The organism is Haemophilus sp. CCUG 60358 (genome assembly GCF_001679485.1).
In the GTDB taxonomy this organism is placed as follows: domain Bacteria; phylum Pseudomonadota; class Gammaproteobacteria; order Enterobacterales; family Pasteurellaceae; genus Haemophilus_D.
The window spans coordinates 1-57,671 of the sequence record NZ_LZOZ01000004.1 but is presented as its reverse complement, the minus strand read 5'-3'; the positions used below and the strand labels follow the sequence as shown (position 1 = coordinate 57,671).

48 protein-coding genes, 5 tRNA genes, 1 rRNA gene and 1 pseudogene (1 of these 55 running past the window's edge) are annotated in these 57,671 nt (G+C 39.9%); 29 read left to right on the top strand and 26 right to left on the bottom strand.

Annotated elements, in window-relative coordinates:
- Positions 1–64, bottom strand: the 5' end (the start) of a protein-coding gene (locus A9500_RS01870; RefSeq protein ID WP_065243690.1) for a beta-phosphoglucomutase family hydrolase. 536 nt of this gene lie to the left of the window's left edge; 64 of the gene's 600 nt are visible here — the first part of the coding sequence; its start codon is at positions 62–64; its stop codon lies off the left edge, out of view.
- A gap of 111 nt (positions 65–175) precedes the next feature.
- Here A9500_RS01870 and A9500_RS01865 point away from each other — a divergent pair, with 111 nt between their 5' ends.
- Positions 176–541, top strand: a complete 366-nt coding sequence (locus A9500_RS01865; protein ID WP_049364267.1) for a hypothetical protein — start codon at positions 176–178, stop codon at positions 539–541.
- A gap of 22 nt (positions 542–563) precedes the next feature.
- Here A9500_RS01865 and ppx read toward each other — a convergent pair whose 3' ends face one another.
- The 7 genes from ppx to A9500_RS01830 all read right to left on the bottom strand — a co-directional run bounded on the left by ppx (position 564) and on the right by A9500_RS01830 (position 10,340).
- Positions 564–2,108 (bottom strand): exopolyphosphatase, encoded by a 1,545-nt coding sequence (gene ppx, locus A9500_RS01860; protein WP_065243689.1) that lies wholly within the window; start codon positions 2,106–2,108, stop codon positions 564–566.
- 8 nt (positions 2,109–2,116) lie between these two features.
- Positions 2,117–6,016 carry a translocation/assembly module TamB domain-containing protein gene (locus tag A9500_RS01855; protein WP_373554053.1) on the bottom strand — a complete coding sequence of 1,300 codons (3,900 nt, stop codon included), beginning with the start codon at positions 6,014–6,016 and terminating at the stop codon, positions 2,117–2,119.
- A 3-nt stretch (positions 6,017–6,019) separates the two neighbouring features.
- Positions 6,020–7,756, bottom strand: coding sequence for an autotransporter assembly complex family protein (locus tag A9500_RS01850; protein ID WP_065243687.1), 1,737 nt, complete (start codon positions 7,754–7,756; stop codon positions 6,020–6,022).
- Positions 7,757–7,944: 188 nt separating this feature from the next.
- A complete protein-coding gene (gene dtd, locus A9500_RS01845; RefSeq protein WP_065243686.1) occupies positions 7,945–8,379 on the bottom strand; it encodes a D-aminoacyl-tRNA deacylase in 435 nt (144 codons plus the stop codon).
- Positions 8,376–9,200, bottom strand: a complete 825-nt coding sequence (locus A9500_RS01840; protein WP_065243685.1) for a virulence factor BrkB family protein — start codon at positions 9,198–9,200, stop codon at positions 8,376–8,378. Before A9500_RS01840 ends, dtd begins: the two co-directional genes overlap by 4 nt.
- Entirely contained in the window at positions 9,200–9,673 is a 474-nt protein-coding gene (locus A9500_RS01835; RefSeq protein ID WP_065243684.1) for a YchJ family protein, read from the bottom strand. The genes A9500_RS01840 and A9500_RS01835 overlap by 1 nt, the downstream gene beginning before the upstream one ends.
- 1 nt (position 9,674) lies before the next feature.
- Positions 9,675–10,340 (bottom strand): MOSC domain-containing protein, encoded by a 666-nt coding sequence (locus A9500_RS01830; RefSeq protein WP_065243683.1) that lies wholly within the window; start codon positions 10,338–10,340, stop codon positions 9,675–9,677.
- A gap of 122 nt (positions 10,341–10,462) precedes the next feature.
- Between A9500_RS01830 and A9500_RS01825 the strand changes: the two genes are divergently transcribed.
- Both A9500_RS01825 and udp read left to right on the top strand, forming a co-directional pair.
- Positions 10,463–11,962, top strand: coding sequence for a helicase HerA-like C-terminal domain-containing protein (locus A9500_RS01825; protein WP_065243682.1), 1,500 nt, complete (start codon positions 10,463–10,465; stop codon positions 11,960–11,962).
- Between the two features lie 49 nt (positions 11,963–12,011).
- A complete protein-coding gene (gene udp / locus A9500_RS01820; protein ID WP_065243681.1) occupies positions 12,012–12,770 on the top strand; it encodes a uridine phosphorylase in 759 nt (252 codons plus the stop codon).
- A gap of 46 nt (positions 12,771–12,816) precedes the next feature.
- Here udp and A9500_RS01815 read toward each other — a convergent pair whose 3' ends face one another.
- From A9500_RS01815 to A9500_RS01785, 7 genes and pseudogenes are all read right to left on the bottom strand, one after another.
- The gene (locus A9500_RS01815; RefSeq protein WP_065243680.1) at positions 12,817–13,632 is read right to left on the bottom strand and encodes a shikimate 5-dehydrogenase; all 816 of its coding nucleotides are present in this window, start codon (positions 13,630–13,632) and stop codon (positions 12,817–12,819) included.
- 9 nt (positions 13,633–13,641) lie between these two features.
- A pseudogene (locus A9500_RS10850) lies at positions 13,642–13,725 on the bottom strand (serine O-acetyltransferase); the annotation flags it as partial.
- Positions 13,715–14,305: a hypothetical protein gene (locus tag A9500_RS01810; protein ID WP_065243679.1), complete on the bottom strand. Its 591-nt coding sequence runs from the start codon at positions 14,303–14,305 to the stop codon at positions 13,715–13,717. The pseudogene A9500_RS10850 and the gene A9500_RS01810, both read right to left, overlap by 11 nt.
- 897 nt (positions 14,306–15,202) lie before the next feature.
- A complete protein-coding gene (cysE, locus tag A9500_RS01800) occupies positions 15,203–16,000 on the bottom strand; it encodes a serine O-acetyltransferase (protein WP_065243677.1) in 798 nt (265 codons plus the stop codon).
- A 9-nt stretch (positions 16,001–16,009) separates the two neighbouring features.
- Positions 16,010–17,017, bottom strand: coding sequence for an NAD(P)H-dependent glycerol-3-phosphate dehydrogenase (gpsA, locus tag A9500_RS01795; RefSeq protein WP_065243676.1), 1,008 nt, complete (start codon positions 17,015–17,017; stop codon positions 16,010–16,012).
- Between the two features lie 53 nt (positions 17,018–17,070).
- On the bottom strand, positions 17,071–17,580 hold the full coding sequence (gene secB, locus A9500_RS01790) for a protein-export chaperone SecB (protein WP_065243675.1): 510 nt from the start codon (positions 17,578–17,580) through the stop codon (positions 17,071–17,073).
- Positions 17,581–17,589: 9 nt separating this feature from the next.
- Positions 17,590–18,036 carry a rhodanese-like domain-containing protein gene (locus A9500_RS01785; protein WP_065243674.1) on the bottom strand — a complete coding sequence of 149 codons (447 nt, stop codon included), beginning with the start codon at positions 18,034–18,036 and terminating at the stop codon, positions 17,590–17,592.
- 250 nt (positions 18,037–18,286) lie between these two features.
- Between A9500_RS01785 and ansB the strand changes: the two genes are divergently transcribed.
- From ansB to A9500_RS01770, 3 genes are all read left to right on the top strand, one after another.
- Complete coding sequence (gene ansB, locus A9500_RS01780) at positions 18,287–19,336, top strand: L-asparaginase 2 (protein WP_065243673.1); 1,050 nt, start codon at positions 18,287–18,289, stop codon at positions 19,334–19,336.
- Between the two features lie 155 nt (positions 19,337–19,491).
- Positions 19,492–20,793 (top strand): anaerobic C4-dicarboxylate transporter, encoded by a 1,302-nt coding sequence (locus A9500_RS01775; protein WP_065243672.1) that lies wholly within the window; start codon positions 19,492–19,494, stop codon positions 20,791–20,793.
- Positions 20,794–20,918: 125 nt separating this feature from the next.
- The gene (locus tag A9500_RS01770; protein ID WP_049369711.1) at positions 20,919–21,554 is read left to right on the top strand and encodes a hypothetical protein; all 636 of its coding nucleotides are present in this window, start codon (positions 20,919–20,921) and stop codon (positions 21,552–21,554) included.
- A 54-nt stretch (positions 21,555–21,608) separates the two neighbouring features.
- On the opposite strand, the gene A9500_RS01765 is transcribed toward A9500_RS01770, so the two are convergent.
- Both A9500_RS01765 and A9500_RS01760 read right to left on the bottom strand, forming a co-directional pair.
- A complete protein-coding gene (locus tag A9500_RS01765) occupies positions 21,609–23,132 on the bottom strand; it encodes a YfcC family protein (protein ID WP_065243671.1) in 1,524 nt (507 codons plus the stop codon).
- Positions 23,133–23,303: 171 nt separating this feature from the next.
- A complete protein-coding gene (locus A9500_RS01760; protein ID WP_065243670.1) occupies positions 23,304–24,182 on the bottom strand; it encodes a DUF535 family protein in 879 nt (292 codons plus the stop codon).
- 235 nt (positions 24,183–24,417) lie between these two features.
- Between A9500_RS01760 and lon the strand changes: the two genes are divergently transcribed.
- From lon to serA, 4 genes are all read left to right on the top strand, one after another.
- Complete coding sequence (gene lon / locus A9500_RS01755) at positions 24,418–26,835, top strand: endopeptidase La (protein ID WP_065243669.1); 2,418 nt, start codon at positions 24,418–24,420, stop codon at positions 26,833–26,835.
- 48 nt (positions 26,836–26,883) lie between these two features.
- Complete coding sequence (gene hemW, locus A9500_RS01750; protein ID WP_065243668.1) at positions 26,884–28,032, top strand: radical SAM family heme chaperone HemW; 1,149 nt, start codon at positions 26,884–26,886, stop codon at positions 28,030–28,032.
- A gap of 109 nt (positions 28,033–28,141) precedes the next feature.
- Complete coding sequence (gene rpiA, locus A9500_RS01745) at positions 28,142–28,801, top strand: ribose-5-phosphate isomerase RpiA (RefSeq protein WP_049364295.1); 660 nt, start codon at positions 28,142–28,144, stop codon at positions 28,799–28,801.
- Between the two features lie 19 nt (positions 28,802–28,820).
- Entirely contained in the window at positions 28,821–30,053 is a 1,233-nt protein-coding gene (gene serA / locus A9500_RS01740) for a phosphoglycerate dehydrogenase (protein WP_065243667.1), read from the top strand.
- A 113-nt stretch (positions 30,054–30,166) separates the two neighbouring features.
- Here serA and hybE read toward each other — a convergent pair whose 3' ends face one another.
- From hybE to hybO, 6 genes are all read right to left on the bottom strand, one after another.
- Positions 30,167–30,676: a hydrogenase-2 assembly chaperone gene (hybE, locus tag A9500_RS01735; RefSeq protein WP_065243666.1), complete on the bottom strand. Its 510-nt coding sequence runs from the start codon at positions 30,674–30,676 to the stop codon at positions 30,167–30,169.
- 142 nt (positions 30,677–30,818) lie between these two features.
- On the bottom strand, positions 30,819–31,298 hold the full coding sequence (locus A9500_RS01730) for a HyaD/HybD family hydrogenase maturation endopeptidase (protein ID WP_014064531.1): 480 nt from the start codon (positions 31,296–31,298) through the stop codon (positions 30,819–30,821).
- The gene (hybC, locus tag A9500_RS01725; RefSeq protein ID WP_065243665.1) at positions 31,298–33,007 is read right to left on the bottom strand and encodes a hydrogenase 2 large subunit; all 1,710 of its coding nucleotides are present in this window, start codon (positions 33,005–33,007) and stop codon (positions 31,298–31,300) included. The genes A9500_RS01730 and hybC overlap by 1 nt, the downstream gene beginning before the upstream one ends.
- Positions 33,007–34,233, bottom strand: a complete 1,227-nt coding sequence (hybB, locus tag A9500_RS01720) for a Ni/Fe-hydrogenase cytochrome b subunit (RefSeq protein WP_065243664.1) — start codon at positions 34,231–34,233, stop codon at positions 33,007–33,009. Before hybB ends, hybC begins: the two co-directional genes overlap by 1 nt.
- The gene (gene hybA / locus A9500_RS01715) at positions 34,226–35,266 is read right to left on the bottom strand and encodes a hydrogenase 2 operon protein HybA (RefSeq protein ID WP_049365050.1); all 1,041 of its coding nucleotides are present in this window, start codon (positions 35,264–35,266) and stop codon (positions 34,226–34,228) included. The genes hybB and hybA overlap by 8 nt, the downstream gene beginning before the upstream one ends.
- Positions 35,267–35,268: 2 nt before the next feature.
- Positions 35,269–36,417: a hydrogenase 2 small subunit gene (gene hybO, locus A9500_RS01710; RefSeq protein ID WP_065243663.1), complete on the bottom strand. Its 1,149-nt coding sequence runs from the start codon at positions 36,415–36,417 to the stop codon at positions 35,269–35,271.
- Between the two features lie 414 nt (positions 36,418–36,831).
- Here hybO and A9500_RS10845 point away from each other — a divergent pair, with 414 nt between their 5' ends.
- The 7 genes from A9500_RS10845 to cydC all read left to right on the top strand — a co-directional run bounded on the left by A9500_RS10845 (position 36,832) and on the right by cydC (position 46,948).
- A complete protein-coding gene (locus tag A9500_RS10845; protein WP_257005660.1) occupies positions 36,832–37,008 on the top strand; it encodes a hypothetical protein in 177 nt (58 codons plus the stop codon).
- Positions 36,998–37,381: a LemA family protein gene (locus A9500_RS01705; RefSeq protein WP_257005659.1), complete on the top strand. Its 384-nt coding sequence runs from the start codon at positions 36,998–37,000 to the stop codon at positions 37,379–37,381. The genes A9500_RS10845 and A9500_RS01705 overlap by 11 nt, the downstream gene beginning before the upstream one ends.
- Before the next feature lie 11 nt (positions 37,382–37,392).
- Positions 37,393–38,280 carry a DUF3137 domain-containing protein gene (locus tag A9500_RS01700; protein WP_065243662.1) on the top strand — a complete coding sequence of 296 codons (888 nt, stop codon included), beginning with the start codon at positions 37,393–37,395 and terminating at the stop codon, positions 38,278–38,280.
- Between the two features lie 176 nt (positions 38,281–38,456).
- Positions 38,457–40,883 carry a DNA topoisomerase (ATP-hydrolyzing) subunit B gene (gyrB, locus tag A9500_RS01695; RefSeq protein ID WP_065243661.1) on the top strand — a complete coding sequence of 809 codons (2,427 nt, stop codon included), beginning with the start codon at positions 38,457–38,459 and terminating at the stop codon, positions 40,881–40,883.
- A gap of 165 nt (positions 40,884–41,048) precedes the next feature.
- Positions 41,049–43,478 (top strand): TonB-dependent hemoglobin/transferrin/lactoferrin family receptor, encoded by a 2,430-nt coding sequence (locus A9500_RS01690; protein WP_083180229.1) that lies wholly within the window; start codon positions 41,049–41,051, stop codon positions 43,476–43,478.
- Positions 43,479–43,551: 73 nt separating this feature from the next.
- Positions 43,552–45,297 (top strand): ABC transporter ATP-binding protein/permease, encoded by a 1,746-nt coding sequence (locus tag A9500_RS01685; protein ID WP_065243660.1) that lies wholly within the window; start codon positions 43,552–43,554, stop codon positions 45,295–45,297.
- Complete coding sequence (gene cydC / locus A9500_RS01680) at positions 45,290–46,948, top strand: thiol reductant ABC exporter subunit CydC (protein ID WP_065243659.1); 1,659 nt, start codon at positions 45,290–45,292, stop codon at positions 46,946–46,948. Before A9500_RS01685 ends, cydC begins: the two co-directional genes overlap by 8 nt.
- 39 nt (positions 46,949–46,987) lie before the next feature.
- Here cydC and coaA read toward each other — a convergent pair whose 3' ends face one another.
- The gene (gene coaA, locus A9500_RS01675; RefSeq protein WP_005695046.1) at positions 46,988–47,923 is read right to left on the bottom strand and encodes a type I pantothenate kinase; all 936 of its coding nucleotides are present in this window, start codon (positions 47,921–47,923) and stop codon (positions 46,988–46,990) included.
- A gap of 213 nt (positions 47,924–48,136) precedes the next feature.
- On the opposite strand from coaA, the gene A9500_RS01670 reads away from it, so the two are divergent.
- The 5 genes from A9500_RS01670 (at position 48,137) to tuf (ending at position 49,811) form a co-directional block, all read left to right on the top strand.
- A tRNA-Thr gene (locus A9500_RS01670) sits at positions 48,137–48,212 on the top strand.
- A 30-nt stretch (positions 48,213–48,242) separates the two neighbouring features.
- Positions 48,243–48,327 (top strand) — tRNA-Tyr (locus tag A9500_RS01665).
- 41 nt (positions 48,328–48,368) lie between these two features.
- Positions 48,369–48,443 (top strand) — tRNA-Gly (locus tag A9500_RS01660).
- 3 nt (positions 48,444–48,446) lie between these two features.
- Positions 48,447–48,522 (top strand) — tRNA-Thr (locus A9500_RS01655).
- 104 nt (positions 48,523–48,626) lie between these two features.
- Positions 48,627–49,811: an elongation factor Tu gene (tuf, locus tag A9500_RS01650; protein WP_049383876.1), complete on the top strand. Its 1,185-nt coding sequence runs from the start codon at positions 48,627–48,629 to the stop codon at positions 49,809–49,811.
- A 149-nt stretch (positions 49,812–49,960) separates the two neighbouring features.
- Here tuf and A9500_RS01645 read toward each other — a convergent pair.
- Positions 49,961–50,055, bottom strand: a tRNA-Sec gene (locus A9500_RS01645).
- A gap of 72 nt (positions 50,056–50,127) precedes the next feature.
- Between A9500_RS01645 and selA the strand changes: the two genes are divergently transcribed.
- Genes selA through A9500_RS01630 form a run of 3 tightly spaced genes read left to right on the top strand, consistent with a single transcriptional unit; the run spans position 50,128 to position 54,276 of the window.
- Positions 50,128–51,510: an L-seryl-tRNA(Sec) selenium transferase gene (gene selA, locus A9500_RS01640; RefSeq protein ID WP_065243658.1), complete on the top strand. Its 1,383-nt coding sequence runs from the start codon at positions 50,128–50,130 to the stop codon at positions 51,508–51,510.
- On the top strand, positions 51,507–53,366 hold the full coding sequence (gene selB / locus A9500_RS01635) for a selenocysteine-specific translation elongation factor (RefSeq protein ID WP_065243657.1): 1,860 nt from the start codon (positions 51,507–51,509) through the stop codon (positions 53,364–53,366). Before selA ends, selB begins: the two co-directional genes overlap by 4 nt.
- 7 nt (positions 53,367–53,373) lie before the next feature.
- A complete protein-coding gene (locus A9500_RS01630) occupies positions 53,374–54,276 on the top strand; it encodes an RsiV family protein (RefSeq protein ID WP_065243656.1) in 903 nt (300 codons plus the stop codon).
- A gap of 28 nt (positions 54,277–54,304) precedes the next feature.
- Here A9500_RS01630 and tusA read toward each other — a convergent pair whose 3' ends face one another.
- Positions 54,305–54,544 carry a sulfurtransferase TusA gene (gene tusA / locus A9500_RS01625; protein ID WP_065243655.1) on the bottom strand — a complete coding sequence of 80 codons (240 nt, stop codon included), beginning with the start codon at positions 54,542–54,544 and terminating at the stop codon, positions 54,305–54,307.
- Between the two features lie 116 nt (positions 54,545–54,660).
- On the opposite strand from tusA, the gene A9500_RS01620 reads away from it, so the two are divergent.
- The 4 genes from A9500_RS01620 to A9500_RS01605 form a co-directional block, all read left to right on the top strand.
- Positions 54,661–55,272, top strand: coding sequence for a YigZ family protein (locus A9500_RS01620; protein ID WP_065243654.1), 612 nt, complete (start codon positions 54,661–54,663; stop codon positions 55,270–55,272).
- Between the two features lie 10 nt (positions 55,273–55,282).
- The gene (locus A9500_RS01615) at positions 55,283–56,746 is read left to right on the top strand and encodes a TrkH family potassium uptake protein (RefSeq protein ID WP_065243653.1); all 1,464 of its coding nucleotides are present in this window, start codon (positions 55,283–55,285) and stop codon (positions 56,744–56,746) included.
- Positions 56,746–57,252, top strand: a complete 507-nt coding sequence (gene hemG, locus A9500_RS01610; protein ID WP_065243652.1) for a menaquinone-dependent protoporphyrinogen IX dehydrogenase — start codon at positions 56,746–56,748, stop codon at positions 57,250–57,252. The genes A9500_RS01615 and hemG overlap by 1 nt, the downstream gene beginning before the upstream one ends.
- Before the next feature lie 340 nt (positions 57,253–57,592).
- Positions 57,593–57,671 (top strand): 16S ribosomal RNA (locus A9500_RS01605); the annotation flags it as partial.

Sequence of the window (57,671 nt, the reverse complement as noted above, 5' to 3'; positions counted from 1 at the left end):
TTAAGGTGCCATCCATATCAAAAATAAGGCCATCATATTTTTCAAAAAGTCTGTTATCTATCATTTATTGCTTTCCTAGTTAGTAAATTTTTTCACTTTATTTCAATTTTGTGATCTGTGCACTGGTAATTTTATGAAATAGCGGTAAAGTTATCCTATCTTAAAAAGGAATGTTATGTCGTTACTCAAACAATTAACCCGTTGGAAAATTCGCGGTCAGATTGATCAGGACGTTATTGATATTATTCTGACTTTACAAAGTCGCCTAGAGCATCATTGGCGCATTGATGTGTCGATTCCGACCGTCATCACACTCTTATTGCATATTGCCAACAGCCTTGCCCGCTTAAAACGAGGCGGTTGCGTTTCCCCGCTTCATCAATCCTTTTATGATGAAATGCAAAGTGCGGTTATTTTCCCTGATGTTTTGGAAATTCACCACGATTTGCTTTCTTTTATTCCGCAAGAAATTCCCGAAGCCGAGCAGAGCTATTATTTAGCCAATATTTATAGCTTGCTGCTGGAGCAAGATAAAAAATAAGGGCATGAAAGCCCTTATTCTATCAGTTAAAAATCAAACTGAGTTCTAAATCTTTGAGTAAATTGCTTTCTAAGCGCAATTCATTCCACACTAATGGATTATTATCCAAATAATGTTTCTCAAAGGTCAGTTCCCAAGTCTGTAAAGAGCGGTCAATTCTGAGATTAATTTTATCCGTGCTATCTGTTGCTTGGCGAGATTTATTTAAAATTACCGAAATGCGTAAAAGAAGCAGTAAAACAAGGACATCTTCATCCGCATAACGAGCAAAAATCGGTAAATCATTCTTTTTAAATGCGCCCGTATGATAACGAACTAAATTCACCAATAAGCGTTGTTGCTCGCGATCAAAGCCCGGTAATTCCATATTTTGCAGAATATAAGCGGAATGTTTTTGCACATTGCGATGATTTATGACAATGCCAACTTCCAATAAACGCGCTGCCCAAATCAGCAGGTTTTTCATTTCATCAGCAAGATGCGGTTTTTGCCAATGGGTGTATTGGTCAATTAAGGTTTTCGCACTATTGGCCACGCGATCGGCTTGCACTAAATCTAAGTTAAATTGTTCGGCAAGTCCTAATGCAGTACGTGTACGGATGTCTGAAACTTGGAAGTTTTTTTCTAAGCTGTAAATCACCCCTTCACGCAAAGCGCCGTCAGAATAGCGCATATTTTCTAAGCCAAAAACGTCAAAAACGGCACTTAAAATGGCTAAGCCTGGCACGAAGACATCCACGCGATCAGGATTTAATCCCGCGATATTGAGTTCTTCAAAATGGGAAGCTTGTAAGGTTCGGTCAATTAAATTTTGTAAGCGTTCAGCCGTGATGATGCCGTTCGGGTCAAGAGTTGCAGTAATCACTTGATAGACGGTTTTAATGGTGCCTGATGAACCTAACACTGATTGCCAGCCGAGTTTGCGATATTCCCAGCTTAAATCTTCAATTTTATTGACCGCACTTTGGCGAGCTTGCTCGAAGTTTTCTTTTGAAATTTGTCCATTCGGGAAGAATTTTTTGGCAAAGCTCACGCAGCCCATGTGACGACTTTCTGCCACTAAGGGGGTGAAATCATCACCGATGATCATTTCTGTCGAGCCACCACCAATATCAATGACCAGTTTACGTCCGCTTTCGGGTTGAGTGTGGCAAACACCCGCATAAATAGTTTTGGCTTCAGTTTGACCACTAATGATATTAATAGGATAGGGAAAGACAGTGGCTGCTTGGCGTAAAAATTCGTCATTATTGACCGCTCTTCGTAAGGTATAAGTGCCGACGACATTCACATCTTCTGGCGCAAAGCCTTGTAAGCGTTCAGCAAAAAGTGCAAGGCAATTTACACCGCGCTCAATGGCTTCTTGGCTTAATACATTGTGCTCGTCTAAGCCATCGGCAAGTCTCACTTTTTGTTTTAAACGAGAAAGCACCTGAATCGAGCCATTGATAATCCGTGCCACAATCATGTGGAAGCTGTTTGAGCCTAAATCAATGGCGGCAATCTCCCGGGCCTCACCTCGGTGATGAGGTTCTACGAGTTGAGCCAGTTGCTTGTCGTTATGCATGTCCTTTCCTAAAATTCAAATTTATACAATAAATCAAAAACTTGGTTTGTGCTGGTTACTGATTGGAAATAAAGTTGTGGCATTAAGCGGTAACGTAAGGTCACTTCGGCTAAGCCATCAAACAATCCTACACCATATTTCACTTGTAAGCGTTTACCAATATTACCACTAACTTGTACTTTGGAGCTATCCCCAACACCGGCAGTGCCTAAGTTTAAGTCTTGAATACCAAAGGCTTCACCAATACCGCCGACTACTTTACCACTTTTCGCTAAACCTAAGCCAAGTAATGCCGCACCCACAGAACCACTGGAACCTGCTTCACCGCTGTTTTCTAATGAGCGACCGGTTAATAAATAAGAAAGTGCCTGGTCTTGAGATTTGGCTGGGTCAGAGAAAATCGTGACTTGTGGGCTAGATGCCATACCAATTACTTTTACCCCCGCGGTTACTTTACTGTCTTCCATCGCTTCTGGGTTACGAATCGCTTCAATATTTAACATCGGTTGTGAAGGTAAACCAGCGAAGCTGATTTGCCCTTTACGAATTAATAAATCCTGTCCAAAAGAAGCATAACGACCATTTTTCAGGTTAATTTGACCAAATAAACCTAGTTTGCCTTTATCCTGTTTCACAGAAAGTAAGCCGTTCAAATTGGTTTTTAAACCATAGGCATTTAAATGCACATCATCGCCGATTTTAATTTTTAAATCAGATTGAATTTGCATACCCGATTTGGTTTCTGAAGCAAATTGGCGATTAATGAGCTCTTCTTCACTTTTTCTTGGGCCATTTAAAATCACTTCGTCTTCACTCACTGGTTCAGCATTGTCTGGTAAGCTTTCAATGGCAATTCTTGCCCATGGAATATCCACGTTTCCGCTCAAATCTAAGAGTTTTGGCGAGGCTTTGACAACCACATTCGGGCTGACTTTTAATTTCGCCATAGACGGAATATCGACTTTGAAGTTATCCGCTTGCGCTCTAACTTTTGCCGTCCAGTTATTCATGTTAGCCCAGTTAGCTTGCCCATTAATATTCAGCTTACTATCTGGTGTTTGAACATAGCCATTTAAGGTTGAAGAGGTACCATTAAAGCGGATTGCCACTTGACCATCAGTTACATCAAAAGGCAGGCTTTTCAGTTTCGTTTTTACATTGCGAATATCGAAATTACCGTTTAATAATGGTTTTTCTAAATTGCCACCGAAACTTAAGCGAGAAACCACTTCACCATCCATGCTTTCACCGCTAGAGAAAAGTTGATTCGCTAAGGATAAACGTAAACCTTCAATGGTAAAGGTGCCGCCTAATTGTCGGCCTTTACTTAAATCATTAATTTTTAAGTCCGTGCCAATTCGACCTTGATTCTGAACGTTAATGTCTGATTTCAAGGTTAAATTGTTATTTTGAATATCGGCATTCACACTTAATTTAGGAATATCTAGCTTAAAGGTGCGGTAGTCTAATTTTTGTGCTACACCAATGTTATTGCCTTCCACTGCCACATTTAGTTGTAATGGTTTATCTGTGAACCATGCCACTTTACCTCGGCTTTGTAACTGGCCTTTGAGCGTGTCTTGTCCCATCAATCTATTCACTAAATCTAAATTAATGCGTTTAAGCTCAAAAGGGACTTCGCCGTTTTTCCCTGCCGTAAATTGTTGAGGGAAGCACAGATCTAAGTCTTGGTTAATCCAGCAGTGAGAACCAATGGTGGCTTGGATTTTTTTATTGTCATAAGTCACCGGAATGGTTTGATTCACTTTAAAATCGCCGATAGGTGAGTTTAGGCTTACTTGGCTTAAATTGCCTTTCCATTGCTGAGAAGTGCGGTCAAAATTCCCCGCGATTTGTAAATCAGCTGCAACAGGTTCCCCTTTTGATTTTAAGGTGAGCGTATGATGTTTTTCATCACCCGATGCATTCAAATCAATATTATGCAATTTAATGCTGTCGCCATAGCGGAAGTTTTCCGCTTTGACGGTAAGTTCACCTTTCACTTGCGGTTCACTAACGATATTACCTTTAATTAAGGCTTTGGATAAGTCTAACCCTTGGAAGTGCAAGCCTTGTGCCATTAAATCGGCATTGATGGTTGGCGCAGTAAGTTTGCCTAAGATCTGTGCCTTACCGACCACGGAGCCCGTTAAATCTTGCCATAGACCACGCAAGCTTGGTGCGTTGATATCTAAATCTAGGTTTGATTTATCACCTAACGTACCTTTTGCCGCAATACGGTTATCGCCATAGTTCAGCAATAAATCAGGGATGTTTAATAAGGTTTCATTACTTAAAAAGACACTTCCTTTCAAGCTTAATGGGCGAGAAGAGAGACTACCCGTTAAATCCACGGTAGGCACATCTACTTTCCAATGATTGGAATCAGCGGAACCTTTTGAGCTCACTTTGCCTGATAATACGGCTGGCATGGCTGGCACATAAGGGCGAATGTTCATTTTGTTTAAATCAGCGGTCACATCCCATTGCGCGCCATCTTTCCAGTTTGAGGAACCCGTTAAACGTGCCGTACCATCGAGGGCAGCAAGTTTTAATTCGTTGAGGGTGACTTCATAGAGTTTACCGTCTGCATTCAAATCAACATGGGTGTGAGGAATATGATCCATACCGTCCACGCCACCGACAACCTCTGCGTGATAATTCAATAAATCGCCCGTGAGCTTGATATCGACATCGTTAATTTTAAGTGGCGACAGGCTATCAGCGAAGGCGTATTGACCTTTTTTCGCTTTTAACTGCAGATTTAATGGCATTTTATCTTCAGCCAGTTTCACATCACCCGTTAAGGTCGCATCAAGTACGCCTTGTGTGGTTAACGAAAGTGCGGTCGTTTTTTTCAATGAACCCGATAAATTGAGATCAACTTTGCTGGCAGGCAGAATGGTTTTATCTTTTGATTTAAACGCTTGGAGATCAGATTTTAATGTGAGATCAACCCGAAAATCTTCATTGAGCTGGAGTTGTCCTTGGCTAGAAAGTGTACCAAGAGAGCTGTCAATGTCGAGTTTTTGTAATTTCACTAAATGATCGGTGGCATCCGCTTGTAATTCTACTTTAGGCACAGTGATTTTTTGTGTTTCTTCGCCTTTTTCATTGAGGGATTGATATTGCCAGTTTGTACCCAAAACACTTGGAATGTGCATATCAAAAGGCAAGTTCACCGTATTTAAATTACCTAAAAAAGCGGGTGTGAGTGTTTGCTCAATTTGCGCCCAATCAACGGGTTTAGCAGGTTCTTTTTTCTCAGGCTGAGAGGGATTCGGTTGAGTTTGGGAGACCGTTGAGAAAAGCACATCTGAAAGCGTGGTGGGCTCAAGAGTAAGGCCTGATTCATTGTTTAAACTGACCGCACTTTGAAATGACGAAAACGTAATATTGCTTTGATCGAGTTTCATATCAAAGTCAGTAATCGCCACATTTTTCACTTGTACAGAAACCGGTAAATGGATTTTTTCCATTGGACCACTTTCGGTCTGTTTCTCTTCAGAAGGCGGCATAACACTGGTATCAATGGCGATTTTAGGCTGCGTTAAGCTGAGATCATCAACAATAATATCACCCGAAAGTAAACGAGCTAAATTCAGTTGTAAGCGCGTTTTAGGAAGAGCCACATCTACGCCGGTTGTTTGAAAACGTAAATTTTCTAAGACTAAACCATCTTGTAAGCCACCGCTGACTTGTTCAATAGATAAGCTATCGAGCATTTTATCGGCAAGTTGAATAATTGCACGTTGCCCACTATCAAAAGAAAGTGCAGTGACTAAGCCTAAAACAGGGACAAAAATGACCGCACTTCCGACACATAAAATTTTACGGCAGGTCTTTTTCTTTTTGACGGGTTGTGTCGTTTGGTTATCTGGTTGTTTTTCTTGTTCAGACATAGTCATACCCTAAATTTCAGCCCCTAAGCCAATGTAAAATTGAATATTTTTGCTGTTATCTTTATCTCGAATTGGCGTCGCAATATCAAACTTGATGGCGCCAACTGGCGATGCCCAACGTACACCGAAACCTGCGCCGTAGCGTAACTCATTCGCTTTGTAAGCATCTGTGGCTAAACCTGTATCCGCAAATACGGCTCCCCACCAATTTGGGTAAACTTGATATTGATATTCAAGGCTACCTGTTACTAAGCGAGAGCCCCCGACTAATTTCCCCTCTTTATTTTTCGGTGAAATTTTCTTATAGCCATAACCTCGCACGCTACGATCGCCCCCTGCAAAGAAACGTAATGCAGGTGGAATTTTACGAATATCCGCGGTATTTAAATAACCAATTTTTGCACGGGTAATAAAACGGTGATTTTCTGCATAAGTACGAATCCATGCGGTGGAAGCTTGAATTTTAAAGAAATTGGCTTCTGACATCCAAAGCTTATTCCCTAAATCAACCGTGATTTTTTGGGTATCTCCCCATGTTGGGAATTGACCGCCTTTTAAACGAGTCCGGCTAAAACCTCCGGTTGGATAAACAAGGAGCGTTTTATCGGTGAAATCAGCTTGCGTGAAGCTGTCGTAACGGACACGAAGACCCGCAAAATATTGCCAACCTTCTTTATTATTCCAATAACGTAATGCAGCAAAAGTGAGCGTTTTGGTATCCGTATCATTTTTATTTTCTTTTTCATAACCGGTTGAAAATTCATAATAATAATTTAATGGATTTTTCAACAATGGTATTTTATAGGTCGCTTCAAAGTTTTGTTTTGGTGCAGAGACGTAAAGATTTGTACGGAAACTATGGCCTCGGCTATTAATCCAAGGTTTTGTCCAACCAATTTGGACATGAGGGCCCGTATCGGTTGCAAAACCGACCCCGAGCTCCATTAAGTTTTTCTTACGTGGATAAAGTAACAGTTCGATATCCACTAATTTTTCTTCTTCGCGGACATGAGGCTGTAAAAGCACTGAGCTAAACCAGTTGGTAGAAGAAAAATCGTTAGTTAATTCAGATAAATCGCTGACTAAATAAGGATCGCCCGATTTAATGTTGAGCATATTTTGCAAATAGTCTTCGCGAATTTGGGAATGGTTGAATGTGATGTTGCCGTAATGATAACGCACGCCACTATCAAACAGCATACGCCACCATGCTTCATGGGTTTCAGGGCTGATTTCTAAGCGAGAAATTTGGAATTTTCCGTCAAGATAACCACGAGCAAGGGCAAGGTTTGAAATGCTGCTTTTATAGTCATCGTATTTTTGATGCTCAACTAACTCACCTTGTTTTGGCAAGTTTTTACGGAGTGCTTTGAAGTTTTCGTCTTCTGCCGCTTCGCCTATAATTTCAACGTCTGTTCCCGCAATTTTACTTGGTTCACCGGGTTTTACATTAGCAATGAGTAAGTCTCGTTGACCTTTGCGTTTTTTCAATTCAAAGGTGACTGAAGAACCATAATAACCGAAGACTCGAAGGCCTTTATCGACAGCATCTGAAACTAATTGTTTATACCGATCTGAGCCGTCCATCTCACCTTTATCAATGAGTTTGACATTCATATCAGTATTGCGAATGGCACGTTCACCCTTGATACCGCGTATCTCAATATCTACGGTTTGTTCTGCAAGGGCTGAAAAACTCATTCCTCCAAGCAAAAGAGCGGTTGTTTTTAACAAAATTTTTTTCATTTTATTACAAGCTAAACTTTAAGAAGATCCACATCAAACCGCCTTAGTTTACCCATAAAATAAGGGGATTACCAATGCAATTATGGATGGGATTTGAAATTGTTATATGCATTTGAGCGTTAATACGACAATGCGATCAAAGAAAGAGTTTCCTTTGCTTTGAAAAAAATAGCAATTTTTGTATTTATTCAGACATTTAACCAAAATGTAACTGGGCCATCATTGGTGAGGCTCACTTGCATATCAGCCGCAAATTGTCCGTTGGCAACAGTGACTTTTTCTGCACATTTTTGCGAAAAATAGCCATACAATTCGTTAGCTAATGCAGGTGCCGCACCTTTTGAGAAACTTGGTCGTAAGCCTTTTTGCGTGTCAGCGGCTAAAGTAAATTGGGATACCACAAGCACTTCACCACCGATTTGCTGCACGTTTAAATTCATTTTGTCATTTTCATCGCTGAAAATACGGTAATTTAATACTTTCTCGGCAAGCTTATCCGCCTTGGCTCGGTCATCTTCTTTTTCCACGCCTAATAAAACCAATAATCCCTTGCCGATTTGCCCCACAATTTGACCTTCAACTTCTACTTTAGCCTGTGTCACACGCTGAATTAATGCGATCATTTTACTTCCTCTAAATTTGTTTGATTCATCGACTGCACTTCTGCAAGCACTGCAGCTAATTGTGCGCCGAATAACACCACTGTCCAGCTGATTTGAATCCACAATAACATAATGGGTAGTGTTGCCATGGCACCGTAAATTAATTGGTAAGACGGGAATGTCGTAATGTACCAAGCAAAGGCCTGTTTCCCTAAGGTAAAGAAAATCGCGGCAATTAATGCGCCTGCTGCAGAGTGTTTGATGCTCACTTTCTTATTTGGCACGACCATATAAATGAGCGTGAAGATAAACCAAGTAGAAAGAAATGGTACAAAGCTGAGGAGTTTTAAGCCAAAAGAGAGCGTTTCCGATTGCTCGAACATGGCTTTGACATAGGAACTTGCGGCAATGCTGGTACCGATTAAAAGTGGACCGAGCGTTAAAATGAGCCAATAAATAGCAAATGACGTAAAGATCGGGCGATTACTGGTATCTTGCCAAATGCCATTAAGTGTACGGTCAATAGAGTTAATCAGCATCAACGCCACTAAAATTAAACTCACAATCCCCACGGCGCTCATTTGCTTGGAATTATGGACGAATTCATCAATATATTGCCCCACAACATCGCTTGCGGAAGGGGCGAAATTGGTGAAGATGAATTCTTTCAATGCCCCGGTTACTTCGTTAAAGACAGGAAAGGCGGAGAAAATCGAAAACACCACCATAATTAATGGCACGATGGCAAGCATGGTACTGTAGGTGAGTGAACCGGCAGCTTGCGTTAATTTGTTTTTTTGAGAACGCTGCCAAAATAATGCAAGAAAAGACGTTAAGGTCATTAGAGCAAGCCTCCGCAACAATGTTTAAATTTCTTCCCTGAACCACAAACACAAGGTTGTTTATTACTTGGGAGTGGCACAGTGGGGTCAACAAAATACCAACGGCTATCGATTTTTACAAAAATAGAGTGTTCGTGATGCACTTGTGGCTGTTCGCTACCTTGAAAATGCGCCTTAAATTCAACCGCACTTTGTGTTTTGGTTAAGGTTTCTGTTTTGACAATATCTAAACCGAGCCATTGTGTTTCATCAGCCCAATCTTGCAAGGCTTTTTGATCTAATAACGCTTGTTGGCTTGGTACCGTGGTTTGCACAATATAGGGGATATTTTTGAGCACAAACGCTGAATAGCGGGAACGCATAAGTTGTTCCGCTGTTTCTGGAAACATATTGCCTGAATGAAAGCGTCCGCAACAATCTTCGTAAGAAAGAGAAGATTGGCACGGACAAAGTGCGGTCGTTTTAGCCGACATTTTAGGCCGCCTGCTGTAAATTACGTAATTGTGAGTTAACAGAACGTTTAAACGCTGGCGCTAATTCCTTGATGGCTAAGGCTTCTTCTAATTCTGCAACACTTGAAGGAGCAGAAAGTAGCGTGTTTAAACGACGAATTGTCCATTCTGGATAAGGACGATGTTGCAAGATGAGTTCATCGCCTTGATGAATTTCACCTTCTTCGATCACGCGAACATACCAACCTGTCCAGCCTGACTGACGAATTACCTCTCTTGTATTCTCATTCTTGGTATTATGAGATAAACGCTCGCAAGGTTTACGTGGCTGAGACACTTCTAAAAGGGTAGAACCAATTTTGTAACGATCACCTATGCAGACATTATCTTCATGTAAGCCAGATACCACGAAGTTTTCACCATAAATCGCGCTACCGTGAAAATCAAACTTTTCACCAAGTAGCTCGTTTAAAGCAGGGAAAGACACATCAGACATGAAAAACAAGGCTTTATCTACGCCACCATGATGCGCTTTTAAACCGACATCATTGCCTTCTGCGCCAAGCGCATGCACTTTCACCATGGATACTGGTTTTTTACGAATCGCGCTTTCATATGAGCTACCATCAGGGAACGTTAAGGTTTCTATCAATCCTGTTTTAATAATAAGAATTTTTGCGTTTGACATCTATTTTTCCTGCTTTGAGTTAGTTTTGAGAAATTATACCGTAAAATCACTTAAATTTTGACCGCACTTCGTTTTTTCCTTATTATTCGTTTAAATAAAACCAACAAAACAAAGGAATCTTTATGCAATATTCTCTCGCGCGTACCGAACAAGGTCAAACCCTTGGTATTACCGCAAAAATGGCAAACCGTCACGGTCTGATCGCTGGAGCGACAGGGACGGGGAAAACCGTGACATTACGTAAAATGGCAGAGGCGTTCAGTGATGATGGTGTGCCGGTTTTTTTAGTCGATGTAAAAGGCGATTTGTCTGGTTTAGTCAAAGCGGGCACCTTCAGTGGCAAAGTGGCGGAACGCATTGAGCAATTTGATTTAGGTGGAGAGAGTTATTTAAATGGCTATCCTGTGTCATTTTGGGATGTATTCGGTGAAACAGGCATCCCACTTCGCACCACGATTTCTGAAATGGGACCATTATTACTTTCCCGTTTATTAAATTTAAATGCAACCCAAGAAGGCTTATTAAACCTTGTATTCCGTGTGGCAGATGATAAAGGCTTGCTACTCATCGATTTAAAAGACTTGCGTGCCATGCTTAAATTCGTGGCAGAGAATGCGAAATTGTTCCAAGTAGAATATGGCAACGTATCAGCTGCGAGTGTGGGCGCGATTCAACGTGCTTTACTGACTCTTGAAAATGAAGGGGCAACACATCTTTTTGGTGAGCCAGCATTAAATCTTGAAGATTGGTTACAAACCCGTGATGGTCGTGGCGTGATCAATGTTTTAAATTCTGAAAAATTAATCAATTCGCCGAAAATGTATAGTGCATTCTTGCTTTGGTTGATGTCTGAATTATTTGAACAATTACCGGAAGTCGGCGATCCAGATAAACCAAAATTTGTGATGTTCTTCGATGAAGCGCATTTACTCTTTGATGGTGCACCAAGTGTGTTGGTGGATAAAGTGGAACAAGTGGTTCGCTTGATTCGTTCTAAAGGTGTGGGGATTTATTTTGTGACCCAAAACCCATTAGATTTACCGGATACCGTGTTAGGCCAATTAGGTAACCGCGTGCAACATGCGTTACGTGCCTTTACGCCACGCGATCAAAAAGCAGTGAAATCCGCGGCAGAAACGTTCCGTTCAAATCCAGCTGTCAATGTGGTTGAAACCATTTCAACCTTAGGTGTGGGTCAAGCATTGATTTCATTCTTAGATGAAAAAGGTATGCCAGCGCCAGTTGAAGTGGCGTATGTTTATCCGCCGAAAAGCCAACTTGCGCCGATTACTGAAGAAGAGCGAGCTGCTTGGGTGAAAGACGATGAGCTTTATGCCTTCTATAAAGATTATGTGGATAATGAGTCGGCTTTCGAAGTGTTAAATGCGCAAGCGGATTTAGCAGCAGTACAACAAAAACAAGCCGAGCAAGCGCAGCAAGAGGAAGAAAGCGGTTTATTTGGTAGCTTAAGTCGTATGATTTTTGGAACACAAAAACGCGGGGATAAACTTTCCCCAACAGAACAAATTGTGAATAGTGTGGCAAAATCAGTGGGTCGCAATATTCGTAATGAAGTGACCAAACAAATCATGCGTGGTATCTTAGGCGCATTGAAAAAATAACGAAAATTTGACCGCACTTTGCGGCAAGAATGATAAAAAGGAGATTATTATGTCTGATGTATTTCACTTAAACCTGACTAAAGCACAACTGAAAGGTGCAACATTAGCTATCGTGCCAGGGGATCCAGCACGTAGCGAACGTATTGCTAAGAAGCTTGATAATCCCGAGTTTCTTGCAAGTACCCGTGAATACACTTCTTGGTTGGGCTATTTGAATGGTCAACCGGTGGTGGTGTGTTCAACCGGTATTGGTGGCCCTTCTACGTCTATCTGTGTGGAAGAGCTGGCTCAGCTTGGCGTGCGTACATTCTTACGTATTGGTACAACAGGTGCAATTCAACCACACATTAATGTGGGGGATGTGCTTGTTACAACGGGTGCCGTTCGTCTTGATGGTGCAAGCCGTCATTTTGCCCCAATTGAATATCCAGCGGTAGCAAATTTTGAATGTACCACGGCACTTTTCAATGCGGCTAAAGAAAAAGGCATTGAGCCATTTGTAGGAATTACAGCTTCTTCAGATACGTTCTATCCAGGTCAAGAACGTTATGATACTTACAGCGGTAAAGTATATCGTGATTACCAAGGCTTGTTAAAACAATGGCAAGATCTCAATGTAATGAACTATGAGATGGAATCAGCGACGTTATTCACCATGTGTAACGCTCTTGGCTTACGAGCTGGTATGGTGGCAGGTGTGATTGTGAACCGTACACAACAAGAAATTCCAAATGAAGCCACCATGAAAGATACGGAAGAAAAAGCAGTATCTGTGGTGGTGGAAGCAGCAAGAAAATTGTTAGCGTAAAACTCAGATAAAAAGAACCGCACTTTTTAAAAGTGCGGTTCTTTTTTTAACTATTTTTTCGAGCAAAAGCGGCGGCTTCTGCGACTAATTGGTTATCAGGTTGAACCCCAGTGTAGAGCTCAAATTGTTCGACAGCTTGTAGCACAATCACTTCTGTACCAGAAATCGTTTGTTTACCTTGTTTTTGAGCAAATTGGATAAACGGTGTTTCAGCAGGAATTGCCACCACATCAAAAGCGGTTTGAGCTTGTTGAATAAGATTTTCAGGAAAGGCGAGATCAAATTCTTCTTTTCCACCTTTCATCCCAATTGGCGTAACGTTGACTAAAATGTCTGCCGATTGATTATCTAAAGATGGGATATATTCATAGTTATAAAGTGCGGCTAAATTTTTACCTGTTTTTTCATTTCGAGCAAAAATCTTCAGATGCTCAAATCCACTGTTTTTAAAGGCGGCGACGACCGCTTTAGCCATACCGCCACTGCCTCGTACAATCACACGACTCTTTTTATCTAATTGATATTCTTTGATAAGTTTAACAATGGCAATGTAGTCTGTGTTGTAAGCGCGAAGAAAACCTCGATCATTCACAATGGTATTCACAGACTGAATGGCTTGCGCAGAAGGCGAGATTTCATCTAAAAATGGCATGCAGCTTTCTTTAAAAGGCATCGAAACGGCACAACCTCGAATACCAAGTGCACGAATGCCCTTGACAGCGCTTTCAATATCTGTGGTGGTAAAGGCTTTATAGATAAAATTAAGCCCGAGTTTTTGATACAGATAGTTATGGAATGTTGTACCAAAATTGCCCGGTCTGCCAGAAAGGGACATGCAAAGTTGGGTATCTTTGTTAATCATATTTTGGTCTTAAATATTCAAATTTAAATCATCATCAATAAAATATTGATTCATTTCAAAAGCTGGTTTTGCCGCTTTGTCTTTAATTAAAAGGAGATTGGTAATGATATCTTAAAAAAGTTATAGGGTGTAATATTACACTAAATAGAAAAGTAAGAGCGAAAAGCGTTCCGATGCAAAATACACAATTTAAGAACAATAAACATACAACATTATCGGTAATAAATAATGTATTAGTTTCTACAGCTTGAAGATCCCAGCTATCGATGTATGTCAAAAATATAAATGTTGCTACAAGAAGCAGTAATGATATGATGAAGACGAGTTTTCTCTGTATGGTTTTTATTATACTTTTCTCTATTGTAATACCAGAATCAATCATTTCACGCTCAGATAAATAAGTAAGCTTTGAAGTCAATACAGTATAAATAGCAAACAAAGGGGCTATTATCATTGATAAATTTGAAATTACTTCAGATTGAAAGGAGTATATATGAGAGTATACTCCATTCCCTTTTATTAAATACGTATCAATGAATACTTCAAAATCAGTTATTGGAATATTATTAAAAAAAATGACTATGAGAACAAACAATACTGATATAAAAACACTACCATATACTAAAAAATCCTCATTTATCAAAAATTTTGGATATTTTTTATCTCCGTTCATATAGATCCCATCTTATTAAGTTTTTCAAGATAATCTGCTATACTTAAATTACCGTTATTAACACGCATAGCAAAACTAGACATATTATTTCCCTCAATAAATTGCTAAAAACGGTTAAACTTAGTTTGATGCTACATTTTTATATGTTAATTGTCTAACAATTCATCATTTAAAGTCAAAATGAAAGTTTTTAAAATTCATTACAATAATTTTAAGTATTTGTAAGTATATTAATCTTTTAAATATTCAAATTTATATCATCATCGATAAGATATTGGTTTATTTCAATTTGGTCGGTATATATGATACTTTAATGAAGATACTGGGTGACGTATTACGCTAAACAGCACAAAAAGTGTAAAGAATGTCCCTGTATAAATTATATAAGTTAAGGATAGCAACCATATTACATTATCCCTAACAAATAATGTATTAGTTTTAGATTCTTCAAGATCCCAATTATATATGTATGTTAAAAACACACACATCGTTACAAGAAGCAGTGCTGATATAATAAAGCAAAATTTCATTAATATAGTTTTTTTTACACTTTTCTCTATTACCCTTCCACTATTAATAATTTCATTTTCCGACGAGTAAGTGAGCTTCAAAGTTAATGCTAGATAAATAGCAAACAGTGGAGCAATAATCATCGACAAATTTGAGATTATTTCAGATTGAAAGGAGTATATATGAGAATATACTCCTCTTCCCTTGACTAGATATTTATCGATAAATATTTCAAAGTTAGTTATTGGAACATCGTTAAAAAAAATAACTACAGATATAAATAACAGCAAAACAAATATGAAACTATACGTGAAAAAAAACTCATTCATCGAAAGTTGTGGATACTTTTTTTCCTCTATCATATGTTTGCCTTTCTTATAAATATTTTTAAATATTCAAATTTAAATCATCATCAATAAAATATTGATTCATTTCAAAAGCGGGTTTTGCCGCTTTGTCTTTGCCGACAATACGAGCAGGTACACCTGCTGCAGTGGCGTATTCAGGCACAGGTTGAAGTACAACAGAATTGGCGCCGATTTTGGCGTATTTTCCCACTTCGATATTGCCGAGAATTTTTGCGCCCGCCCCAATCATTACGCCTTCTCGTACTTTTGGATGGCGATCGCCGGATTCTTTACCTGTACCACCGAGGGTAACACCTTGCAAGATAGACACATCATTTTCAATTACTGAGGTTTCGCCGACGACAATACCAGTAGCATGGTCAAACATAATGCCGTGCCCAATTTTGGCGGCAGGGTGAATATCTACATCGAAAGCCACTGAAATTTGATTTTGTAAATAAAGCGCGAGTGCTTTTCGATTTTGGTTCCACAAATAATGGGTAATGCGATAGCTTTGAATGGCGTGAAAACCTTTTAAATAAAGCAATGGTGTGGACCACAATTCCACAGCGGGATCGCGGTGGCGCACAGCTTTAATATCACAAGCAGCACAATCAATGATATTGGGCTCCGCTTGATAGACTTCTTCAATAATTTCACGCAGCGAAATTGCGGGCATGATAGGGTTAGCCAGTTTATTCGCAAGCAAATAACTCAAGGCACTGCCAAGATTTTGATGTTTTAAAATAGTGGAATGGAAAAAGCTTGCGAGCATTGGTTCGCATTCTGCTAATTCTTTTGCCTCTTGGCGAATGTGTTGCCATACTTCTAACGTCATTTTTTCTCCTTATTCGCCTTTTCGTTCACGACCCAATAAGCTCAGTGCCACTTCTTGTGCACTTTTACCACAAAAGAGCATTTGGTAAATTTGTTCTGTAATTGGCATTTCCACGCCTTGTCGTTGTGCTAATAAATAGGTTTCTTTGGTGTTATAAAAACCTTCTACCACTTGACCAATTTCATCCATGGCTTGTTGACTATCAGTTCCTTTACCAAGCATTAAACCAAATCGGCGGTTACGGGATTGGTTATCGGTACAAGTGAGCACTAAATCACCCAAACCAGACATGCCCATAAAGGTTTTCGTATTGGCTCCCATGGATACACCTAAGCGAGTAATTTCCGCAATCCCACGGGTAATTAATGCCGTTCTCGCATTGGCACCAAATCCCATACCATCCGAAATACCCGCACCAATTGCAATCACGTTTTTAATGGCGCCACCTAATTGAACGCCAATCATATCTTGGTTTACATATACTCGGAAATGCTGACTGCAATGAATGCGAGCTTGAAATTCTAAGGCAAACTTTTCATTACAAGAGGCAAGGGTAATCGCTGTTGGCAAACCTTGAGCCAATTCTTTCGCAAAAGTAGGACCTGAAAGCACCGCCGTCGGAATTGCTTTACCTAAGGTTTCTTCTACTACTTCTTGCAGTAATCGGCCGGTGTTACGTTCTAATCCTTTGGTTGCCCAAATTAAGCGATGATCAGGTTTTAAGTGCGGTCGAATTTTTAAGAGGATTTCGCCGAAAGCATGACTTGGTACCACAATTAAAATATCTTTCGATTGCTCAAGGGCTGTTTTTAAATCTAATTCTAAATGCAAACTTTCTGGAAATTCAATATCTGGCAGAAAACGGCGATTTTGACGTTCCTGTTGCATTTGATGAATGTGATCGGGATTGTGCCCCCAAAGATAGGTTGGAGAACCATTGCGAGAAAATGAGATAGCGAGTGCTGTTCCATAAGAACCGCAACCAAGAATGGTAATTGGAGATTGGGATGGGTTCATTTCAATCACCTTTAAAATAAAAGGGCAGACGGTATCGCCTGCCCTTATCACAATTAATGTTGGGTTTCTTTATTTTCTTCTGCTTCGGCTGCTGCTTGCTGCTTATTCATGTAATCAATGAACAATGCATCGAAGTTTACCGGAGAAAGGTTTAATGCCGGGAATGTACCACGATTTACTAAGTTAGAAATCAATTCACGTGCATAAGGGAAAAGCATATTTGGGCATTGAGATGTTAAGCAGTGCGCCATTTGAACATCTTCTAAACCGCTAATCGTAAATACGCCAGCTTGTTTTACTTCACAAATAAACGCCATATCACCAGAATCTTCCATGGTGGTTTCTACGTTGATGTTTAAAGTCACCTCGTATAAATCTTCACCCACTTGAACGGCTTCAGTGCTTAAATCGAAACCGAGTTTTGGTTTCCATTCTTGATGGAGAATATGAGGAAGATTTGGTGCTTCAAAAGAAACATCTTTTACATAAATACGTTGAATTTGAAGTACGGCTTCTTGTTGCTCTTCAGTAGCTACTTCAGGTTGTTGATTTTGTTCAGACATAGAGGATCCTTACTTATGTTTTTTTACTAATGGTAAATTTGCACCCGCCCAAGCAGCTAAACCGTCTTTTAATACATAGACTTTTTCAAAGCCTTGTTTAGTTAAAAGTTCTGCAGAGGTGGTAGAAGAAACAACGTTAACATCCACAATGATAACCGGTCTTTCTTTGTGATGTTCGATTTTGCCTGCATTGTGATTTTTGATTTCAGTTGGAAGCAAGTTCACGCTGCCTATAATATGACCGCGTTGGAATTCATCGATAGGGCGTAAATCAATCACCACGGCTTCTTCATCGTTCATTAAGCGAACGGCTTCAGGGTTGGTGATCACGCGATATTTTTGTGTCGCACTTTTAAAAAAGGTGAAAAGTGTCATAAAAAGGACAGCAAACCATGCGATCGTTAAAAAAGTGTGTTTTTGAGCAAATTCAATTGCTTGAGGCATAAATTCTTGCATGTTGTTCTCAACTTAATTTTTGATAATGAATAAGAGTTTATCTTCACATGAAATAAAGGCTTAAGTATAACCGCACTTTGGTTATCTTTCAAAAAAATTCTGAAGGAAACGTGGGGTTGGCGAAAGCTTATACAATCAAATGGGGAAAAACATGATCGGGATCATAAATCTATTATCTTAGTGTTTATTCTACATCTAATTAAGTAGAGAATAGCCAAGTTTAGATTATTTAACGTAAAAGGAGACAAGTATGAAATTAAAAAAATTAACAGCACTCATGATGCTGGGATTAGGTGTTTCGGTCGCACAAGCCGCGGAATTACCGAATATTACGATTTTAGCAACAGGTGGCACCATTGCTGGAAGCGGTGAAACCGCAGTTTCTTCTGCTTATAAAGCAGGGCAACTCAATGTTGAAGCGTTAATTGATGCCGTGCCTGAAATTAAGCAATTAGCCAATGTGAAAGGTGAACAAATTGTGAAAATTGGTTCACAAGATATGAGCGATGATGTGTGGTTAAAATTAGCGAAAGCAATTAATGCACAATGTAAAGATACTGATGGTTTTGTGATTACTCATGGTACCGATACCATGGAAGAAACCGCTTATTTCTTAGATCTTACTGCGAAATGTGAAAAACCAATTGTATTAGTAGGTGCAATGCGTCCAGCGACAGAAAAAAGTGCGGATGGTCCATTAAACCTTTATAACGCCGTCGTGGTGGCAACGGATAAAAAATCATCTGGTCGTGGTGTGTTAGTGGCGATGAATGGTGAAGTACTAGGTGCGCGTGATGTGACTAAAATGAGTACCACTGCAGTACAAACATTCCATTCACCAAACTATGGTACCTTGGGTTATATCCATAACAGTAAAGTGGATTACGAACGTTCACCTGAAAGTAAACATACTGTGAACACACCATTTAACGTAGATAAATTAGACAGCTTGCCGAAAGTAGGCATAGTTTATGCTTATTCTAATGCACCAATTGAGCCGTTAAATTCATTATTGGATGCAGGCTATCAAGGTATTGTTTCAGCGGGTGTAGGTAACGGTAACGTGAATGCGGCACACTTAGAACGTTTAGAAAAAGCCGCGAAAGATGGCGTTGTTGTAGTACGTTCATCTCGTGTACCAACGGGTCACACCACGCGTGATGCTGAAGTGGATGATTCTAAATATGGTTTTGTGGCTTCAGGCACATTGAATCCGCAAAAAGCACGTGTGTTATTGCAATTAGCCTTAACACAAACAAAAGATCCAAAAGTGATTCAACAATACTTTGAGGATTTCTAAGAAAGCCATTGAAAATGCGGTCAGAATTTGAATCAAATTTTAACCGCACTTTCGGATAAAATAGGCTAATCCAAGTAATAAATATAGATAATGCACTAGTTTGTTGTTAATATATGTTCTGGAATTATTTTAAAAATTAATATGGAGAAAATATTATGATTTGGGCTCAACTTTTAGTCGTCCTACTCTTTATTTACCTAGGGGCTAGATTAGGCGGTATTGGTATCGGTTTCATGGGTGGTATGGGTGTTGTGGCACTTTCACTGCTTGGCTTAAAACCGGGTGCCATTCCGTTTGATGTAATTTCAGTTATCATGTCTGTAATCATGGCAATTGCTGCAATGCAAGTTGCGGGTGGTATGGATTTCTTAGTAAAAGTAGCTGAAAAAATTCTACGTAAAAATCCAAAATACATTACCTTCCTTGCGCCAACGGTAACTTACTTTATGACTGTACTTGCAGGTACTGGTCACACAGCATTCTCAACACTTCCAGTGATTGCTGAAGTAGCAAAAGAACAAGGTATTCGTCCTTCACGTCCACTTTCTATTGCGGTTATCGCTTCACAAATTGCGATTACAGCTTCTCCAATTTCTGCTGCGGTGGTATTCCTTTCTGCTGAATTAGAGAAAAACTTTGGTTTAAGTTACTTACAATTATTAGGTATTTGGATCCCAACTACTTACGCAGCATGTATGATTACTGCAGTGATTTGTAACTTCCTTGGTAAAGATTTGAAAGATGATGAAGTTTACCAAGATCGTCTAGCAAAAGGTTTAATTACTATGCGTGGTGAAATGCAAATTGAGATCAAACCTTATGCAAAACGTTCTGTTGCAATTTTCCTTATCGCGATTTTAGTGGTCATGCTTTATGCCACTGCAATCAGTAAAACAGTTGGTTTAATTCAAAACCCAATTCTTTCTCGTGATAACGCCATTATCTCTTTCATGCTTGCAACTGCAGCCATTATCACTATGGCATGTAAAGTGGATACCGCAAAAATTACTAATGCAGCAACCTTTAAATCTGGTATGTCAGCGGTAATTTGTGTGCTTGGTGTAGCATGGTTAGGTAATACTTTCGTTGAAGGCCATATCGATCAAATTAAAGCGGTATCAGCTGAGTTCTTACAACAATACCCTTGGAGTTTAGCGGTAATCTTGTTCTTCGCAAGTACCTTACTTTACTCACAAGCTGCAACTGCAAAAGCATTATACCCAACTGCAATTTTATTAGGTGTTTCTCCGGAAGCAGCGATTGCAGCATTTGCCGCAGTATCTGCATTATTCATTCTTCCTACTTACCCAACCTTAATTGCAGCAGTAGAAATGGATGATACTGGTTCAACTCGTATCGGTAAATATGTATTCAACCACCCATTCTTAGTGCCGGGTGTGATTGCAATCAGCTTATCTGTATTATTCGGTTTCTTAATGGCAGGTGCAGTTTTATAATCCCCCATTAAGCTAACATAAATGAAAACCATCTTGTCTGCAGATAAGATGGTTTTTTTAATGGGGAACTTCTTCTCGCTGTGATACTCTAAAGGGCAACCTATTTTTATATATAAGGAAAACCAATGAAGTTATTTAAAATCCTTTTTGCTGCATTAATTGCTTATGTGCCAACAGCATGGTCTGCGGTGGATTATAATATTAAATACAGTTCCAATTATTTAATGCCGGCGTATGTGCATTTTAAAGCTGATGGTTCACAGTATTCAGTCAATGCAAAAATTAATATTCCGTTGTACAACATTGTGTTTACTTCTCGTGGTTCGCAAACTGCGAGTCAATTTAAAATGGTGAATTATCAAGATGTGCGTAATGGTAAGCCTTATGCCATTTCTAAAATTTCACCAACAACCATTGAATACGGTAAAGTGAAAAATGGGTTAGAAACTGAACCGCTAACATTACCGACTTTTGACTTATTCACCATGGCATTTCAGTTGAGCTATTACGATAAATTGCCAACCAGTTTCCAAATTACAAACGGTAAAAAACTTTACCCAATGGAAAATGTGAATGTGAAGAAAGTGGAAAAACAAATCCAATATAACAAGCAAACTGTCACTGAAATCACTTATTCATTTAAAACAGGTAATAAGGATATTATGGTGAAGAAATTCTCAGGTGAACAATTTCCACGTTATATCAAATACACCAGAGATGGTGATGATTATGAGTTAGAGTTTGATGAGTTTGTCAAATAACATAAGATGATAAAAAGAAGCCACGCTAGATTGCGTGGCTTTTTATTTTATTGCTTAGTGTGAATACATAAATACTTGAACGAGAAGAAGTATCGATGAGATAACAAATTGACAGCCCACGATTGGCATGACAAATTTCAGCCATTTATTGAATGGAATACCAAGCATTTGTAGCGTGACAAGGACCAATCCTGTTGGCGCAAGGAATAACATAATATATTGTCCCCAGTTGTAAGCCGATACGACGATATCTCTTGGAATGCCAACAGTATCAGCCAGTGGTGCCATAATTGGCATAGCGAGTACGGCAAGACCTGAAGATGAAGGAACAACCAATCCTAAGAATATGAAGACAATGAGCTGACCAATAATAAAGACGCCGCCATTCATTCCACCAACAAGATGAGTCATATAATCGAGGATAGTGTCGGAAATCATTCCTTGCTCTAGAATGATATTAACTGCTCGAGCGAGTCCGATAATCAATGCGACGCCGACTAATTCAGAAGCACCATGAGTAAACCCATTTATAACATCTTTTTCAGGCAATCCACTGATAAACATAATAATGATAGTAATGGCTAGGAAGGATGCTGCCATTTGAGGGAACCACCAACCACCAAACATCACCCCCCATACCATGAGAGGAAAGGCGCCACTAAATAGAATCAGGATCAGTTTTCTTCTAAAGGTAAATTCAACGGTTGCATTAGGATCAATATCTTTCATATAGAGATCATAGAAGGCTTGGCGATCGTCATAGGTATAAGAAAATTCAGGATTGGCACGCAGTTTTTTACAGTACCAATACATATAGGCTATTACACAGGTTCCACCAAGAATAAGTCCCAGTGTGCGAAATCCCATCCCTTCAGTGAATGGAATCCCTGCCGCGTTTGAGGCAATAACAACGGAGAATGGATTGATTGTAGAGAAGGCTGTACCCATTGATGCGGCAAGGAATATGGCACCAACACAGACAATAGAATCATAACCTAAGGCTAAAAAGACAGGAACAAGAATTGGGTAGAAGGCCACGGCTTCTTCTTCAATACCACAAGCCGTACCGCCTAGCAGCATTAATACGCAGACAGCAAAGACAACAGAGAATTCATTTCCTTTTGTTTTTTTGGTGAGAGACATTAATCCGGCATTGAATGCTCCTGTTTTGTTTATCACACCAATCATTCCACCGAGTATGAAGATAAAAATCATAATATCCGCGACTTCAATGGTGCCATCCACCATGGCGTGAATCATATCGGTAATGCCTTTTTCATGTTGTTCAATGCGTTGATAGGTATCGGGGATAGCAATCGGCTTTTTGATAATGCTGTTGGTGAAATTAGAAAGTTGAATTTTGATATTGAGTTGATTAAGGGTTTGTTCTGTTGCTGGATAGCTTTGATCGGGAATTCCGTGGGTTTTGACAATAAAATGATTTTCGGTGGTGTCGTAGGAAAGTTTAGAGTAGGACCCTGAGGGAATAAGCCAAGTAAGACCAATAGCAATAAGAAGAATAATAAAGAGAATGCTAAATGCGGAAGGGAATTTCATCTTTTTCTTTGATGCTTCCATTATGGAGAACTCCTTGTGTTCGGATTAATCAATAAGCCGAGCGCGTATTCTACACAAAATGAGCAAAAAAGCAAAGCGTGATTTTTGAAAGGATGCAATAATACCAGGGTGAGCAATCGTTTACCTGAACCAAGCTTTGTTTTGAGTAAGCCTGGCTTAAGTCCATTTTATTTAGGAAAATTGAGTAATTTTTTCACTTAAATCATCCAACATTTCATAACGTTTTCGGTACATGGAACGTTTTTTACTGGCGATTTCTTCCAGTGGTTTGCGGACGCTTTCAAGCGGTAATTGCCAATATTGACCTTTTAATTGACCTTGGTTTTCCTGCCAAAATTCATCGTAATTGAATAGGATTTTACTGCGCGCAGATAAACGGTATTTACCTTGTGAAGTGTGAGGGATGCCGATTAACTCACATTGCCATTTTTCAGCTAACAAGCGGAAAACATTCATCAACATAAACATTGGGCGAACACCGTGTAATTCTTTTGTAGCTTGTTTTACAGCTTCTTGCGCCTCTTCATAAGAAGGGCCTTGAATAGAGGCAATAAGTAGCTTATTTGGCTTTAAGAAGGTGAAAGAAGCATCATAAATGCTACGCCCATTATTATCTTTTAAGTTAATGGAAAAATAACCTTCGAAAGGGTCAATCTGGTTGATATTGAAATAAATACCAAGCTGTTCTGTTAATTGTGCTAATAACAGGGATTTTTCTTGGAGTAGTTTTTTACAAAATTCTACGCCCATTTTTTCTTCAAGCATTAGCAGATTATTGGTAATGGCATTGAGTCGATCGGTTGCAGAAAAACGTTTGTCACAATAGGTCGCGAGCAATGCATTAAAACGATATGGATTTTGTTGAAAAAGTGGAATCCAGGTTTGATGAGTATTTAAGAAATCAACCAATGCATCACATTGTTTTTTAAATAAAAATTTGCGTCCGTAATAACGGGCTTTATCCCTTAATTGTTTTTTTAATGGATGATTACAAGAATCGGGGAGTAATTCTTGAAAGGTCGCGAAAGTAATAGTTTGTTTTGCTGTCATAGTGGATAAAGTGCGGTTATTTTTTCAAACGTTTTTTATTGGGTAAAATCATGCTGATTTTTGACCGCACTTATTGTACCTGTATTCCATGGTTTTTCCAATTAACCATCAATAAAGGTGGTTCTTTACTTGCCTATTTTTCTATTTCTCCTTAATATGCCAAATCCTACCTTGAATTTATGCAACTCATCCCCATATTCAATGAAATTATAAAATTGATGTAAGAGAGATAATTATGAACGCCAAAAGAACTCAACAACGTACACTTCCTGTATTGCCATTACGGGATGTTGTCGTTTTCCCTTATATGGTGATGCCACTTTTTGTTGGGCGCGCAAAATCGATTAGTGCCCTTGATGAAGCCATGAATGAGGGCAAACAATTATTATTGGTGTCACAAAAGCAAGCGGATTTAGAAGAGCCTACCGTTGATGATGTATTCGATGTCGGGACGATTGCGAATATTATTCAATTATTAAAATTGCCAGACGGCACAGTAAAAGTGTTGGTGGAAGGGCAGCAACGCGCGAAAATTAATCAATTAAATGATGGTGAAGACCATTTTTCTGCGGAAGTTACACCGATTGAAACCACGTTTGGTGATGAAAAAGAATTAGATGTGGTGAAGGCAGCCGTTTTAAATGAATTTGAAAGCTATCTTCAACTTAATAAAAAAATCCCTGCAGACGTTTTAGGGGCATTACAACGCATTGATGATGCCGATCGTTTAGCAGATACCATGGCGGCGCATATTCCAGTGACTGTTCGCCATAAACAAAGCGTGTTAGAACTGGCAGACGTGCAAGAGCGTTTAGAATACTTGCTCGGCATGATGGAATCTGAAGCGGATATTCTTCAAGTTGAAAAACGTATTCGTGGCCGTGTAAAAAAACAAATGGAGAAAAGCCAACGTAACTATTATCTTAGCGAACAAATCAAAGCGATTCGCAAAGAAATGGACGAAGGTGAAAGCGAAGATACCATTGATGAAGTTGAACAACTTCGTCAAAAGGTTGAAGCGGCAGGTATGCCGGCAGATGTGCGCGAAAAAGTAGAGAGTGAGTTACAAAAACTCAAAATGATGTCAGCGATGTCTGCTGAAGCAACGGTGGTGCGTAGCTATGTTGAGTGGATGCTTCAAGTGCCATGGCATAAACGTACTAAAGTGAAGAAAGATATCGCAAAAGCACAACAGGTTTTAGATGCGGATCACTACGGTTTAGAACGTGTGAAAGAACGCATTTTAGAATACCTTGCGGTGCAAGCACGTTTAAACAAAATCAAAGGTCCAATCCTTTGCTTAGTCGGGCCACCAGGGGTAGGTAAAACCTCACTAGGTCAATCTATTGCGAATGCCACAGGTCGTAAATATGTGCGTATGGCATTAGGTGGAGTACGTGATGAAGCAGAAATCCGTGGTCACCGTAAAACTTATATTGGTGCATTACCGGGTAAATTGATTCAAAAAATGGCAAAAGTTGGCGTGAAAAACCCACTCTTCTTGCTTGATGAAATCGATAAAATGTCTTCGGATATGCGTGGTGATCCAGCATCAGCCTTGTTAGAAGTGCTTGATCCTGAACAAAATACCACCTTTAACGATCATTATCTTGAAGTAGACTACGATTTATCTGACGTGATGTTTGTGGCAACCTCAAATTCCATGAATATTCCAGGTCCATTGCTAGATCGTATGGAAGTGATTCGTCTTTCTGGTTATACCGAAGATGAAAAACTGAATATTGCGATGCAACATTTGTTACAAAAACAAATTGAACGCAATGGATTGAAAAAAGGCGAATTAACCATCGAAGAAAACGCCATTTTAGATATTATCCGTTATTACACCCGTGAAGCTGGTGTGCGTGGATTAGAGCGTGAAATCTCTAAAATCTGTCGTAAAGCGGTGAAGAATTTATTGGTCAATCCAAAAGTGAAATCCATTACCGTTAATTCAGATAACTTGCATGACTATCTTGGTGTGAAACGTTTTGAATTCGGTAAAGCGGATACGCAAAACCGTGTAGGCGAAGTAACAGGCCTTGCATGGACAGAAGTGGGCGGTGACTTACTGACCATTGAAACCGCTTCAGTAGTAGGTAAAGGCAAATTGACCTTCACCGGTTCATTGGGCGATGTGATGAAAGAATCTATCCAAGCTGCGATGACTGTAGTCCGTGCACGTGCGGAAAAATTGGGTATCAATTCTGAATTCCATGAAAAACGTGATATTCATATTCACGTGCCAGATGGTGCTACACCAAAAGATGGTCCAAGTGCAGGTATCGCAATGTGTACCGCATTAGTTTCTTGCTTAACGGGTAACCCAGTGCGTGCCGATGTCGCAATGACGGGTGAAATCAGCCTACGCGGTAAAGTATTACCAATTGGCGGATTGAAAGAAAAATTACTTGCGGCACATCGTGGTGGCATTAAAACTGTATTGATTCCAAAAGATAACGTGAAAGATTTGGAAGAAATTCCAGATAACGTGAAAGAAAATCTTGCGATTCATGCGGTGGAAACCATTGATGAAGTGTTAGGTTTAGCGTTAGAGAATCCACCGGAAGGCATTGAATTCGTGAAAGTGGAAACGAAAGCGAAAACACCACGCCGTAAAGCTGCGACTAAAACAGCAAGAGCGGTCAATTAATGACTCATTTTTAGGGCTTGTGAAAACAAGCCCTTTTGACTTTTAATTATGCAAAAATTTCCCCCTCTTTCCCTTTATGTGCATATTCCTTGGTGTGTGCAGAAATGCCCTTATTGTGATTTCAATTCGCATGCACAGAAAGGCGCAATTCCTGAACAAGAATATGTGCAACATCTGATCGCTGATCTTGAGGCAGACTTAGAGAAATACCAGGCTAGTATTCAAAATCGTCCACTTCATTCAATTTTTATTGGTGGTGGTACGCCGAGTTTATTTTCAGCGGAAAGTATCAAGTTGTTATTGGCAGAAATTCAACGTCGTATTCCTTTTTCAGAGAATATTGAAATTACCATGGAGGCTAATCCAGGCACCGTGGAGGCGGAGCGTTTTAAAGGTTATGTGGATGCTGGCGTAACACGTATTTCCATGGGCATTCAAAGTTTCAATGACGATAAATTACAACGTTTAGGGCGCATTCATAATGCGGCGGAGGCTAAAAGTGCGGTCAGTTTGGCGAAAGTTTCAGGCTTGAAAAGTTTCAATCTAGATTTAATGCACGGCTTACCAAACCAAACGCTTGAGGAGGCTCTAGATGATTTGCGACAAGCCATTGAGCTTGCTCCACCACACCTTTCTTGGTATCAACTCACCATTGAACCCAATACCATGTTTGCTTATCGTCCGCCTACATTGCCGGATGATGATGCGCTGTGGGATATTTTTGAGCAAGGCCATCAACTTTTAACTGAAGCAGGTTATCAACAATATGAAACATCCGCTTATGCGAAACCGGGCTTTCAGTGTCAGCACAATCTGAATTATTGGCGATTCGGGGATTATTTGGCGATAGGCTGTGGCGCACATGGAAAACTGACTTTTCCTGATGGCGATATTTTACGTTTTTCTAAAACGAAGCATCCAAAAGGCTATTTGCGTGGTGAATACCTTTATGAAGAAAAAAACGTGGAAAAAAATGACCGCGCTTTTGAATTCTTCATGAATCGCTTCCGCTTATTGGAAGCGGTGCCAAAACAAGAGTTTGAGCATTACACGGGGCTTTCGCAAAGTGCGGTCAAAAATCAAATTGATTTGGCCATTCAACAGAATTATATCGTCGAAACACTGGATTCTTGGCAAGTCACCGAACACGGGAAATTGTTCTTGAACGAGCTGTTAGCGCTTTTTTTAGATGAATAAAATTTTTTCATCATCACGAATAAATTTTTACACTTGTTTATTTAATAGTGTCGTATTAAAGTAAGGCAAACGTTTACGTTGTTATCCTCGATTTAAAAGGGAGAGAAAAATGGACCAATTAGAAATGAAAAAATTAGCGGCACGTGCGGCGTTAAAATATGTTAAGCCCGATACCATTGTTGGCGTGGGAAGTGGTTCAACAGTGAATTGTTTTATTGAAGCCTTAGGTGAATTAAAAGATCAAATTCAAGGCGCGGTAGCAGCATCTAAAGCCTCAGAAGAATTATTACGTAAACAGGGCATTGAAGTATTTAGTGCTAACGATGTATCAAGTTTAGATATTTATGTGGATGGCGCAGATGAAATCAATCCACAAAAAATGATGATCAAAGGCGGCGGTGCGGCACTGACTCGCGAAAAAATTGTGGCCGCTTTAGCGAAAAAATTTATTTGTATCGTGGATTCTAGTAAACAAGTGGATGTGTTAGGCAGCACGTTCCCATTACCAGTAGAAGTAATTCCAATGGCACGTTCACAAGTCGGTCGTAAATTAGTCTCTCTTGGTGGCGCACCTGAATATCGTGAAGGCGTGGTGACTGATAACGGCAACGTGATTTTAGATGTACATAACTTCGCTATTTTAAATCCAGTGGAAATGGAAAAAGAATTGAATAATGTCGCAGGTGTAGTAACAAATGGTATTTTTGCCTTACGTGGGGCGGATATTGTGATTGTCGGTACACCAGACGGCGCAAAAATTATTGATTAATAAAAATAAGGAAGCAAACATGACAAACAAAGTCTCACTCGACAAATCAAAAATTAAATTTGTGCTATTAGAAGGCGTGCACCAAAGTGCATTAGATACCTTGCATGCAGCGGGCTACACCAATATCGACTTTTACAAAAAAGCTTTAGATGGTGATGAGCTAAAAGAAGCGATTAAAGATGCGCATTTTATCGGCTTACGTTCGCGTACCCAATTAACTGCTGAAATGATTGAAGCTGCACCAAAGCTGATTGCTATTGGCTGTTTCTGTATCGGTACCAACCAAGTGGATCTTAATGCAGCAAAAATGCGTGGGATTCCAGTATTTAATGCGCCATTCTCCAATACCCGTTCTGTGGCTGAATTAGTGTTGGGTGAGATTTTGCTCTTAATGCGCAATATTCCTCAAGCGAATGCCGATGTGCATCGTGGTTTATGGAATAAATCGGCAGTGGGTTCTCATGAAGTGCGCGGCAAAAAATTAGGTATCGTGGGTTACGGCCATATCGGTTCGCAATTAAGTATTATTGCGGAATCTCTAGGGATGGAAGTATATTTCTACGATATTGAAAATAAATTGCCATTGGGTAATGCAAAACAATTACACACACTTGAAGAGTTGTTAGGTTCTTGCGATGTGATTTCGCTTCATGTACCAGATTTACCTTCAACTCGTAATTTAATGAGTGCTGAACGTATTGCGCAATTAAAACAAGATTCTATTTTGCTCAATGCAGCACGTGGTACGGTAGTGGATATTGATGCTTTAGCAGCTGCGCTTGAACAAGGTAAAGTTCGTGGTGCAGCGGTTGACGTATTCCCTGTTGAGCCTGCATCAATCAATGAAGAGTTTGTTTCACCACTACGTAAATTTGATAATGTGATCTTAACCCCGCATATCGGTGGTTCAACCGCGGAAGCGCAAGAAAACATTGGTTTTGAAGTAGCGGGTAAATTTGTGAAATATTCAGATAACGGTTCAACCCTTTCTTCCGTGAATTTCCCTGAAGTATCCTTGCCAGAACACGTTGGTACAAAACGTTTACTTCATATTCACGAAAACCGTCCTGGTGTACTAAACAAATTGAACCAAATTTTTGTTGAAGCTAATCTCAATATTGCGGCACAATTTTTACAAACCGATCCGAAAATTGGTTATGTGGTCGTTGATATCGAAACAGATGATGCATCACCATTGTTAGCCAAACTCCGTGAGATTGAAGGCACAATTAAAGCACGTGTATTGTATTAATGTGAAAAATTAAGTAAAAACTGACCGCACTTTGTGTGGGATGGAAAGCAAAATGGGCAAAGTAAGTTAGTTTACTTTGCCCATTTTTATTAACAACGGTTTGTAGCGTACATTTATTTCATCATCGCCTTAAATAGATTACGGCGGTCAGAATTAAATGTCGGTTGTGCGGTTGGGATGGATAAAACCATACGCAAACAATCTTGTGTAAGTTGAACCGCTTGTTCGTTAGTTAGATTCGGGTCGAGTGGTGAATGTAAGGAACAACTTAAATATTGCGGTACATTTTCAACGCTACTGACGGTGAAAGTGAGCGCCTTATAAGGAAGTTGTACGGTGAGTTTATCACCTAATTCACGCGGTTCCCATTGTTGTTGAGGGCCAGGTAGAATCACCACACTCATCATCCATGGCGTTAATACTGTGCCGATCCATTGGTCTTCAAATAAAACAAATTTAGGGCAGAAACACTCGATGCCTTTATGAAAGAAAGGAAGATCTTGCATTTCAGGTACAATATTTTGCATTTCGGCAAGGAAAATCTCCGTTGGGTTTTCTTCAAAGCCAGTAACAGAGGTTAAAAGTGCGGTAGAGTTTTCAGGTATTTTTTCGTGTCGATACATGGTTTATTTTTCAATATTAATAAGATTAAAGCATAGCAGGTGCAATCTTAAAGAAAGTTCCCCTCTTTCGTAAAGAGGGGTTAGGGGATATTTAACTCTTGTCTCTATTAATTAAGTCAAATCTCCCCCCAGCCCCTCTTTTCTAAAGAGGGGAGTCTAGATTCAAACCATATTCAGCAATCACTTGATTTAACGTTTCAAAAACCTTTGGCAACACGTTTTGTATCGTTTCAGTCAAGCCAATTCCAGATTCTAGCGATTCTGGTTGGATGCCGATGAGACAAAGGTGTTTTGGAAATTCGTCCGTTAATTTCATTGCAGAAAGTACATCACAAATGCCGAGTTGGTGTGGCGAAATTTTGCGAGAGAAAAAAGTGGGTACTTGCTCATCATGTAACACGACAATCTCACCTGGCTGTTTGTTAGCAAGCACGGCATCGACAATAATCAAATGCTCGCGGTTTGCCATCGCATCCAGTAATTCCATGCCACAAGTACCACCATCGATGACGTCAAAGTGCGGTTGAATTTCAGGGCGTTTTTCAAGCTCCTGCACCACGCGCACACCGACACCTTCATCGCTTAACAAAATATTGCCAACGCCAAGAATTAACGGCTTCATTACAACACCTTCACTTCAGTCACTTCGCCGTTTTCGGTATTAACGACGTGCACGGCACAGGACATACAAGGGTCGAAAGAGTGAATGGTTCTGACCACTTCTAACGGTTTAGTTGGATCTGCCACCGGTGTACCAATAATGGAAAGCTCATAAGGACCCATTTGGTCTTGTTCGTTACGCGGACCCGCATTCCATGTAGATGGTACAACTGCTTGGTAGTTTTCAATGCGACCGTCTTTGATGACAACCCAGTGAGAAAGCATACCACGTGGTACTTCACCGAAACCAACACCACGGAATTCACCGCTTGCTGGAATATCTGTTTTGATATACGCCGTCATATCACCTTTAGCGATATTATCAATGAGCATTTGCCATTGAGCACTTAAAATATCGTTGATCGCACAGCAATGCACGGTACGACCGATAATACGTCCAAGGGTAGAATGTAATTGATCGGTGGTTAACGTGTTACCAGTCAATTTTTCATAAATGCCTTTTAATTCATTGAAGTGGTTGACAGTTGGCGTGTCATTCGCAGCCAAACCACACATTAAATAGGCAAGAGGGCCTACTTCGACAACTTTACCGTAGAAGGTTGGTGCTTTTACCCAAGAGTATTTACCATCATCTTGCCAGCCGGTATATTTCGGACGAGTTAAGCCAGCCCAAGGTTCTAATGGCTCATCATCTTCGTACCAAGCGTGTTTACCACTCTCTTTAATGCCTTTTACAACGAACTCATCTTTTTGTTGGTCGATTGCACGGAAAGTTGATAAATCGCCGTTTTCGATATAACCACCTTTCAACATGAATTTAGAGTTATCTGCATCAATTGGATATTCTGGCACAGATAAGTAGTTACCCGATGTTTTACCCAAGCTTAACCATTCAGGATAGTAAGCCGCAAATACTGCTGCATCCACTTTATATACCTGGTTAATGAAGTCAGTTAAGCGATCGATACAAGCTTTCACGAACATGAGACGTTCATGGTTAAGCACAGCTTGGGAATCCAAGTTAATTGGGTTTGCCACACCACCAATCGCCAAGTTTTGAATATGTGGTGTTTTACTACCAAGTAATGCGACTACACGGTTAGCATCACGTTGACATTCAAGAGCTTGCAAATAGTGCGCTACGGCAATGAGGTTCACTTCTGGTGGAAGTTTCATTGCAGCATGACCGAAGTAACCGTTAGCGAAAATACCAAGTTGTCCGCTGTCCACTAATGCTTGGATTTTTTTCTGTACGTTGCGGAATTCGTTAGCACTGTTTAATGACCATGTAGAAACGCCTTTTAGCATATCTGCTGCTTTTTCAGGATCAGCTTTTAGCGCAGCGGTGATATCCACCCAGTCCATCGCGGAGAGTTGATAGAAATGCACGATATGGTCGTGAATGCTGTGGGCAGCAAGAATCATGTTACGAATGTACTGTGCATTGACGGGAACTTTCGCACCAATAGCATCTTCTACGGCACGTACGCTGATAATCGCGTGTACTGTGGTACATACGCCACAGATACGTTGCATAATCATCCATGCATCACGAGGGTCTGCACCTTTTACGATATTTTCCATACCGCGCCACATGGTACCAGATGACCAGGCATTGGTGACGACGCCGTTTTCAATTTCGCAATCAATACGTAAATGACCCTCAATACGGGTAATTGGGTCAATTGAGATACGTTTTTTTTCTGACATTATTCTGCTCCGCTAACTTTTTTGCTGAATGCCGCTTTTTCGGCAATAATTTTTTCTGAGTCTTCGGTATGTTTTTCTTTAAATACCGGTAATACAGGGAATAAACGAATGATTAAAATATAGGCACATACTTCAATAGAAACGAAACCGATTGAAATAAGCAATTCTTCCGCAGATGGGAAATATTGATAGCCGTTGCCCGGATTATACATGATAAGCGAATAGTTCATACGCCATAATGCTGCACCGAGTAACATGCTTAATGCCGAAATAAATAACCAACGGGAATCTGATTTTTTCTCCCCAAGGAAGAGGGTTAGTAATGGTAATACCATCAACCAGACTTCCATCCAGAACATCCATGCTTCAAATTTAGTTAATTTATCGAAACCTACAACCATTTGCAGTTTGCCGTGATAAATCAACTCACCAAAACGCACAGCTAAGAAACAGAAAATTAATCCTGCGGTAACGCGTGCCAATTGAGTAAATAAATGACGTTCATCTGGTGTTTTTCCTGCAAGACCTGCTTTAACTAAAGAACCCTCAAAAATCACAATAGAGAAGCCCATAATGAAAGCTGTCAGCAAGGAGAGAATTGGTAGTGCTTCATAGCTTTGCCATACCGGATGGACTTTGTGACCAGCTACAATCATCAAGGAACCCATTGAAGATTGGTGCATCATTGGTAACAAGGCACCCAAGGCAATAATGAAAAACATGATTTTATTCAGTTTATTAAACCATTTTTTCAAGCCGAAGAAACCAAGCCATACAGGGGCGAATTCTAGGGTCACCACGATGATATACACCGTCATACAAAATGCCGTTTCAAATAGAACGGAATTCGTGTTGAACTGACCTGGAATGTAGAAATATGGCAAATGCCAATAACGTCCCATATCAATGGTGATAGATAAACCACCAAGGGAATAGCCGAATAAACTTGCAAGCAATGCTGGGCGAACAAGGGCGTGATATTTCCCTTTATTGAAAATGTACACGGTCCAAGCGAGAGCCCAACCGCCACAGGCAAATCCTGTACCGACAAGTAAGTCAAAGGCAATCCATAAACCCCAAGGATAACCGCCATTAAGTGCGGTCACAGAACCAATACCGAAAACCAAACGTTTTAAAATTAATAAAACGCAAAGCACAGCAAGTGGTGCAAAAAAGAGAATTGCGGCAGAAACAAGGCGACCGCCTACCGGACGTGGATTACTCATGATGCTCATCCTCCGCTTCTTCGATTTCCTTGCGTGCCTGACGCATGGCTTCTTTTTGTGCTGCAATACGCTCAGCGATTTTATCGCCATGCATATTTTTGTAAGTCATAAAGGTTAAACCGGCCAGTGCCACTAATGGCAATGCTAAACCGCGATACAAGAAGTGTTGTAAATGCGCTGCACGAGAACCTGTCGCGACTTCATCTAAGTCTGGTAAACCAAGGTTAGTAAAAGGCACACCACTTAAGGCAAGTACCTGTGTACCACCACCTTCTTTTTCACCGTAGATATGATATTGATATGCTGGCACGGTAGCACGGTATTTATCTGTGCTATTGACACTTTGACGTGGGTAATCATATTCGGTGCCACGTAATAAGCTTAAACGACGTTTCGCTTCTGCCAATAATTCTTCACGTGTACCAAAAATAATCGCACCAGTCGGACAAACATGACAGCAACCAGGTAATTCACCTTTATCTAAGCGTTCAACGCCTTTTTGGTTACAGAGTTCACATTTGCTGATTTCACCGAATGGATTGTCGTAGTCGTATTTTGGTACATCAAAAGGACAACCCACCATACAATAACGGCAACCAGTACAAATATCGGGATCATATTTTACGATACCTGTTTTTGGATCTTTGGTGAGTGCTTGAACAGGGCAAACGGCAACGCAGTTAGGGTCAACGCAATGCATACATTGTTTTTTAACATAAGCATAACCGTTTTCTGTTTTATCTTTGTTTGTGCCGTCGCCATCACTCCAGACTTGAATCACGTTACGAGTAAATGGCGTGAGTTTGTCGTTATTTGACCAAGTTTGATCACCTTTTGGATTCACGGGGGTGTGGTTCACGTTTTGACATTCAGCCACGCATGCTTGACAACCTACACAAAGGGTAGAGTCATAAAGCATTCCAAGTGCGCCGGGAATAGGCTCAACCGCTTCCGATGCCTGCACATTTGATACAGGCAAAGTAGATGCGATTCCGCCAAGCATACCCGCTTTTAGAAATTTTCGTCTATCCATTATTATTTACCTGTATGTTCTTCTTTCTCTGCAGCTTTAGCTTCAGAACGGGCTTTATGTTGAGCGCTTAATTCGCGTAAGGTCACAACACTCACGCCTGCTAGGATCGCAGCTGCACCGCCTAATAAACCAATAGCCGTCATGGTTGCACCTGAACCTTCGGTGTTGTTGACGTCTGGTTTTTCAACGCGTGGTGTTGGATTTTCTACGCCCGCTAATTGGAAAATACCTTTGGTAAAGCCGACACCTTTTTCGTTACAACCATAGCAAGGGTGCCCGATACCAACCGGCCAGTTATTACCACCGACATCACAGAATTCTAAGGTAGAGCAGTTACCGTAAGTTTCTGGCCCTTTACAACCAAGATGATATAAACACCAACCGTGGCGGTGACCGTAATCACCGTATTCTTTAGCGAAACGTCCAGCATCGAAGTGCGGACGACGATAGCAGTTTTCGTGAATTAAGCGATCGTAAGCGAATAATGGACGATTTAATTTGTCCATTGCAGGTAGTTTCTTATAAGTAAGAATATAAGCGACAGTTGCAAGGAAGTTGTGTGGATTTGGTGGACAACCTGGAATATTAATCACCGGCGTGCCTTTTGGTAAGACTTCAGATAAGCTGCTTGCGCCAGTTGGGTTACCACCGCTAGAAGGTACGCCACCCCATGCCGCACAAGAACCGATCGCAATAATCGCAGCAGCCCCTTTAGCGGCTTCTTGAATGTGTTCTACAATCGGTTTACCTGCTACCATACAATAGACGCCGCCGTCTTTCACCGGAATAGATCCATCTACGACTAAAACATATTTTCCATAATATTGTTTAATTGCATTGTGTTTGTTATCTTCAGCTTGTTCCCCAAAGGCTGCAGAAAGGGTTTCGTGGTATTCTAAGGAAATCATTTCCAATACCAAGTTTTCTACTGTAGGGTGGGTCGCACGTAGTAAGGATTCAGTACAACCCGTACATTCTTGCGCACCAATCCATAATACTGGTGGACGTTTAGGTTCGGTTAAAGCAGCGGTCATTTCTGCCCCCGCTTTTGAACTTAGCCCCATAGTCGCCGCAAGTGCGGTACATAACTTCATAAAATCCCGACGGGAAACTTCTGCTAAAGCAGAAAATAATCCATCACTTCGTTGCATATAATCACTCCAATTGGCACGTTACTTGTATGGTTAATTTACCTATGATATGCCTTGATGAGGGAAATTTATTTGATCGTAATCAAAAATACCCTTATTTTCCTTATAAAATAAGTGGGTAAGTGATTGTTTTCACTTAATTATTGAGAATGATTGTTATTTGCTAGCATTATCTTCACTTGGAGTATCTTTTTTGTACATAAAATCACAATAATAAAGAAGGATTTGGTCTCGAAAAATCTTCGTAAAATTTGACCGCACTTTGCGTCGATATGAATAGGAAGTGAATAAGTTAAATTCTTGGTTTTGTTTATTTTTATTGATTTTTATCAACAAAAAATTGTCTAAGAGAATGGATTTTATTACGCTTTTCCCTATACTAAGCAGGGATAATTTTTTATGGAGAAAATAATAATGAGTGTAGTCGCAGGTATTGTTGTTGTAACTTTAGCTTTCACCATTTCAATGTATAACAAATTGGTTATGAGACGTAATCAAGTGAGCAGTGTTGAGGCAAGCGTGGATGTTCAGTTAAAACGCCGTTATGATTTGTTACCAAACCGCCACAGCAAAGGAATATATGTCGCATGAGCGTAGCTTGCTTGAGCGTATCGTAACGTTACGTGAAAGTGCTAAATTAGCTCATACTACAAGTGAAAAATTCCAACTCAATAATGAGATTTCGGGGGTATTACGTCATTTACAGGTTCGTCTAGAAAATTACCCTGATCTCAAGGCCAATCAAAATCTTATGCAAATTCAGACCACACTTAGTGATGTGGAAGAGCAAATTTCTGCAGCGAGACGTACTTATAATTCAGCAGTTGAAGAGTATAACAATGCTGTGGAAATGTTTCCGTCGAATTTAATTGCAAACTTGTTTAATTTCCAGAAAGGAACATTTTTCGATATTCCTCAGAATGAAGCGGAAGTCCCTAATGTGGGTAATTTATTTAAACAATAAGTGGACAAACCATGAATACACCAAAAGAGATTGAAGGGATTCGTTTCCTGGGGTTGGAAAAATTAGATGAGGAACGCTTAGCCGTCAAATCACTTATCAACAAATCGATAATTGGGTTGTGTTTTGGGTTATTTTTGCTTCTCGGTGCGATAGGGAGTGAGAATTTATTAAGTACGGCATTGATTCTTGGTGTGCTCATTTATTCTTTCCGTCGCTTATTTTTTAGATATAAACGCTTTATTGCAGAATTTAAAACTCGGGTAATTAACACGATTGTCCAGGAGTTTGGCTTCTACTTTAGACCAGACAGGGGGCTTCATCTTAATGATTTTTTCTCAGTTTACGATAGTTATCCGGCGAGTTATCGTAGTGAGGATTTAATTTTGGGTGAGCTTGACCAGACTGAAGTTGAAATCTGTGATTTTGCAGCGTTTAATATGGAACCGAGCGGAAAAATAATGAAAGGATTAAGGACCACGACCTTTCAAGGCATTTTATTTAAAGCAACTTTCCCTAAAGAACTGGCCCATTGGGTTTATGTTTGCGATAAGAAGGAGGGGTGTTTAAGAAAAGAAGGTGAAATTGCTTTGATGGATAGTCCATCTTTTAATCGTTATTTTGATGTGTTTACTGAAGATCAAATCTTAGCCAGATATGCCTTATCGCCTAAGTTAATGGAACGCTTTTGTGGTTTGAAAGAGAAATTTAATTGCCCTATTTCGATGGTACTTCGTAACCGAGAAGTGATTGTTGCGGCTAATTTAGGAAAGAATAGTTTTGAACCATCCTTTGAAAAGTCATTGTTGGAAGACAATACGATCCGTGATTATATTTCGAGTATCAAAGGTTTCACAGATATGGTGAAAGAACTCGGGTTAAATAACCATATTTGGAAATAAGTGTTAATACAATAAAAAAGACGAGTTTAGATAAAACTCGTCTTTTTGTTTTATATGCTATGTACTTGTTTATTGGTTTTTAAACAGCGAAAATTTTGACCGCACTTTTATTTCGCAAAATAGTCAGTTTTTTGCTATAATTCCGCACAATTTTCATTACAAAATAGAGAAAAACTATGTCAGAAACACCGGTTACAGAAAATGCTTATGGTGCATCAAGTATTAAAGTCTTAAAAGGGCTTGATGCGGTTCGGAAACGTCCGGGCATGTATATTGGGGATACCGATGATGGAACAGGCCTACACCATATGGTGTTTGAGGTGGTGGATAATGCGATCGATGAAGCCCTTGCTGGCTATTGTTCCGATATTATCGTTACTATTCATGATGACAACTCTGTTTCCGTGCAAGATGACGGTCGTGGCATTCCAGTAGATATTCATCCGGAAGAAGGTGTTTCTGCAGCAGAAGTAATCATGACAGTGCTTCACGCAGGAGGTAAATTCGATGATAACTCCTATAAAGTATCAGGTGGTTTACATGGCGTGGGTGTTTCGGTAGTAAATGCACTTTCTGATAAATTGCAATTAACCATTCGCCGCCAAGGTCATGTGTACGAGCAATTCTATCACTTAGGTGAGCCTCAAGGGCCTTTAACTATTATCGGTGAAACTCAAGCGACGGGTACAACGGTGCGTTTTTGGCCAAGTCCAGAAATCTTTGCAATTACAACTTTCGATTACAAAATTTTAGCAAAACGCCTACGTGAGCTTTCATTCTTAAACTCTGGCGTATCAATTCGTTTAATTGACAAACGTGATGGCACAGAAGATCACTTCCATTATGAAGGTGGTATTCAAGCATTCGTTGAATATTTAAATAAAAATAAAAATCCAATTCACCAAAAACCGTTCTATTTTTCAGCTGAAAAAGACGGTATTGGTGTGGAAGTCGCATTGCAATGGAATGATGGTGTAAACGAAAATGTTTATTGCTTTACCAATAACATTCCACAACGTGATGGTGGTACTCACTTAGCCGGTTTCCGTGGTGCGTTAACCCGCAGCTTAAATAACTATATGGAAAGCGAAGGGTTACTGAAAAAAGAGAAAGTGAGTACTTCAGGTGATGATGCGCGTGAAGGTTTGGTGGCGATTATTTCGGTGAAAGTGCCCGATCCTAAATTCTCTTCACAAACAAAAGACAAATTAGTGTCTTCTGAAGTGAAAAGTGCGGTTGAATCTGCCATGAATGAGCGTATGCAGGAATATTTATTAGAAAATCCAGCCGATGCGAAAATCATTGTAAATCAAATTATTACGGCTGCTCGTGCACGTGAAGCAGCACGTAAAGCCCGCGAAATGACTCGTCGTAAAGGCGCATTGGATATTGCGGGTCTTCCGGGTAAATTAGCAGACTGCCAAGAAAAAGATCCTGCACTGTCAGAACTTTACCTCGTGGAGGGGGATTCTGCGGGTGGTTCGGCAAAATCTGGTCGTGATCGTAAAACCCAAGCGATTTTACCGTTAAAAGGGAAGATTCTTAACGTTGAAAAAGCACGTTTTGACAAAATGCTTTCTTCTCAAGAAGTGGGTACATTAATTACGGCGCTAGGCTGTGGTATTGGTCGCGATGAATATAATCCGGATAAATTACGTTACCATCACATCATTATCATGACCGATGCGGACGTGGACGGTTCACACATTCGTACTTTATTGTTGACCTTCTTCTATCGTCAAATGCCGGAATTAATTGAGCGTGGTTATGTGTATATTGCTCAGCCACCACTTTATAAAGTGAAAAAAGGTAAACAAGAGCGTTATATCAAAGATAACGACGAAATGGTGCAATATGAATTAATGCTTGCGTTAGATGGTGCAGCGTTACATATCAGTGCTAATGCACCAGCAATGAATGATTTAGTGTTTGAGAAATTAGTAGGCGAATATAACAATGTTCAGAAATTAATTACTCGTTTAAGTCGTTACTATCCGGAGCCATTATTGCAAGGTTTAGTTTATCAACCACAATTAACCGTTGATTTAATGCGTAATGAAAGTGCGGTCGAAAATTGGGCGAATGCTTTTGTTGCGTACTTAACCGAAAAAGAAACGGAAGCCCATTTATATTCAGCAAGAACCCAATTTAACAGCGAACGCCAAGTATATGAAGCAGTCATTACCGTTCGTAAACATGGTATTGATACAGATTACTTCATTAACTTTGATTTTGTGACAGGCAATGAATTTGCGAAGATTTCTACATTCGGCCAGCAAGTCAATGGCTTGCTCGAAGAGGGGGCGTATGTCACACGTGGTGAAAAAACGCAACCTGTTCAGTCATTTGAACAAGCTGTTGAGTGGTTGATGAAAGAATCTCGCCGAGGCTTAGAAATCCAACGTTACAAAGGGTTAGGTGAAATGAACGCTGAGCAACTTTGGGAAACCACCATGGATCCAAATGCTCGTCGTATGTTAAAAGTATCGATTAAAGATGCTGTGGCAGCAGACCAACTCTTCACCACATTGATGGGAGATGAAGTTGAACCGCGCCGTGAATTTATCGAAATGAATGCGTTAAGAGCAAACTTAGACGTTTAGTCTAACACTCAAAAATATCATTAAAAATGACCGCACTTTGGGAAACTGAGTGCGGTATTTTTTTTGAACTAGATCACAAAAATAAAAATAATTCTCAATTTTATATATTTTTTCCTATTATTCTTTTTTATAATTCTACCTGTTTTGCTATTTAAGGATAACAATATGAAAAAGAATACATTTTTAGCGGTGACTTACGGGATTTTGCCTGTTGCTGCAGTATCCATTTCTCAATCTTCCTTTGCGGAGGAACAATTAGAAACGATTAATGTTTCGACAGAATTGGATGATTCGACAAAAGCCAACCATTCTGAAAAGAAAACGGCAAAGATTATTCAACAAGAACTCATTCAAAATAACAAAGATCTTGTGCGTTATAGTCCTGATGTTGGGGTTGTTGATCAAGGTCGCCATCAAAAAGGTTTCGCTATTCGTGGAGTAGAGGATAACCGAGTAGGTATTAGTATTGATGGAGTTGCGTTGCCAGATTCAGAAGAAAATTCACTTTACAAGCGTTATGGTAACTTGAATACTTCTCGTCAAAGTATCGACCCTGAATTAGCTCGAACTATTGATATTGCTAAAGGTGCTGATTCTTTCAACCAAGGGAGTGGTAATATTGGTGGGGGGGTTAATTATCGTACCCTTGAACCCTTTGATATTGTAAGAAACGGTCGAAAATTTGGTGCGTTATATCGTACTGGTTATGCATCTCGTAATAATGATTGGACTAATACTTTAGGTGTGGCATATGCCGGTGAAAAAGCGGAAGCATTATTGCTTTATTCTAATCGCCATGGGCATGAAATGAAAAGTGCTGGTGGTTATACCATTCCTGAAGATTCGTACTACACACGTTCTCGTGGTTACAGTAAGCAAACTCCTGATGATTCAACGCATAATAATCACAGCTATTTAGCTAAATTTGCATATCGTTTTAATGATAGTCACCGCGTTGGGGTTTCTTATAGTGGCTCGCGCAATAAAAATTATATTATCGAAGATTCAGCTGTGACGTCTGAAAGCAACTGGCGTGAAGCTGACGACCGTGCGAAACGAGATACAGTCAATGTTTTTTATGAATATATGCCTGATTCAAAAGTGATTGCATTGGTTAAAACGGATGTGGATTATCAAAAAACACAAACCGCAGCCTATAATTATGAGGGGTATAGAGCTAAGCCTGCGACAGCTTGGAGCCCTGCTAAACCTAGTGAGCCTAGTGATAATAACCTTCGTTTTTTTAACACTAAATTTAAACGAATTAATTTTCGTATAGATAGCCAACCAATTGATTTGGGAACAACTAATCATACTTTTTCACTTAGAACCGCTATTTCTGAACGAAAATTTGATATTTTGCATCAAGATTCTGTTTATGTAGACAATAACTATGATGGCGTTAAAGAATGGGTAGATTCGAAAGATTCAACAATGATGTATCCTGTTAAAACACGTCATTACAATATCTCATTACATGATGAGATTCAATTTACGCCAGAATGGAAATCACACTTAGGTATTCGCTACGACTGGGCAAAATATGCCCAAGGCAGTTTAGGTGCATTAGAGTGTAAAAACTGCCGTAAAGCTGATGATGCTAAATTCCATAACATTAGCTGGATAGCTGGGCTGGAAAAAACCATTAATGATAATTGGAAATTAGGTTACAGCATTGGTTCCGGTTTCCGTATGCCAAATGCTTCAGAAATGTATTTTGATTATCGGGATAATGCTGCCGGCGCTTGGATGTCAAATCCTAATCTCAAAGCGGAAAAAAGTTTGACCCAAAATCTTAACTTATTAGGTAAAGGTCGTTTAGGTGAATTATCTTTGAATTTACACCATTCTAGTTATAAGGACTTCTTGTATGAACAAGAAACATGGGAAAATTATAACTACTATGGAAGTATGTGGCGTTGGCGTCCGGTTCAACAAATGCAAAATATTGATTCTGCAAAAATTTACGGTGTTGAATTTACCGGTAGACTTAATTTAAATGAAGTTACACCAATGCCAAATGGTTGGAAGTTATTTGGTTCTTTAGGTTACAGCAAAGGAAGTATGTCTAATGGTGCAAGTTTAATGTCACTTCAACCAATTAAGGCAATTATTGGCTTAGATTATGAACAGCCTGACGGTAAGTGGGGTATTTTCTCTCGTTTAACTTATCTCGGTGCACAAAAAGCGAAAAATGCTAAATATCTTAAGACAGTTGAGCGTTGTGTAAAAAAAGAACGTATTCCTAATCCTTACTATTATTATGGTATTGGTGAAGAATTTGAAATTAAATGTACGGAAGAGGCTCATGAAACAGAGTTGGAAACTTGGAAACATTTAAATTCAAAAGCCTTTGTATTCGATATGTTTGGCTTCTATAAACCAACTGAAAATATCATTTTACGTGCGGGAATTTATAATATATTTAATCGTAAATACCACACTTGGGATACTTTGCGTGGATTAAATAATACAGGTGGTAAAATAAACTCTGTAGGCTTAAGACCTAATTATAGATATGGCGGCTACCCAGGTCTTGAGCGTTATTATCAACCAGGTCGTAACTTCTCAGCCTCAATTGAAATTCGTTTTTAATTATTAAATTGTTTATAGTAAAGTACGCATAGTAATGTGCGTACTTCTTTTTTGTTTTTTAGGAGCAATCATTATGATGATAGATAAACGCCTAATTAACACGGTGGCCGACAGTAAAAAATGGATTGGCATCACGGTGTTATGGAATTGGGTGGCGTTAATTGGCGGGATTATCAGTGCCGTCGTGTTTTCTTATATTTTACAGGCGGCTTATTTTAACGAATTGGGCCCACTAAGTGCGGTCATTTTGGGCATCGTTTTGGTTGCAGCTTTGGCATTGCGTGCCTTTGCGGGTAAAAAATCGGTGCAGGCTTCTTATTTTGCCAGTACGAAAGTCAAACATGAGCTGCGTAGCCTCATCTATCGTAAATTGGCTTCGATGCCACTTAACCAAGTGAATCAACAATCCACGTCAAGTATCATTCAAGTAGCCTCAGAAGGTGTGGAGCAGCTTGAAATCTACTTTGGGCGTTATTTACCTCAGCTTTTTTATAGCTTACTTGCACCGCTCACACTCTTTGCCTTCCTGATCTTTTTCAGCTTTAAAACAGCCGTGATTTTGCTGATTTGCGTGCCGCTGATTCCAATGTCTATTATTGCAGTGAATAAAATCGCGAAAAAACTCTTGGCAAAATATTGGTCCATTTATGTGGGGTTGGGCAGCAGTTTCTTAGATAACCTACAAGGTTTAATCACGCTGAAAATCTATCAAGATGATGCTTATAAAGCGAAAGCAATGAATGAGGAAGCGGAACATTTCCGCAAAATTACCATGAAAGTACTTACCATGCAACTTAACTCAGTGTCGCTGATGGATTTACTTGCTTACGGTGGTGCGGCAATCGGGATTTTAACGGCCTTGTTGCAATTCCAAGCGGATCAATTAACCGTATTGGGCGTCATTTTATTTATTCTGCTTTCTTCTGAATTCTTTATTCCGCTTCGTTTATTGGGTTCTTTCTTCCATGTGGCGATGAATGGTAAAGCCGCATCAGATAAGATATTCACATTGTTAGATACGCCCGTGGAAACCCAAACACAAGCGGTCGATTTTGTAGCGAAAAATGCTATTCAAGTGGATATTCAAGATCTGCATTTTGCTTACAGCGAAGATAAACCAGCGATTACAGGCTTAGATTTAAGCATCTTACCAAATCAACTTACGGTATTTGTGGGTAAAAGTGGTTGTGGTAAATCTACCTTGGTTTCATTGCTAATGGGCTTTAATAAAGCGCAACAAGGTAAGATTTTGTTCAACGGCCAAGAAATTCAAGAGATTGATCGTCATTCGTTTTACGAAAAAGTCTCTTTGGTGAGCCATAGCAGTTATGTGTTTAAAGGTACGCTACGTGAAAACATGAAGATGGCGAAAATTGATGCCACAGATGAGCAAATTTATGCGTGTTTAGAGCAAGTCAATCTGGCGCAATTCGTTCGAGATAATGGTGGATTAGATATGCCGCTATTAAGCCGTGGTGCGAATTTATCTGGCGGTCAAATTCAACGTTTAGCTTTAGCACGCGCGTTATTACATAATGCAGCGCTTTATATTTTTGACGAAGCGACCAGTAACATTGATGTAGAAAGCGAAGAAATTATTTTGCAGTTCATTCAACAATTTAAACAACAAAAAACCATTGTGATGATTTCTCACCGCTTGGCGAATGCCGTGAATGCCGACTGCATTAATGTGCTTGAACAAGGCAAATTGATTGAGCAAGGCACACATAAAGACCTCATGAAAAAACAAGGTGCGTATGCTGAAATGTTCCAACAACAAAAAGATTTAGAACAAATTAGAGAGGTGGCAAATGCGTAAAAATGGTTTTGTTGTGATGGGGCATTTGTTGAAATTAGTGACTCCACTGGCGCACATTATGGCGTTTACCATTACCATGGGAACGCTCGGTTTCCTGGCTGCCATATTTATTATGGTGCTTGGGGCGATGGGTTTAGTAAATTTATTAAACTTTGACACCCATTTAAGTTTTTCTGGAATTTTGACCGCACTTATCGTGTTGGCGGTGGCTCGTGGTGCGTTGCGTTATTTAGAGCAGATGTCTGGGCATTATATCGCCTTTAAATTGTTGGCATTATTGCGCGATAAAGTGTTTTCTTCTTTACGTCGTTTGGCTTTTGTGAAGTTGCAAGATAAACAAGCGGGACAATTAGTGTCTTTAGTAACTAACGATATCGAATTGCTCGAAGTGTTTTATGCGCACACCATTGCACCAATTATGATCGCGTTCTTTACTTCTGCGATTTTATTGCTGGTCTTTGCTCATCTTTCAGGTTGGTTTGTGGTTGTGGCATTAGCCGCTTATTTAACAGTGGGCGTGATTCTACCCATTATTACCACCAAATTGGCGCGTGAAGATGGCAGACGCTATCGTGAATTAGTAGGCGAAATGAATGATTTCTTCCTCGACAGCGTACGAGGTATGAAAGAAATTCAACTTTTTGGCTACGCAAAACAACGTTTAGATGAAATTCAACAACGCAGTCAAAAAATCGATACGGCTTTCGAACGCATTAAAGACCAAGAAGCGAAAGTACGCGTTTACACTGAAGTAGCGGTATCAGTGTTTAACATCATTATGTTATTCACCGGCTTAATTTTGTTTAGTCTAGATAAGATTGATTTTTCTGCCTTTTTAATCGGCGTGATTTTATTGATGTCGAGCTATGGCCCGGTTATTGCGTTAAGTAACCTTTCAAGCAACTTGTTACAAACCTTGGCTTCAGGTGAGCGTGTATTGAGCTTGCTAGCAGAAGAACCCGAATTAAAAGAAGTAGAAAGTGCGGTCGATTTGAAAGAGGTTTCTCGTATTGATGTTGAAAATGTAAACTTTGCCTACGGTGAAGAACAAATTTTATCGGATGTTAGCTTGTCAGTGAAAAAAGGTGAAATTTTAGGTATTCATGGCAGAAGCGGTAGTGGTAAAAGTACCTTGTTAAAACTGCTGATGCGTTTTTACGATCCTAAATCAGGCAGCATTAAAATTAACGGTGAAACCTTACCGAACATCAACACCCGTAGTTTGCGTGACAATATGGCGTACATTACCCAGCAAACCTACATTTTCAACGAAACCATCGAGGAAAATATTCGCCTTGCACGCCGTGATGCAACGTTAGAAGAAATTATGGAAGCCGCGAAGAAAGCGTCAATTCATGATTTCATTTTAAGCTTGCCAGAAGGTTATCAAACGAAAATGACGGAATTGGGCGGCAACCTCTCTGATGGTGAAAAGCAACGTATCGGTATTGCTCGTGCATTCTTACACAATGCACCGATTATTTTACTCGATGAACCGACCAGTAATTTGGATAGCTTAAACGAAGCGATGATTTTGAAATCATTGTTGAACGTGAAAGCAGAAAAATTGATTATTCTCGTGAGTCATCGCCAATCCACTATGGCTATTTGCGATCAGGTGATTGGCATTGAGAATGGAAGGATGTCGTAAGGCAGTGAGAAAAAGAGCGGTCAAATTGACCGCTCTTTTTTATTTTCTTAATTTCACTAATTCAACTTCATGATTTTCACCTTTTCTAAGAATGAGATTGGCGCGCTCACGAGTCGGCAGAATGTTTTGTTTTAAATTCAATCCGTTAATGTTATCCCAAATGTTACTGGCTGTTTCAATGGCTTCTTGCTCAGAGAGATTGGCGTAATGTTTAAAATAGGAATCCGGATTAGTGAAAGCACTTTGACGGAATTTTAAGAATCGTTTGATGTACCATTCTTTAAGCAAATTCTCGTCAGCATCAACATAAATAGAAAAGTCCACAAAATCAGATACGAAGGTTTGATTGGCTTTGTTTGAACCTGTTTGGAGAACGTTTAGTCCTTCTAAAATTAAAATATCCGGTTGATCGACAATATCGAACTTATCAGGAACAATATCGTAAGTCAGATGAGAATAAATAGGTGATTTTACAGAAGGCTTGCCTGATTTGATATCAGCCAAAAAACGAATTAATTTGGCCGTATCATAAGAAATAGGAAAGCCTTTTTTCTGTAGCAAATCATCTTTTTTAAGTTTCTCTAATGGATAAAGAAAACCATCAGTAGTAATCAGATCAACTTTTCGTTCGGTAGGCCAGTGGGTTAGCAAAGATTGCAAAATACGTGCCGATGTACTTTTCCCAACAGCAACACTACCTGCGATACTAATGATGTAAGGGACTTTAGGGCTTTGTCCGCCAAGGAAACGATTTAAAACCGTTTGGCGACGAAGGTTTTCATCAATATAGTAGTTGATGAGACGTGCAAGTGGCAGGTAAATGGTGCTCACTTCATCAAGAGAAAGCTCTTCATTAAAACCTAAAAGCGGTTTGAGATCTTGCTCCGTTAATTTTAGCGGAACAGATTTTCTTAATTCAGCCCATTGCTGACGGCTAAAGTTCAGAAAGGGTGTTAGTTGTTCGGTAATTTCCACGGTGCTTTATATCTAGAGTGAAAAAATTGGACAAAATATACCCTATAAATGAGTTGTGATCATCGTTTTTTATTAAAAGTGGTGAGTTTTAAATCAAGAATGTGGCTTTTTGCTTGTAAATTAGACGAATAGTTAAAAAAAACGCATTTTTCATAAAAAAAACTTGTCAGGCATAAAATTTTCCATATAATACGCCTCACTTGCTTACAACACGCCGACTTAGCTCAGTAGGTAGAGCAACTGACTTGTAATCAGTAGGTCACCAGTTCGATTCCGGTAGTCGGCACCATCCTTTAGTAAACAAGTATTCATTTAGCGTGGAGGGGTTCCCGAGCGGCCAAAGGGGGCAGACTGTAAATCTGTTGGCTCAGCCTTCGAAGGTTCGAATCCTTCTCCCTCCACCATTTTCTAAATGAATTCTGATGGGACAGATGAATTTAGGACTGCGGGCATCGTATAATGGCTATTACCTTAGCCTTCCAAGCTAAAGATGCGGGTTCGATTCCCGCTGCCCGCTCCAAACGCTGATATAGCTCAGTTGGTAGAGCGCACCCTTGGTAAGGGTGAGGTCGGCGGTTCAAATCCGCCTATCAGCACCAGCCTTCCAAATTCCTCTTTCCTTTATTAAATAGTAATGATTTTATTGGTTAATGTGGTTTAATTTACCCATCGATAACCGTGTCTATTTAGAGGGACTCTTTAAATGTCTAAAGAAAAATTTGAACGTACAAAACCGCACGTAAACGTGGGTACAATCGGCCACGTTGACCACGGTAAAACAACTTTAACAGCAGCAATCACAACCGTATTAGCAAAACACTACGGTGGTGCAGCTCGTGCATTCGACCAAATCGATAACGCTCCAGAAGAAAAAGCGCGTGGTATCACCATCAACACATCACACGTTGAATACGATACTCCAACTCGTCACTACGCACACGTTGACTGCCCAGGACACGCGGACTATGTTAAAAATATGATTACCGGTGCGGCGCAAATGGACGGTGCTATTTTAGTAGTAGCAGCGACAGATGGTCCTATGCCACAAACTCGTGAGCACATCTTATTAGGTCGCCAAGTAGGTGTACCTTACATCATCGTATTCTTAAACAAATGCGACATGGTAGATGACGAAGAGTTATTAGAATTAGTAGAAATGGAAGTTCGTGAACTTCTTTCTCAATATGACTTCCCAGGTGACGATACTCCAATCGTACGTGGTTCTGCATTACAAGCATTAAACGGCGTTGCAGAATGGGAAGAAAAAATCCTTGAGTTAGCAAACCACTTAGATACTTACATCCCTGAGCCAGAGCGTGCAATTGACCAACCGTTCCTTCTTCCAATCGAAGACGTGTTCTCAATTTCAGGTCGTGGTACAGTAGTAACAGGTCGTGTTGAGCGTGGTATCATCCGTACTGGTGATGAAGTTGAAATCGTTGGTATCAAACCAACAACAAAAACAACTGTAACTGGTGTTGAAATGTTCCGTAAATTACTTGACGAAGGTCGTGCAGGTGAAAACATCGGTGCATTATTACGTGGTACCAAACGTGAAGAAATCGAACGTGGTCAAGTATTAGCGAAACCAGGTTCAATCACTCCACACACTGATTTCGAATCAGAAGTTTACGTATTATCAAAAGATGAAGGTGGTCGTCATACTCCATTCTTCAAAGGTTACCGTCCACAGTTCTATTTCCGTACAACTGACGTAACTGGTACAATCGAGTTACCAGAAGGCGTGGAAATGGTAATGCCTGGTGATAACATCAAAATGACAGTAAGCTTAATCCACCCAATCGCGATGGACCAAGGTTTACGTTTCGCAATCCGTGAAGGTGGCCGTACAGTAGGTGCTGGTGTTGTTGCGAAAATCATCAAATAATTGATGTATTAACTGTAACAAGTTAGATAAAGAAGGCGTATCGAAAGATGCGCCTTTTTATTTGCCTAAAATTCCGCAAAATTATAATGAAAATTCAAATTAAAAAAGTGAATGTTAGGAAGAGAGAAATATTTGTTGGAGGAAAAAAGTGGCGGAAGGTCATGGGAGTTGAACCCACCCGGGAACGCTGGCGTCCCCAACAGGATTTGAAGTCCTGCCACCTCACCGGAGATGACGACCTTCCGTTATTGAAATTGCGGTTACTTTAGCGTAAATTAGTTTGCAATTCAACGCCATTTTGAAATAGGAATTAAAAATGACCGCACTTTTTCAACAACTTCCTTCGGTAGATAAATTTTTAAAAACACCAGAAGGTGAAATGCTTTTAACTGAATTTGGTCATTCAGCTGTCGTGCGTGAATTGCGCCAATTATTGTCTGAAGGGCGCGAGTTTATCAAACAGCATCAAAACTTACCGCACTTTTTTGCCGATCACCTAAGTACATTACATCATTTACAACATCGCTTGGTACAACAAAATCATGTACAAATTAAATCAGTTCATAATTTAACGGGTACTGTATTACATACAAATTTAGGGCGAGCATTATGGGCTGAAAGTGCACAACAGGCGGCACTTCATGCGATGAAAGGTAACGTGGCACTAGAATATGATTTGGAAGAAGGCAAACGCAGTCATCGGGATAATTATATTAGTGAGTTATTGGCACAACTCACAGGCGCAGAGGCAGCTTGTATCGTTAACAATAATGCTGCAGCCGTACTCTTGATGTTGGCAACTTTTGCAAAAGATAAAGAAGTCATTATTTCTCGCGGGGAATTGATTGAAATTGGCGGAGCATTTCGCATTCCAGACATTATGGCTCAAGCAGGCTGTAAACTTGTTGAAGTGGGAACAACAAACCGCACACATTTGAAAGATTATCGTCAAGCAATCAATGAAAACACGGCTTTCTTAATGAAAGTACATTGCAGTAATTATCATATTAGTGGGTTTACCGCTTCGGTTTCAGAACAAGAGTTGGTTGATCTTGGACGAGAATTTGATATTCCTGTTATAACGGATCTTGGTAGTGGGGCATTGATTGATCTAAGCCAATATGATTTACCGAATGAGCCAACGGTGCAAGAAAAAGTCGCACAGGGCGTAAACTTGGTGTCATTCTCGGGTGATAAATTATTGGGTGGAACACAAGCCGGTATTATCGTCGGTAAAAAAGAGTGGATTGCTCAGTTACAAGCTCACCCATTAAAGCGCGTATTGCGTTGCGATAAAGTGATTTTAGCCGGGCTTGAGGCAACATTACGCCTTTATCTCCAACCGGAAAAACTCACTGAGACATTGCCAACTTTACATTTGCTCACCCAATCAATAGATGTATTAAAAGAAAAAGCCGAACAACTTAAAGCCGGTTTAGCAAACCGCTTAAAAGATTACCAGGTTGAGATTGAAGAAAGCTTTGCTCAGATTGGGAGTGGTTCTCAACCAATGGCGACGATTCCTTCTCTTGCGGTGACGATTGCCGAAAAAACAGAGACAAAATTGACCGCACTTTTGACTACATTTAAGCAATTAGAACAACCGATAATCGGCCGAGTTGAGAAAGGAAAAATTTGGTTAGATTTACGTAGCGTGGCCGACTTTAAGGCACTATTAGATACGGTGGAAAAATTATGATCATAGTAACATCAGGACACGTCGATCATGGTAAAACAGCCCTTTTGCAAGCGCTGACAGGCACGAATACTGCCCATTTGCCGGAAGAAAAAAAACGTGGCATGACCATTGATTTGGGGTATGCCTATTTGCCTTTAAAAGAGAAAGTACTCGGGTTTATTGATGTGCCTGGCCATGAAAAGTTTCTCGCCAATATGTTGGCGGGGCTTGGTGGTGTGCATTATGCGATGCTCATTGTCGCTGCAGATGAAGGGATTGCTGCACAAACTAAAGAACACTTAGCGATTTTACGTCAGCTTCAATTTACTGAAATCATGGTGGTGATTACCAAGGCTGACCGAGCAACAGATGAGCAAATCGAGGCATTAAAAACACAAATTCAGACGGATTATCCATTCTTAGCTGAATCGCATTATTTTATTACATCTGCACAAACAGGATTAGGTATTGATGCGTTACGTGATTATTTAGCCAATTTACCGGAATTAGCTGAAATAGATAAACCGTTCCGTTACGCCATCGACCGTGTTTTTAGCGTGAAAGGGGCGGGGACAGTGGTAACAGGGACAGCATTTGCGGGAACGGTGGCCATTGATGATGAACTCTTCCTTTCTACGGGACAAAAGGTTCGCGTAAAAAATATCCATGCTCAAAACACACCAAGTGAGAAAGGTGTCGCAGGTCAGCGTTTAGCGCTCAATTTAAACGTTGATTTAGATCGTATTCCAATGCAGCGTGGCGATTGGTTGTTAGCCTCAGAACCGCTTGAACCAACCGATCGTATTACTATTGAAATTACACCTGAAGTGAATTTGAAAGACAGTCAGCCTGTACACATTTATCATGCGGCAAGCCGTACAACGGGTAAGCTCACCTTACTTGAAAGCAAAAATGCAATGAAAAATGACCGCACTTTGGCTGAGGTCATTTTAGAACAGCCATTATTTTTAGCTTTTGGGGATAAATTAATTTTACGTAGTGGTGATGCGAAAGCGTTAATTGGTGGTGCCAAGGTACTCGAAATTCACTCACAAAAACGTTATAAGCGCACAGAGGCTCGTCTAGCGTTCTTGGCTAAACTTAATCAGGCTCAAACCGCCACACAACGCATCGGATTGACCTTACAAAAAGAGGCGATTTCAGCTCAAGCTTTAATGTGGAGTGAGCAACTAACCGAAAATCAACTGGCTGAAGTATTAGCCGAGAATGGCGATATCCGTTTCCAAAATTGGTGTTTTAATCGCGATTATCAACGTGAAAAAACGCAGCAAATTTTGACCGCACTTGCCACCTATCATGAGCAACATAATGATCAGCTAGGTTTGAGTAAGGCCCGCTTATACCGTATTGCGACACTAAACCAACCGGAAAATCTGATTTATCATTTTATTGAAGAAATGCTTGATGAAGGCCAATTGCAGCAGACTCGTGGCTGGTTGCATTTGCCTTCACACAAAATCCAATTTTCAGCCGAAGAGCAAAGCTTATGGCAAGCGGTGTTTGCTGAATTTGAGAAAGCGCATGGTCAAGCCATTTGGGTGCGTGATATGGCAACAGCCTTGGCGCAAGATGAAAGTGTGATGCGTAATTTTATGTATAAAGCGGGTAAATTGGGCTATCTTACGCCAATCGTAAAAGATCGATTTTTCCTGACTGAGAGCATTTATGCTTATGCTCGCTTAATTAAGCAAATAGCAGGTGAAGAAGGTAAGATTGCGGTAAATGAATTACGTGACAAGCTTAATTTTGGTCGAAAACTGACCGTACAGTTAATGGAGTATTTTGACCGTACCGGCTTTTTACGCCGCAAAGGCAATGACCATATTTTACGTGATAAAGATACATTTGATTTATAGGTAATACATGAAAAAGACACTGATTTCAGCCTTAATTTTAACCGCACTTTTTGTGGTAACAGGCTGCGAAGATAAAGAAATGAAAGCAACCATTGAGCAACAAACACAGACAATTGCACAACTAACGGCAGAAAATACGCAATTAAAAGCTGAAAAAGAAAAGGCGGAGAAGGTTATTCCAGCAATTATTGCTCAAGATGATGTGATTTTTGATAAAGAGGAAACCATCAAATATCCTAAATCGCTCAAAGAAGATGAATATGTGCCTGTAGAAGGTAAACTTCATTACAGCATTTCTACACTAAAAACGAATATTGAATGGTTAGATACACTACTTTTAGAACAAATTTCAAAAAATGCAGATGGCAAACCAAGAAGTCGCGAGCAGCTTATTACGGATTACCAGAAAAAATATGATGAAGCTAAAAAAGAGATGTTGGAATTCCCGATAATTGGTGTTGATGAAACTTTAGAGTTAGCATTTAGTCACCAAAGAGGTAAGCTTGCTGTATTTTTAATAAATTATTACAGCTATGGCGGTGGCGCTCATGGCGTTGGTGGTTATCATTATCTTAATATTGATTTAGAAACGAAAAAACTGCTCTCATTTGATGATGTGTTTAAACCAAACCAACAAGCTAAATTAAAAGAGCTACTTTGGGAACGTTACACTCGATATGGCGAGGTAAAAGATGAGGAAGCATTTACATCAAAAGACGCTTTTGAAGTGACCGATAATTTCTATTTAGATCATGATGGGATTCACTTTGTGTATAACGTGTATGAAATTGCGTCTTATGCAGAAGGGCCACAGGAGCTGGTGATTGAGTGGTGGAATGCCTCTGCGTTATTGAAGCCTGAATTTCTTCAGAAACAGTATTATCCCGTTTCGAGTAATACGGCAGAATAACAAAGTGCGGTCAATAATGGCCGCATTTTTATTGGCCTTTTTTCACCCAGTATTTAAAAGGTGTCTCTTTGGTTTCACTCGCTAAAAGGGTATGTTCCATAAATTGGCAGAAACTGGGAATATCGCGAGTCGTGGCGGGATCGTCCGCCAAAATAAGCAGCACTTCACCTTCATTCATGTGGCGAATGTTTTTTCTCACGAGCATTACAGGTTCAGGACAACGTAAACCAACGGTATCAAGGGTTTTATCGACAGTAATTTCAGTCATTGTTATTCATCAGTTTTATTGAAATTGAGCTACATCATACAATAATTATGGGGAAATTTCGATAAATCCGCTATCAATGATAAACTACGCAACAAATTCATTTAAACAATTATTTCATGGCTGAATACCTTATCCCCAAAAGTGCGGTCGTTTTTGAAGAAGAAATTAAGAAAAGTCGATTTATCACGTATTTGCAACATACGGAAGGACTTGAACAAGCCAAAGCTTTTTGGGCAGAAATTAAATCGCAGCACCCTAATGCCCGCCATCATTGTTGGGCAGCAGTAGCCGGCAAGCCAACAGATTCTCAACAATTAGGCTTTTCTGATGACGGTGAACCAGCTGGAACCGCAGGGAAACCGATGCTATCGGCTTTGCAAGGTAGCCAAGTTGGTGAAATCAGTGCCGTTGTTGTTCGTTATTATGGTGGCATTTTATTAGGCACGGGCGGTTTAGTTCGTGCTTATGGAAATGGTGTTCAGCAAGCTTTAAAATTATTAGAAACTGAACGAAAAGTAGAACGTCAGTTATTCCAAGTTCATTGTGATTATGCACAATTAAATTGGATCCAAATTTTATGTGAACAGCATCAAATTGAAATTTATCAGCAAGATTTTCAAGTGCAGATTACATTGCAGTTAGGCATTAGTGAAGATCAAATTAAACCTTTTGAACAAGCATTAATTGAGCGTTCGGCAGGAACGTTGAAATTAGAAGAAATGAATTAAGCGAGATATTGTGCATATTTTATCTATTATTCGGATTATCGGCATTTTGATTATGTGCTTTTCCGGCACGATTCTGATTCCAGCCTTTGTGGCGCTTATTTATGGCGATGGCGGCGGTAAAGCGTTTATGCAAGCTTTTGCATTGAGCTTAACTGTGGGCATGTTGCTTTGGTGGCCTTGTCATCACCACAAACAAGAATTACGGTCTCGTGATGGTTTTTTAATTGTGGTGGCATTTTGGTTCGTTCTTGGCGGGTTAGCAACCTTACCATTGTTATTATTTGATGCACCTCATTTAACGGTGGCTTCTGCCGTATTTGAGGCGTTTTCCGGGTTAACAACCACGGGCGCTACAGTCATGACTGGGTTAGATAATTTACCGAAAGCCATTCTGTTTTACCGTCAATTTTTACAATGGTTAGGCGGCATGGGGATCATCGTACTTGCGATTGCGATTATTCCTTTATTGGGTATTGGCGGAATGCAGTTATACCGTGCTGAAATGTCTGGTCCAATGAAAGATCAGAAAATTCAGCCAAGGATAGCAGAAACGGCAAAGGCATTGTGGTTTGTTTATTTCTTTTTAACCATGTCTTGTACCTTGGCTTATTGGCTAGCAGGTATGACACCGTTTGATGCACTTACACATAGTTTCTCGACGGTATCCATTGGCGGCTTTTCTACACACGATGCCAGCATCGGTTATTTTAATAGCTCGGCGATTAATTTTATCACAGTCATTTTCTTGTGGATTTCGGCTTGTAACTTTGCATTGCACTTCAGAGCATTTTCAACTTTAGGACGAGAAAATATTTTGAAGATTTATACAAAAGATCCAGAATTCCGTTTCTTTATGAGTATTCAAATTTTGCTTATCGTGGCATGTACATTGGTGATGATAAGTCATCAATATTTTGATTCCTCATGGCAAGATTTTGAGCAAGTCATATTCCAAGCCGTATCAATTTCAACCACAACAGGCTACTCTACATCGAATTTCGCTGAATGGCCTTCTTTTGTGCCGATGTTATTAATTATTGCCTCTTTTATTGGTGGCTGTGCAGGCTCAGTCGGTGGCGGTTTGCGTGTTGCACGAATTTTAGTGCTATATCTTCAAGGTGCAAGAGAACTGAAACGATTTGTACACCCTAATTTAGTGTATCCAATTAAATGGGGTCAAAATGTCCTGGATGAACGAGTGATTGGGAGTATTTGGGCCTTTTTCTCGGCGTATCTATTGGTATTTACTATTTGTTTATTAAGTGTGATTGCCTGTGGTGTCGAACCTTTTGATGCCTTTAATGCGGTATTAGCAAGTATTAATAACCTTGGACCAGGATTAGGTTCAGTAAGCAGCAATATGACGGCGATGCCAGATAGTGCTAAATGGGTACTCACCATTGCGATGGTATGCGGTCGTTTAGAAATTTTCACATTATTGGCGCTCTTCACGCCAGCATTTTGGAAGGCATAATGAAAACATTAATTTTATATTCAAGCCGTGATGGACAAACTAAAAAGATTGCTGAGTTTATGGCTCAGTATCTTGAAGGAGAAGTGGTGGTTTCACCGTTAATGGAAGAACAGGATCTTCAAGTTTTTGATCGGGTGATTATTGGGGCATCTGTTCGTTATGGTCACTTTAATAAACAGGTATATCGTTTTGTGGAGCAACATCACGAAGTATTGAATGCAAAAAGTGCGGTCTTTTTTGGTGTAGGTTTAACCGCGAGAAAAGAAGGGAAAGATACGCCAGAGGGAAATGTCTATGTTCGTAAGTTCCTTCAACGCATAAAATGGACTCCGGCAAAAGTCGGCGTGTTTGCAGGGGCATTGCTATATCCACGCTATAAATGGATTGATCGTGTCATGATCCAATTGATTATGAAAATTACAGGTGGCGAAACGGATGCGACCAAAGAAATTGAATATACCAACTGGGGAAAAGTAAAGGCATTTGTAGAAAGTCTGAATTCGTAGAATAAAACACCATAAAAATTGTGTTTTTTAGACGATTTGATTAAAAGATCTTCAACCAATAAAAAATTTACATTTTTTTACAAAAAGATCTTGCAAAGGAATCTGAAATGCCTATAATACGCCCCACACAACGACGCGCTGTTGTGAATCTTAAGAAAAACCGGTGCGTCGTTATTTTTTGCTCTTTAACAATATATCAGACAATCTGTGTGGGCACTTGTTGATTGACTTGTTTTAAAAATATTTTTTAATTTTGAAGTCTTAATAGGTGCTAACTAGAAATTCATAATACTTTTTAAGTAGTGACATTTTATGTCAGCAGTATTGAGCGATTAAACTTGAATTGAAGAGTTTGATCATGGCTCAGATTGAACGCTGGCGGCAGGCTTAACACATGCAAGTCGAACGGTAACATAAAG

Bases quoted from the DNA above. Each gene is read 5' to 3' on its own strand.
- A9500_RS01865 (WP_049364267.1), top strand. From the start codon at position 176: ATGTCGTTACTCAAACAATTAACCCGTTGGAAAATTCGCGGTCAGATT.
- ppx (WP_065243689.1), bottom strand. From the start codon at position 2,108: ATGCATAACGACAAGCAACTGGCTCAACTCGTAGAACCTCATCACCGA.
- A9500_RS01855 (WP_373554053.1), bottom strand. From the start codon at position 6,016: ATGACTATGTCTGAACAAGAAAAACAACCAGATAACCAAACGACACAA.
- A9500_RS01850 (WP_065243687.1), bottom strand. From the start codon at position 7,756: ATGAAAAAAATTTTGTTAAAAACAACCGCTCTTTTGCTTGGAGGAATG.
- dtd (WP_065243686.1), bottom strand. From the start codon at position 8,379: ATGATCGCATTAATTCAGCGTGTGACACAGGCTAAAGTAGAAGTTGAA.
- A9500_RS01840 (WP_065243685.1), bottom strand. From the start codon at position 9,200: ATGACCTTAACGTCTTTTCTTGCATTATTTTGGCAGCGTTCTCAAAAA.
- A9500_RS01835 (WP_065243684.1), bottom strand. From the start codon at position 9,673: ATGTCGGCTAAAACGACCGCACTTTGTCCGTGCCAATCTTCTCTTTCT.
- A9500_RS01830 (WP_065243683.1), bottom strand. From the start codon at position 10,340: ATGTCAAACGCAAAAATTCTTATTATTAAAACAGGATTGATAGAAACC.
- A9500_RS01825 (WP_065243682.1), top strand. From the start codon at position 10,463: ATGCAATATTCTCTCGCGCGTACCGAACAAGGTCAAACCCTTGGTATT.
- udp (WP_065243681.1), top strand. From the start codon at position 12,012: ATGTCTGATGTATTTCACTTAAACCTGACTAAAGCACAACTGAAAGGT.
- A9500_RS01815 (WP_065243680.1), bottom strand. From the start codon at position 13,632: ATGATTAACAAAGATACCCAACTTTGCATGTCCCTTTCTGGCAGACCG.
- A9500_RS01810 (WP_065243679.1), bottom strand. From the start codon at position 14,305: ATGAACGGAGATAAAAAATATCCAAAATTTTTGATAAATGAGGATTTT.
- cysE (WP_065243677.1), bottom strand. From the start codon at position 16,000: ATGACGTTAGAAGTATGGCAACACATTCGCCAAGAGGCAAAAGAATTA.
- gpsA (WP_065243676.1), bottom strand. From the start codon at position 17,017: ATGAACCCATCCCAATCTCCAATTACCATTCTTGGTTGCGGTTCTTAT.
- secB (WP_065243675.1), bottom strand. From the start codon at position 17,580: ATGTCTGAACAAAATCAACAACCTGAAGTAGCTACTGAAGAGCAACAA.
- A9500_RS01785 (WP_065243674.1), bottom strand. From the start codon at position 18,036: ATGCAAGAATTTATGCCTCAAGCAATTGAATTTGCTCAAAAACACACT.
- ansB (WP_065243673.1), top strand. From the start codon at position 18,287: ATGAAATTAAAAAAATTAACAGCACTCATGATGCTGGGATTAGGTGTT.
- A9500_RS01775 (WP_065243672.1), top strand. From the start codon at position 19,492: ATGATTTGGGCTCAACTTTTAGTCGTCCTACTCTTTATTTACCTAGGG.
- A9500_RS01770 (WP_049369711.1), top strand. From the start codon at position 20,919: ATGAAGTTATTTAAAATCCTTTTTGCTGCATTAATTGCTTATGTGCCA.
- A9500_RS01765 (WP_065243671.1), bottom strand. From the start codon at position 23,132: ATGGAAGCATCAAAGAAAAAGATGAAATTCCCTTCCGCATTTAGCATT.
- A9500_RS01760 (WP_065243670.1), bottom strand. From the start codon at position 24,182: ATGACAGCAAAACAAACTATTACTTTCGCGACCTTTCAAGAATTACTC.
- lon (WP_065243669.1), top strand. From the start codon at position 24,418: ATGAACGCCAAAAGAACTCAACAACGTACACTTCCTGTATTGCCATTA.
- hemW (WP_065243668.1), top strand. From the start codon at position 26,884: ATGCAAAAATTTCCCCCTCTTTCCCTTTATGTGCATATTCCTTGGTGT.
- rpiA (WP_049364295.1), top strand. From the start codon at position 28,142: ATGGACCAATTAGAAATGAAAAAATTAGCGGCACGTGCGGCGTTAAAA.
- serA (WP_065243667.1), top strand. From the start codon at position 28,821: ATGACAAACAAAGTCTCACTCGACAAATCAAAAATTAAATTTGTGCTA.
- hybE (WP_065243666.1), bottom strand. From the start codon at position 30,676: ATGTATCGACACGAAAAAATACCTGAAAACTCTACCGCACTTTTAACC.
- A9500_RS01730 (WP_014064531.1), bottom strand. From the start codon at position 31,298: ATGAAGCCGTTAATTCTTGGCGTTGGCAATATTTTGTTAAGCGATGAA.
- hybC (WP_065243665.1), bottom strand. From the start codon at position 33,007: ATGTCAGAAAAAAAACGTATCTCAATTGACCCAATTACCCGTATTGAG.
- hybB (WP_065243664.1), bottom strand. From the start codon at position 34,233: ATGAGTAATCCACGTCCGGTAGGCGGTCGCCTTGTTTCTGCCGCAATT.
- hybA (WP_049365050.1), bottom strand. From the start codon at position 35,266: ATGGATAGACGAAAATTTCTAAAAGCGGGTATGCTTGGCGGAATCGCA.
- hybO (WP_065243663.1), bottom strand. From the start codon at position 36,417: ATGCAACGAAGTGATGGATTATTTTCTGCTTTAGCAGAAGTTTCCCGT.
- A9500_RS10845 (WP_257005660.1), top strand. From the start codon at position 36,832: ATGAGTGTAGTCGCAGGTATTGTTGTTGTAACTTTAGCTTTCACCATT.
- A9500_RS01705 (WP_257005659.1), top strand. From the start codon at position 36,998: ATGTCGCATGAGCGTAGCTTGCTTGAGCGTATCGTAACGTTACGTGAA.
- A9500_RS01700 (WP_065243662.1), top strand. From the start codon at position 37,393: ATGAATACACCAAAAGAGATTGAAGGGATTCGTTTCCTGGGGTTGGAA.
- gyrB (WP_065243661.1), top strand. From the start codon at position 38,457: ATGTCAGAAACACCGGTTACAGAAAATGCTTATGGTGCATCAAGTATT.
- A9500_RS01690 (WP_083180229.1), top strand. From the start codon at position 41,049: ATGAAAAAGAATACATTTTTAGCGGTGACTTACGGGATTTTGCCTGTT.
- A9500_RS01685 (WP_065243660.1), top strand. From the start codon at position 43,552: ATGATGATAGATAAACGCCTAATTAACACGGTGGCCGACAGTAAAAAA.
- cydC (WP_065243659.1), top strand. From the start codon at position 45,290: ATGCGTAAAAATGGTTTTGTTGTGATGGGGCATTTGTTGAAATTAGTG.
- tuf (WP_049383876.1), top strand. From the start codon at position 48,627: ATGTCTAAAGAAAAATTTGAACGTACAAAACCGCACGTAAACGTGGGT.
- selA (WP_065243658.1), top strand. From the start codon at position 50,128: ATGACCGCACTTTTTCAACAACTTCCTTCGGTAGATAAATTTTTAAAA.
- selB (WP_065243657.1), top strand. From the start codon at position 51,507: ATGATCATAGTAACATCAGGACACGTCGATCATGGTAAAACAGCCCTT.
- A9500_RS01630 (WP_065243656.1), top strand. From the start codon at position 53,374: ATGAAAAAGACACTGATTTCAGCCTTAATTTTAACCGCACTTTTTGTG.
- tusA (WP_065243655.1), bottom strand. From the start codon at position 54,544: ATGACTGAAATTACTGTCGATAAAACCCTTGATACCGTTGGTTTACGT.
- A9500_RS01620 (WP_065243654.1), top strand. From the start codon at position 54,661: ATGGCTGAATACCTTATCCCCAAAAGTGCGGTCGTTTTTGAAGAAGAA.
- hemG (WP_065243652.1), top strand. From the start codon at position 56,746: ATGAAAACATTAATTTTATATTCAAGCCGTGATGGACAAACTAAAAAG.